Here is a 57,071-nt window from a genome sequence, read left to right as displayed (position 1 = left end):
CCGCCGCCCCGCTGGTGCGCGGGGTCGAGGCGCTGTCGGCGGTGATGCTCAGGATCACCGATTACGTCATGCGCTTCGCACCCGTCGCGGTGTTCGCCGCGGTCGCGTCGACGCTGGCCGAGCGGGGCCCCGGCGTGCTGCGCGACCTCGGTTATTTCATGGCGAGCTTCTATCTTGGTCTCTTTTTGCTGTGGGCGCTGCTGATCGGGATCGGGTTCGTGCTGATCGGCGGGCGGATGCGGCTGCTGGTGCGCTATATCCGCGATCCGCTGCTCCTCGCCTTCACGACCGCGTCGTCGGAAGCGGCGTATCCGCGCACGCTGGAAGCGCTCGACCGGTTCGGGGTACCCGCGCGGATAGCGAGCTTCGTCCTGCCGCTCGGCTATTCGTTCAATCTCGACGGATCGATGATGTACATGACCTTCGCGTCGCTGTTCATTGCGCAGGCCTATGGCATCCACCTTCCGCTCGGCGAGCAGGTGACGATGCTGCTCGTCCTGATGGTGACGTCCAAGGGGATAGCCGGCGTGCCGCGCGCGTCGCTGGTCGTGATCGCGGCGACGCTTTCGATGTTCCACATCCCCGAGGCGGGGTTGCTGCTGATCCTGGCGGTCGACCATTTCCTCGACATGGGCCGGTCCGCCACCAACGTCATCGGCAACGCGGTCGCGGCCAGCGTCGTCGCGATCTGGGAGGGCGGTCTGGAACCGCGCCAGCCCGCGGAGATCGATCCGCCGCCCGCGCCGAGTTCAGGACTGCTCCATTGACCGATCAAGCATAGGCATAGGGCCCGCCCGCGGCGAGCGCGGCCCGATAGGCCGGGCGGGCATGGACCTTCGCCAGCCATGCGATCGTCGCCGGTCGCGATTCGTCCAGACCGCCGCGGCTGCGCGCCGCCTCCAGCGGGAAGCTCATCATCACGTCCGCCGCCGTCATGGCGTCGCCCGCGAACCATGATCGTTTCGCCAGTTCGGCCTCGACGAAATCCAGATGGACGTCGATCATCGGCTGGATACGCTTGATGGCGGATTTGCCGAGGATCGGAATACGCGCGAGCACCAGCTTCAATAGCAATGGCGGCATCATCGATCCTTCGGCATAATGTAGCCAGAAACGGTAGGCGAGCGCACCGTCGCGGCTGGCCGGCGCGCCGAGCCGACCGTCCGCCTTGTCGACCAGATATTCGACGATCGCGCCCGTCTCCGCCACGACGCGGCCGCCGTCGGCGCTGTCCGCGATCACCGGCGATTTGCCGAGCGGGTGGATATGTTTCAGTTCGGATGGCGCGAGCATCGTCGCCTTGTCGCGTTCGTATCGCTTGACCTCATAGGGCAGCGACAATTCTTCCAGCATCCACAGAATGCGCTGCGAACGCGAATTTTCGAGATGGTGGACGATGATCGTCATTCGGCATTCTCCTGGGCGGTAGCGCGCTATATCCAGGCGGCGGCCGGGAATGCCACGACATCCCTCCCGCGCCGCGCCTGGAGCAGCATCGCCAATCTGTCGAGCAACGCGCCACTCCCGCCTTCGGGTGCGGCCTTCAGCGCGGCGGCGACCGGGCCGATCCGGCAGAAGAAATCGACCGCTGCGGCGACGGGATCGGCACCTTCGCCGGCGACATAAGGGTAATCGACGGGTTCCGGGTCGTCCGTTCGCCACCCGGCCGCTGCCAGCATCGGTGCGACGAAACCCGGATCGGCAAAGGCGAACGGGCCGGGGGCATAGCCTTGCGGTCGTGGCGGCGTGACCCCCGTCAATTCGGCCGCAAGCGCGCCCGCCCAAGGGTTGAGCGACGGCGACCGGAAGCAGGAAAAGACCAGCGGCGTACCCGGTCGAACGCCGGCGCGAAGCTCCGCGAAGACGGCGGCCGGGTCGGCGAAGAACATGACCCCGTGCCGCGAGCATAACAGGTCCGCATTGCGCGCGACCGTCGCGGCGTCGACGTCGAGATCGGCAACCGCGAAATCGAGATTGTCGATCCCGGCACCGCGCGTGTCGGCGATCGCGACGAGTTCGGGCGAGACATCGACACCAACGACCCCGAGATCGGGCCGCGCCTTCGCAAGCGCGATGCTGGTCACACCGGCACCGCACCCAAGGTCGATCGCGCGGCCTTCACCGGTCCGCGCGGCTGCGACGATCGCGGCATCGAGACGGATCGACAGGCCGGCGAAGCTACGGTCGGTGTCGATCCACGACTCCGCCCAGGCATCGCCAACCGGTCCCGACCATTCGGCGGCAGTCGTCATGATCGGTTTCTCCTCGGCGGTGGAGGGCGCAAAAGGTCACGAAGAGTCCTCTCGTGACGCGTTCTGCACGGAGTTTGCCGAATGCGAAAGGCCCGGATCGGGACGAGCATTCGGCCGCGACGACGATGAGCCGATCGACAGATCGGACGCCTTCCCCGCCCCAAGCTCCTCCTCGAAGCCCGAAGTCCAAGCGCGCCGCCGCCGGTGCGGTGTCGCGCTCGGTAATGTGGACCGCCACATTTGGGCCCCGGCCTTCGCCGGGGGGGGGTATATGGGTGCGGGCCGTGGTTTCCAGGACATCTCCCGTCTCTTCCTTGCGGAGGTGCAAGGAACAATGGCCGATGCCCTGCGTCACCGGGCTCGCGCTTTCGCGCGGGAAACCCGTCATACGCTATGCTGGCAACCCCGGCATCACCCCGCCCTACCGATCAGATATCGTCGTCCTCTTCCGGCCCCGCCATCATTTCCTCGGCGACCTTGTCGGTACGCGTACGGATCGCCTTTTCCAGGCGATCGGCGGTTTCGGGGTTGTCCTTCAGATACGCCTTCGAATTCTCGCGGCCCTGGCCGAGACGGACGCTGTCGTAACTGAACCACGCACCCGACTTTTCGACGATCCCGGCCTTCACGCCCAGATCGAGGATCTCGCCGATCTTGGAGACGCCTTGCCCGTACATGATGTCGAATTCGACCTGCTTGAACGGCGGTGCGACCTTGTTCTTCACGACCTTCACGCGAGTCGTGTTGCCAATGATCTCTTCGCGGTCCTTGATCTGGCCGGTGCGGCGAATGTCGAGGCGTACCGATGCGTAGAACTTCAGCGCGTTGCCCCCCGTCGTCGTCTCCGGGTTGCCGTACATCACGCCGATCTTCATGCGCAGCTGGTTGATGAAGATGACCATGCAGCGCGAACGGCTGATAGAGCCGGTCAGCTTGCGCAGCGATTGCGACATCAGCCGCGCCTGCAGACCGACATGGCTGTCGCCCATCTCGCCCTCGATCTCCGCACGCGGGACGAGCGCCGCGACCGAGTCGATCACCAGCACGTCGATCGCGTTCGAACGGACCAGCGTGTCGACGATCTCGAGCGCCTGTTCGCCGGTATCGGGCTGCGACACGATCAGTTCGTCGATATCGACCCCCAGTTTCTTGGCATAGACCGGGTCGAGCGCGTGTTCGGCGTCGACGAACGCCGCGGTGCCGCCACCCTTCTGCGCTTCGGCGATCACGTGGAGCGCGAGCGTGGTCTTGCCCGAGCTTTCCGGCCCGTAGATCTCGATCACGCGCCCGCGCGGCAGGCCGCCGACGCCGAGCGCGATGTCGAGGCCGAGCGAGCCGGTCGAGATCGTCTCGACCTGCATCGTCTGCTTGGACCCCAGCTTCATCGCCGAGCCCTTGCCGAACGCGCGATCGATCTGTGCAAGCGCGGCGTCGAGCGCCTTTTGCCGATCCCCGCTCGCCTTTTCGTTTGCCGTCGCCATACCGCTATCGATTACCTTGAGACTGGCCGCCATTGGAGCATCCTCGCTAGAGCAACTGCGTCGAGCCTTCAACGCCTAGACATGCTGTACCGCATTCGTTCCATCGGAACAAGAGCAGAACATCATGACTATCGCATCGGATTTGACAGCGATCAGACGAGCGAGGATGCGAGGTACCACCAGTCCCGTGCCGCGGCGCGTGCCGCTGCCGCGTCGCGCGCTGCGACGTCGTCGAACAACGCGAAACAGGTCGCGCCAGATCCGGACATGCGCGCGATCGACACGCCCGGTGCCGCCTCCAGCATCGCCAGTACGGCGTCGATCGCGGGTGCCAAAGCGCGGGCGGGGCCGGCAAGATCGTTGCGGCCGGCACGCGCACGGTAGAGCAGCGCACCGCCCGAGATCGCACCGCGATCGATCCCGTCCCAGGCGCGGAACACCGCCGCGGTCGACACCGCGACGCCGGGATTGACGAGCAGCACCGGCATTCCCGGCAGCCCGTCGATCGCAACAAGCACGTCGCCGCGGCCAGTACCCGATACGGTCTCGCTACGCAGGCAGGCGGGGATGTCCGCACCCAGCTTTATCGCGATCGCGATCAATCGGTCGTCGTCCGACGCCACGCCATGAAGCCTTGCCAGCGCGCGGAGCGTCGCGGCAGCGTCCGCCGATCCGCCGCCGATACCGGAAGCGATCGGCAGGCGTTTGTCGAGAGTGATGGCGTGGGGTTGGTCGATGGCGAAGCACGCAGCGAAGGCGTCGGCGGCGTCCGTCACCAGATTACCGCTCCACGCCCCCCCCCCGGCGGAGGGTGGCGACAATAGATCGGCGAACGGTCCGGTGATCGTAAACCGGTTCCGCTCCGCCGCCTCCACCGTCACCACATCGCCGTCACGGCAGAAGGCGAACAGCGTTTCGATGTCGTGATAGCCGTCGGGCCGACGACGGCGGACATGAAGCGCGAGGTTGATCTTGGCCGGGGCCGGTTCGACGATCATGGTCGGGTTAGTGCCGCGCGCGAGGCGGCGTGCCGTCGGCGATCTTGCCCGTCAACCGCGTCTCGTCGGTGGCGGGGGCGGTGACGGTCGCGGCGCGCCACGCGTAGCGCGCCTCGTAGTGGCGGCCGAGCGACCAATAGATGTCGCCCAGATGCTCGTCGATCTCCGCATTGGTCGGCTCCCCGATCGCGGCCCGTTCGACCAGGGGGAGCGCGCGCGCGGTATCGCCGCTGCGGAAATACGCCCAGCCGAGCGAGTCCGCGATCGAATCGTCGTCGGGTTTGAGCGCCCATGCGCGGGCCAGCAAACGCGTAGCCGCCGTGGCGTTTTCGTTATGCTCGATCCGCGCATAGCCCAGATAGTTGAGCGCGAGCGACTGGTCGGGTCCGAGCGCGACCGCTCGCTCCAGCGCCGGTTCGGCGTCCGTCCAGCGACCCGCCCGGTCGAGTGCACCACCATATTGCAGCCAGTCGCTCCAGGTCGCCCCCGGGCGTTCGGCCAGGCGACGGAACCAGGGGGCAGCCTCCGCCTCGCGCCCGGCTTGCGCGAGCAGGTCGCCGTAACGCTGCCAATCGTTCGCCGTCGAGTCCGCACGCACCGCCGCTGTCCGAGCGATAGTCAGCGCCTCCGCACCGCGCCCGGCGGCGCCCAGAATCACGATCCGCGCAGTCGCCGCGCTCTCGCCGAAGGGGCCGGTCGGCGCGATGCCGTCCAGAACGATGAGCGCGGCGCGCTGTGCGGCTTGCGACGACAGCGATAGCGCGAGCAGCAGGCGCGCGCGGTCGTTCGTCGGATCCGCGCGCAATGCGGCACGAGTCAGCGCGATCGACAGCGGCGACGGCTCGGCGGAGGCCAGCTCTCCGGCGACGCGGGTCAGCAGCCACGACACGCCGAAGCCGAGCGTCGGGTTGGCCGGCGTGGCGAGTGCAAGCTCCTCGGGCGTGAGCAAAGTGCGGGCGCGGGCCCCCTGCCCCGCCCCGACGAGCAGCCGCGCCGCCGCCGCGCGCAAGTCGAGCGCGGCCCCTGCCCCACCAAGCGCGGTCAGCGCCGTCATGCCCTCATCGACATGCCCGCCAGCGATCGACAGCAGCGCGCGCGTCTCCACCGCGAAGCGCCGGGCGGCGGGATCGGTGGCCGTCGAGGCGGAGGATGCCGGCGCGCGCTTCGCGAACGCGGTCCATTGGGTCAGCGCGGGGACAAGCAGGCCGAGCGGCGTGCCCTTCATCCGCGCGATCGCCGCATCCGCCGTTGCGGGGTCGTTCGCGCTCGCCGCGAGCGCCAGCGGGATCAGCGCGGTATCGGCGGGCGCGACGCCCGCCTGGTCCAGGACGATCGCCGCCCGCAACGCCAGCGCATCGTCGCCGGCGGCCAACGCCGATCGATAGGCGCGGATCGCCACTACCGGATTGTGAGGGGCCGCTGTCAACGCCCGCGCATAGTCCGCCGTCGCGATATCGATATGCCCCGATGCCGACGCCGAACGCCCGCGAAGATAAGCGGCGACGTCGTTACCGTCCGCCAGGGCCGGAGTCGACGCGAGCATCATACTGGCTCCCAACAACAGGCGCTTACATATTGGGATAATTGGGCCCCCCGCCGCCCTCTGGCACGACCCAGTTGATATTCTGCGTCGGGTCCTTGATGTCGCATGTCTTGCAATGGACGCAGTTCTGCGCGTTGATGACGAACTTCGGATCGCCGGCCTCCTCACCGACGATCTCGTACACGCCCGCGGGGCAATAACGCTGTGCGGGCTCGTCGTACATCGGCAGGTCGTAATCGACGGGGATGTTCGGATCGCGAAGCGTCAGGTGGACGGGCTGGTCCTCCTCATGATTGGTGTTCGAGATGAAGACCGAGGAAAGTCGGTCGAACGTGAGCACTCCGTCGGCCTTCGGATAGACGATCGGCTTGACCAGATCCTTGCGCCACAGGCTTTCGTGATCAGGGTGGTGGTGCAGCGTGAACGGCATGCGGATGCCGAGATGTTCCGCCCACATCGTGATTCCCGACAGCGCCGAACCCAGAAAGTCGCCGAACCGCTTCATCAGCGGCACGACGTTGCGGACGACCGATAGCTCTTTCTTCACCCATGACGCTTCGAACGCCGCCGGATAGGCTGCAAGCTCATCATGGCTCCGCTGCGACAGGATCGCTTCGACGGCGGCGTCGGCGGCCATCATGCCCGACTTCATCGCGGTGTGCGTACCCTTGATCCGCGGGACGTTGAGGAACCCGGCGCTATCGCCGATCAGCGCCCCGCCCGGGAAGACGAGCTTCGGGATCGACTGCAACCCGCCATCGCTGATCGCGCGCGCGCCGTACGACACACGCTTGCCGCCCTTCAGCATCGCCGCGACGTCGGGATGCGTCTTCCAGCGCTGCATCTCCTGGAACGGCGATAGATACGGGTTGGTGTAGCTCAGCCACGTCACGAAGCCGATCGAGACCTGGCCGTTCGCCTGGTGATAGATCCAGCCGCCGCCATTCGACCCCTCGGTCTCGGTCAGCGGCCAGCCCTGGGTGTGGATCACCCGGCCGGGGGAGTGCAGCGCGGGGTCAATGTCCCACAATTCCTTGACGCCCAGCCCGTACACCTGCGGGTCGCTGTCCTTTGCCAGATCGAAGGTACGGATGATCTCTTTCGACAGATGTCCCCGGCATCCTTCGGAAAAGAAAGTGTATTTGGCGTGGAGTTCGAGGCCCGGCGTATAATCGCCCTTGTGTATGCCGTCGCGCGCGACGCCCATGTCGCCCGTTGCGACGCCCATCACCCGGCCATCGTCATCGAACAGGATCTCAGCAGCCGCAAAGCCGGGAAATATCTCGACGCCCAGTTCCTCCGCTTTCCCGGCCAGCCAGCGGCACAGATTGCCGAGGCTGCCGGTGTACGTTCCCTTGTTGTGGAGGAAGGACGGAGTCAGCAGGTGCGGCAGGTTCACCTTGCCCTTGCGGTTGAGCACCCAGTGGTGGTTTTCGGTCACCGGTACCTCGGCGAGCGGGCAGCCTTCGGTCCGCCAATCGGGCAGCAGCTCGTCGAGCGACTTCGGATCGATCACCGCCCCGGACAGGATGTGCGCGCCGACCTCGGAGCCTTTTTCCAAGATGCAGACGGAAATATCCGCGCCCTTATCTGCCGCTTGCTGCTTCAGGCGGATCGCAGCGCTGAGGCCGGCCGGCCCTGCGCCTACGATCACCACCTCGTAGGGCATCGACTCACGTGTCGTCATCATTCTCTCCGAGAGGCCGGCTCCCGTCGGTCGGGCGCACGCCGGCAACGTCCTGTCCAATAAGCCGATCACGCGAATTGACCGCCGCGTCAACCGTTTGCCTTATACGAGGTGATGGGGGTTTATCCGCAACATGACTGGCAGTCGTTCGCCGCGAGCGCGCTGGGCTGGTGGCGCGACGCCGGGGTCGACATGCTCGTAGACGACCTGCCGCGCGACTGGTTCGCCGTGCCGGCGGTCGCAGTTGCACCGCCCATCGCGGTCACGGCCGAGCCCGTTTCCGCCCAGCGGCCGGCGAACACCGCCCTGCCGGCCACGCTCGCCGCGTTGCTCGAATGGCGGATGGGGACGGACGCGCCGGAGGCGCGCTGGTCCGGCATCTCGATCGCGGCGAGCGGCCCCCTGGATGCGGCGGTGATGGTCCTTGTCGATTGCCCCGACCGGGAAGACGGCCCCGCCGCGACCATGCTGAGCGGCGCGCCCGGGCGGTTGTTCGACCGAATGCTCGCCGCGATCGGTTTGTCGCGCGAGACCGTCCACTTGACCGCCGTCTGCGCGCGCCGACCCGCGGCGGGTCGTGTCGATCCGGCGATCGAGGCCCGGCTGGCGGAGATCGCGCTCCACCATGTCCGGCTCGTCGCGCCCAAACGGCTGTTGCTGCTCGGCAATGCGGCGAGCCGCGCGATCCTGGGGACGGACGCCGCCAGTGCGCGTGGTGGTTTACGCGGTCTTAACCATGAGCGTCCGAACAAGAACCACGACATCGGGATCGTCGCGAGTTTCCACCCGCGGTTCCTGATCGAGAAGCCCGCGCTGAAGGCGGAAGCCTGGAAGGATTTGCAGATGCTGACACGGGGCCTCGCATGAAGCACGCCGCAATCGCAGCGATCTTCGCTTTGGCACCCCTTCCAGCCCTTGCGGTCGAGCCTGCGCCGACACCGGTGGACATCCGCCTGACCGAGGCAACCAAGGCCGAACCCATTCCCGCATTGCTCGATCCCGGCCAGCGTGCCGGCTACCGCGCGGTGTTCGCGGCGATCAGGGCGCAGCACTGGACCGATGCGCAGATCGGGCTCGATTCGATGAAGCCAGGGCCGCTGCACGCGATCGCGCGCGCCGAACTCTACATTGCCAAGGGATCGCCCAAGGCAACCGCCGAGCAACTGACTGCGCTGGTCAACGAAGCCCCCGAGCTGCCCGAAGCGGAAGCGCTGGAGCGGATCGCTCGCACGCGCGGCGCGACCGAACTGCCGCCCTTGCCGACCGCGCAGGCGCTGATCTGGCAGGACGGTGCCCCGCGTCGCGTCCGCGCCAAGGCGATCAAGAGCGACCAGATCGCCGCCGATCTCGCGGTCAAGATGCAACCCTTGGTCAAGACCGATCAGGGCCAGGCGGCGCAGGCGTTGCTCGAATCGACGAGCGGCCTCAGCCCGGAGGCGGCGACCGAATGGCAGCAGCGCGTGGCCTGGATGTACTATCTCCAGGGCGACGACACCAACGCGAGGGCCGAGGCGCTGAAGGCCGCGGACGGTGCCGGCGATTGGGCCATCCAGGGACGCTGGGTCGCGGCGCTTGCGACATGGCGGCAGCATGACTGCGCCGCGTCGGCGAGCGCGTTCGAAGGCGTTGCGGCGCGCGCGACGGATATCGATCTGCGCGCGGCGGGGCTCTATTGGGCGGCGCGTGCGGACATGGTCTGCGGCCGGCCCGACCGGATCGAGGCGCGGCTGAAATCCGCGGCGCAGTTCGGCGAGAGCTTCTACGGACAGCTCGCGCGCCAGGCGCTCGGCATGCATGACCGCGACAAGCTGACCGGGCTGGTCGCGACCGACTGGATGGCGCTCGACCAGCGACCGAATTTGCGAGTCGCGGCGGCGCTCGTGGAAGTCGGGGAGAGCGAACTGGCGGACGACGTCATCCGCCAGCAGGCGCGTATCGGTGCCGCTCGCGAATTCGGCGCGCTGGTCCGCGTCGCCGAATCGCTCGACCTGCCGGCGACGACGATCTGGCTGGCGCATAATTGTCCCGCAGGCGTCGTCGCGACGGCGGAGGCGCGTTATCCGACGCCGAACTGGACCCCGGACGGCGGATGGCGCGTCGAGAAGTCCCTGGTCTATGCGCACGCGCTGGAAGAATCGCGCTTTCGGACGAAGGCGCTCAGTCAGGCCGGCGCTTATGGGCTCATGCAGATCATGCCCGCCGCCGCGGTCGATTATGGCCGCGAACGCGGGATCGCGGTCGACCGCGGTGCGCTGACCAAGCCGTCGACCAACATGGATATCGGGCAGCGTCACCTGGAGCGGTTGCGGGATATGGCCATTACCGGCGGTCTGCTGCCGAAGGTCATCGCGGCCTACAACGCCGGGCCGAAACCGGTCGGCGAGTGGAACGCGGCGATCCGCGATGGCGGCGATCCGCTGCTGTATATCGAGAGCATCCCCTATTGGGAGACGCGTGGCTACGTCACCACGGTGCTTCGCAATTACTGGATGTACGAGGGCCAGGCGGGGAAGAAGGCCTTCGCCAGCCGCGCCGCGCTGGCACAGGGGATGTGGCCGCGCTTCCCGGGGCTGCCCGGCGCATCCGCGGTCCGATTGAACGCGGCACCCGATGCCCGGGCCAGCGCGAGCGCAGCGGTGGCGATCGCGCCGGTGTCGCCGCAGGGGGCTGTGCAGCGTGCCGATTGACGAGACGCGGACCTTCGTCCCCGTCCGGATCGCCGTCCTGACCGTCTCCGACACGCGTGGCCTGGCCGAGGATCGGTCGGGGGACACGCTGGTCGAGCGGTTGCAGGCGGCGGGGCATGTGCTGGCCGAGCGGGCGATCGAGCGCGACGATGTGGCGACGATCGTCGAGCGCCTGCGCGGCTGGATCGCCGATCCGTCGGTGGATTGCGTGGTGACCACCGGCGGCACCGGCGTCACCGGCCGCGACGTGACCCCCGAGGCGGTCGAGCAGGTCGCGACCAAGATGATCCCCGGTTTCGGCGAACTGTTCCGCTGGCTGAGCTTCGCCAAGATCGGCACCTCCACCGTCCAGTCGCGGGCCTGTGCCTGTGTCGCGGACGGCACGTACATATTCGCGCTGCCGGGATCGACGGGGGCGGTGAAGGACGGCTGGGACGGTATCCTCGACAGTCAACTCGACAGCCGGCACACGCCCTGCAACTTCGTCGAACTGATGCCGCGGTTGCGCGAGCGCTAGGACGGTCGCGCTTTCCGCGTGGGTATCACATCCATCGCCACGTTCACCAGCAAAACGATCGCACTGCCTACCAGCGTCGCGATGAACCGGTCGAGCAGCAGAGCGTCGTTTCGCGGCTGGCCGAAGTCGATCACCAGCAGGATCAGAGGCGTCATCGCGGCGGAATAGAGCAGATAGCTTTTGGCTCGCAGCACCGGCATCGCCGCGGCGAGCGCTGCGATCACGATGACCGTGGCCGTGACACTCCGCGTAAGCGACAGGATCGCCCAGGTCAGCACCACGCCGAGCGTGACGCCAAGCGCGCGCTGCGAGACCTTGACGGGGAAGCGTTCGAAGACACGTTCGGTGAGCAGCACGACGGTGATCAGCAGCCATGCGCCGTGATGCCCACTCCATACCTGCCGCACGATGCTCGCCGCGGCGAGGCCGGCGGTCAGTCGGAGGCAATAGTGCCACGCCGCCAACCCGCGCAGCCGCCGCCGGAACGCGGCGATACGCTGGGCGTGGGTATAGGGTGATGGCGGCTCGGTCGCGGTAACCTCGCCGATCGCGCGGCGCAGCACGATGTTCCATACCGCGCCGATCGCGAAAGCCGCGCCGGCGATCACCTTGTCGGGCGCGGATTCGAGCACGCCGACGCACAAGACGAGATAGACGCAGAAGCGCACGCTCGCGATCGCCAGCGGCCGGCTGTAGCCACCGAGCAAAGCCGCCACTGCCGTCAGCGCGATCAGCCCTCCGTCGCCCCACCGCGTGCCCGCCAGCACCAGCCCCGCACCGACCGCAGCAAAAGCCGGCATGACCGATTCGAACAGGTCACCGCGCGCGCGCGACCCACCGCCGAGCAGCATCGCACCGAGCCCGATACCGAGCCCCAGCCGCGTCTGCCCGGCGAGATAGCCGAGCAATACCGGCGTCCCGACACCGATCATCCCGACCACCAGTTCGCGCAGCCGCGCCGGGTCGGGCGCGGGCTCGAACACGGCGCGCAGGTGCGGATGGTCGAGCAGGCGCACCGGTACGATCCTAACCGTCGTAGCGCGCCGCCGCCAGTTCGTGGCCACTGCCATCGCGAAAATGAAAACGCCGCCCGCCGGGAAAGTCGAAGGCGGCGCGCGTGATCTCGCCGCCGGCGGTGCGCACCGCCGCTTCGGTCGCGGCGAGATCGTCGACCTGGATCACCGGCAGTGCAACGGCGGTCGCCTCGCCCGCGTCGCCCTGCAGGCCGATATCGGTGTCACCCGACAGGGTCGAAGCATAGCTCGGACCGAAATCGGTGAAGTCCCAGCCGAACGCCGCGCCGTAAAAGGCCTTCGCCGCCGCCACATCGGTCACCGGCAGTTCGAGGTAATTGAAGCGCGCCATAAATGCTCCCCACGCAAATGTTCTTGTTGTGTTCTGGCACGACTGCTATCGCCGGTCAATGCCCGGCAAACGCCCCCATCGCGGCGCGACGCTAAACCACGAGAGTGGGCGCTTCAATCTGCCCACGACCGTAGAAGATGGCGACTGGCTGGATGCGCAGGACGCGATCGACGGCGCGCCGCCGGCGCGCCGCACCACGGTGACGGTAGAACATCCGCGCACCATCATCAGCCGCAACATCTCGCCCGACATCGGGTTCGATCGTTCGATCAACCCGTATCGAGGATGCGAGCATGGCTGCATCTATTGCTTCGCCCGGCCGACACACGCCTTCCACGACCTGTCGCCGGGGCTGGATTTCGAGAGCCGGCTGTTCGCCAAGCCCGACGCCGCCGCGCTGCTGCGCGCCGAACTCGCCAAGTCCGGCTACGAGGCGAAGCCGATCGCGCTCGGAACGAACACCGATCCCTATCAGCCGATCGAGGCCGACTGGCGGATCACCCGCGGCATCGTCGAGGTGCTCGGCGAAACGAGCCACCCGCTGACGATCACGACCAAGTCCGACCGCGTGCTGCGCGATCTCGACTTGCTCGCACCCATGGCGGCGAAGGGCGTCGCCGCGGTGACGGTGTCGGTGACGTCGCTCGACCCGAAGATCGCGATGACGCTGGAACCGCGGGCGCCGCATCCCGAACGCCGGCTGACCGCGGTGCGGCGGCTGGCGGATGCGGGCGTCCCCGTCCATGTCTCGATCGCCCCCGTCATTCCCGCGATCACCGATCACGAGATGGAGCATATCGTCGAACGCGCCGCGGAGGCCGGGGCGCGCGGCGTGTTCTTCCTGCCGGTCCGCTTGCCGTACGAGGTCGCGCCGTTGTTCCGCGCCTGGCTCGACACGCATTTTCCCGATCGTGCGGGGAAGGTGATGGCGACGATCCGGTCGCTGCGGGGCGGCCGGGACAACGACCCGGATTTCTTTACCCGGATGCGGGGGGAAGGGCCGTGGGCGGACCTGATGCAGACGCGGTTCCGGCTGGCGTGTCGCAAGCACGGACTTGGGCGGGAACGAATCGTGTTGCGGACGGACCTGTTCGGGGCACCCAGGGGGCCGCAGGGGGAGTTGTTCTGAACCGACGACCCGCCCCCTCACCGTCATCCCCGCTTTCGCGGGGATGACGGTGAGGGGGGTAATCGACGCAAAGGTCACACCACCCCCGCCCGGCACGCCATCAGCGGCTGGATCCGCGTTCCGAACGCCTCTACCCCCGCCTCGAAATCGTCGAACGTCAGCAGCACCCCGCCGGTATTCGGCACCTCCGCCATCTCGTCGAGCATCCGCGCGACGCTTTCGTACGATCCGACCAGGGTCCCCATGTTGATATTCACCGCGCCCTCCGGTGCGGCGAGTTGGCGGACATTGGTGTCGGTGTTGACCGTGTCCTTCGCGCCCTGATCGGCGAGCCATGCGATCGCCTCGACATCGACGCCGGCGTTGTACGCACGCCATCTCGCCATCGCTTCGTCGTCGGTCTCGGCGGCGATCACCATGACGAGGACGAAGACCGATACCGCCCGCCCGGTCTTCGCTGTGGCCTTTACCAGCCGCGCGTTGTTCGATGCGAAGGCGGTCGGCGTATTGACCCCCTTGCCGAGGCAGAAGGCATAATCCGCCCATTTCGCCGAGAACGCGAGGCCGTCGTCGGACGATCCCGCGCAGATGATCTTCATGTCGCCGTCGGGTTTCGGCCGGACGCGACAGTCCTCCATCGTGTAGTATTCGCCTTTGAAGTCGCTGACCCCGGTCGCCCAAAGTTCGCGCAGGATGTGCGCATATTCGCCCAGCATCTTGTAGCGATTGCGGAAATGTTCGTCGCCCGGCCACAGACCCATCTGGGTATATTCCGGTGGTTGCCAGCCGGTGATGAGGTTCAGCCCGAACCGGCCATGGCTGATCGAATCGATCGTATTGCACATCCGCGCGGCGAAGGCGGGCGGGATGACCAGTGTCGGGCAGGTCGCGAAGATCTTGATCTTCTCGGTCACCGCGGCCAGCCCGGCCATCAGCGTGAAGCTTTCCAGCCCGTACTCCCAGAATTCGGTCTTCCCGCCGAACCCGCGCAGCTTGATCATCGATAGCAGGAAGTCGAATCCATATTTCTCCGCCGCCACCGCGATGCGTTTGTTCAGGGCGAACGACGGCATGTACTGCGGGGCCGCCTCGCTGATCAGCCACCCATTGTTGTTGATTGGCACGAAGACGCCGACCTGCATTCGCTCACTCCGCTTCGCTGTCGAGCCAGTCGAGCAGCCACATGTTGAAATGGTCCGCGCGCGTGATGTTGCAGGCATGCCCCCCGCTCGCCATCCGCGCGAGCTGCGCATCGGGCAGGCCCTTCGCCAGCACGTCCGAACAGCCATGCGGGACGAGCATGTCGTCGTCGCTGGCCACCAGCAGCGTCGGCACCGCGATGTCCGGCAGGCGATGGAGAAGGTCGAAGCGGCGGGCGGCGGCGATACGGCGCTGGACCATCTCGGCACCGGGAAAATGCGCGATGCCCGCCTCCTCCTCGTCCGCAAGACGAGCGTGATGATCGGATATCCAGGGTGCGGGATAGAGGAACAGCGGCTGCGCATGCAGATACGCCCGCGCCCCGCTGTCGCGGAGCAGCGACAGCCGGGTGTCGAAGCACCGCGCGGTATGCGGATCGAGCCGCGCCCAGCCGTTGATGACCACCAGTCGCGCCAGCAACGCCGGCTCGGCCAGCGCCGCGGCCAGCCCGATCAATCCGCCGATCGCATGGCCGATCAGCGTCGGCTTCACGACGCCGGTCTCACGGATGAGCAGCGCCAAGTCCGCCGCCATCGCTTGGATGGTCAGGTCGCCGGGCACCTCGCGCGACGACCGGCCGGTGCCGCGGTGGTCGTAGGCGATCACACGGTGACGCTGGGCGAGCGCGGCCAGATTGGATTGCCAATAGCCCGCCGATCCGCCCAGTCCGGACGACAGGATGAGAACGGGCGCGTCGGCGGGGCCGTGCTCGTCCCAGAAAAGTCCCGACGCCTCGGGCATCAGCCGATATGCGCCACGGAGGCGATCTCGACCAGGCATTCCGGCTTGACCATTTCGACGATCAGGCAATAGCGCGCCGGCTTCGCATCCGGAAAATATTCGGCATAGACCTCGTTGAACGCGGCATAATCGCCGAGATATTTCAGGAAGATATGGTTCATCGCGACATCGGCCATCGTTGCGCCGGCGGCTTCCAGCGTGGTCTTGATCGTGTCGAGCACATGCTTGGTCTGCAACCGGACATTGCCCGGGTTCAGCACCGCCCCGCCTTCGCCCAATGCCAGCACGCCGGAGACATAGACGGTATTCCCCGCCTTCGCCGCGGCGGAATACGGCGCGATCGGGGTCGGGAATTGCGGCGGGTTGATGGCTTCGAAGGGCATGTCTTAATCCTTGGATATCTGGCCGAAGCTGCCGCAGAAATCGGCGACGGTAGAGACCCAGCCGAAGAATGTCTCGACATTGTAGACCGTCGCCTCCTGCATCATCGGCGGACCCAGGTGATGCGTCGCATCCTCCAGCATCACGCCGAAATATTCGAGGTGGAAGCCGTCGCGTAGCGTGGATTCGACGCAGACGTTGCTGGCGATCCCCACGAAGACGATGTTGCGGATGCCGCGCGACCTGAGGACGCTGTCGAGCTGCGAGTTGAAGAACGCGCTGTAGCGGGTCTTGTGGACGCGGATGTCGCCGGGCTTTGGTTTCAGCGCGTCGACCAGCTCGTAATCCCAGCCGCCGCGCGCGAGCAGCTGGCCGTGGAGTTCGGGCCGCGTGCGCATCGTCTTCAGCGCGTTCGACTTGTGCCAGTTGGGCGATCCCTGGCCACCCGCCTCGACATAATCGGGGTCCCAGCCGTTCTGCAGGAATATCACCGGCAGGCCCGCGCCACGCGCGGTGTCGAGGACCTGCGCGATCTTGCCGATGACGCTCGCGGACCCCGCGATGTCGAAGCCCGCGAGATCGACGTAACCACCTTCGGTCGCATAGGCGTTCTGCATGTCGATGACGACGACCGCGGTTTCCGCCGGGTCGAGCCGCAAGGCTTCCGGCCGCGCTGGCAATGTGACCGCGGCGGCCGCGTTCGCGCCGGTGCGGAGGATGGGGGCAAGGTCGGTCATGGCGCGCCTGTTCGTTGTGCGACCGCGAAGCTGCGGGGAAGCGGGCGGCGATGCAAGCGTCTTCGCGTCCCGCGGATAGGGCCGATCCGGACTTCCGATAAAGCGGAAGTGGACGAACCACAGGCTACGCTCGGCGCGAAATGTTCTTGTGCGGAGCGTCGTGTAGGTGGTGCGGAACGGAAGCGGGCGCGATCGGGGGCCATGTGGTTAGGTAGAGCGCAAATCGGCGATGTAGGACAGGGTGTTTCCCGGAAACTACCCCCCATCCGTCACCCCCGCTTTCGCGGGGGTGACGGATGGGGAAGCGCGTCAGGGCGGTATGCCGCTACGCCGCGTCGAGCCGGTAATCCCGGTACCGCTCGCGCAGCGCGGTCTTCAGCAGTTTGCCGGTCGCGGTGTGAGGAAGCGCGTCGACGAACAGCACCGCATCTGGCAGCCACCATTTCGCGACATGATCGCCCAGATGCCGCAGGACGTCCGCCGCGGACACGTCGCTGTCCGGCTTTCGCATCACCAGCAGCAGCGGCCGTTCGCCCCACCGCGGATGCGGCACGCCGATCGCCGCGGCTTCGGCGACGCCCACGCAGCCGACCGCGGCGTTTTCGAGATCGACCGAACTGATCCACTCGCCACCCGATTTGATGACGTCCTTCGACCGATCGGTGATCTGCATCGTCCCGTCCGGATGCAGCACCGCGACGTCGCCGGTGTCGAACCAGCCGCCCGCATCGATCGCGTCTTCGTCCGCGCCGAAATAGCGCTTCACGACCCAGGGTCCGCGCACCAGCAGCCGTCCTGCCGATACGCCGTCGCGCGGCAGTACGCCGCCATCGTCGTCGACCACCTGCAATTCGATGCCGAACGGAATCTGCCCCTGCTTCGAGGCCAGGTCGAGCTGCGCTTCCAGCCCCATCTCGTCCCAGTCCGCGGGCAGCGAGCCGGCGGTGCCGACGGGCGAGGTCTCGGTCATCCCCCAGAGATGCGCGACGTGGACGCCCATTCCCATCAGCCGGGCGATCATCGCGCGCGGCGCAGCCGAGCCGCCGATGCTGACGAGCTTCAGGTGACGCGGCACCTCGCCGCTCGCGTCGATATGCTGGAACATGCCGAGCCATACCGTCGGCACCCCGGCGGAATGCGTCACGCGTTCGCGGTTCATCAAGTCGCACAGGACCGCGGGTTCGTTGACGCAGGAGAATACGAACGTGGCCCCCGCCAGCGCGCCCGCGAAGGGCAGGCCCCACGCGGCGGCATGGAACATCGGCACGATCGGCAGCGCGACCGCGCGCGACGACAGATCGAACACCGCGGGTGCCACCTCCGCCATAGCGTGGAGCATCGTCGAGCGATGTTCGTACAGCACGCCCTTGGGATTGCCCGTCGTGCCGCTGGTGTAGCAGAGCATGCACGGATCGCGCTCGGGGCCCTCGACCCAGGCATAGCCACCGTCCTCCGCATCGACGAAGGCGCGGAAGCCGTCCCGGCCGTCGTCATCCATGACGACATAGCGTTCGATCGTCGGCCACCGGTCGCGCAACCGCTCGACGATCGGCTCGAATGCACGGTCGTAGAACAGCACGCGGTCGGCGGCATGGCCGACGATATAGACCAGCTGCTCGTCGAACAGCCGCGGGTTGACCGTGTGGATCACCCCACCCATACCGATCGCGCCGTACCAGGTGGCGAGATGGTGGCCGTGGTTCATCGCGAGCGTTCCGATCCGGTCGCCCGGCCTGCACCCGATCCGTTCCAGTCCCTGCGCACAGCGGCGCGCATCGGCGGCGATCCCGGCCCAGTTCGACCGCGTCTCGCGCCCGTCCGCCCAGCGGGTGACGACCGCGCGGCGTCCGTGTTCGCGCGCGGCGTGATCGATCAGCCGGGGAACGCGAAGCGCGAAATCCTGCATTCCACCCAGCATCGGGGGTCCTCTCGTTCTTATCGGCGGGAGCATAAGCGAGATGGGGGGGAGGACAATCCCTTCCCGCGGTACGACGAAACTGCCCTCACTCTTCCGGCGCTTCACGCCTCCCTTCCCTCTCCCGGCGGGAGAGGGAAGGGGCTCGCGGCCGCAGGCCGTGGGAAGGGTGAGGGCAGGGGCGTTTCTTGCTCCCCCTACCCCACCAGCGCCAGATGCCGCTCGGAACTGACCAACCGCACGTCGGTCACCCCCGCAATCCCCTCGATCCGCGCGACCAGTTCGCCGTCGAGCAGGAAGTCGCGGCCAAGCAGGATCGTCGCATCCCCGTCCGGCAACCGGACGCAAGCCCGGATCTCGCCACGGGCACCACGGTGATCCGCCAGCATCGCCGCCAAGTCCGCGAAGGCACGCGGCTCCGCGACCGTGACGTGAACGACGAACCGCGCGGCGGAGGCCAGAGTCTCGAATGGCTGCAACCGCTTGACCGTCACTCGCGGCGTATCCTCGCCGGGGCGACGATCAAGTTCGACCGTTGCGAGCCCGCAGCCGCCCACCTTCGCCGCTTCCACAAGGTCCGCCGCCACGGCGTCATCGAAACAGGTCGCGACGAACTGCCCGGACGGATCCGACAGCTGCGCCATCATGTACCGCTTGCCGCGCGCCGAGGTGCGCCAGCGTGCCTCCTCGACCAGCACCGCCATCGTCGCACCCGATCGCGTTCCGTCGTCGGGGATCGACAGATCGCCGAGCGCCGCGAAGACGCGTGCGCCGTGCATCTTCGCCAGATGCGAATGCCGGTCGACAGGATGCGCGGAGAAGTAGAAACCGAACGCCTCCTTTTCCTGCTCCATCCGCTGGCTGAGCGTCCAGCGCGCGGTATTGGGCAGGCGGATCGAATCGCCGGCGACGTCGCCCTCGCCGAAAAGGCCGCCCTGCCCGCTCGTCTTCTGGTCGTGGACTCGCGCCGCGACGGCGAGGATTGTCTCCGCAGCACCGTGGATGCCGGCGCGGTTCGCATCGATGCCATCGAACGCGCCCGCCGCGGCGAGCGTTTCGAGCTGGCGTTTGTTGAGGAGCCGGGGGTCGACGCGCCGGGCGAGGTCGTCGAGCGAAGCGAAGCGGCCGTTCGCGGCGCGTTCGGCGACCAGCCGCTCCATCGCACCTTCGCCGACCGATTTCAGCGCGCCCAGGGCGAAGCGAACGGCCAATTTCCCCTCGTCCGCTTCGACCGAGAAATCCGCCGCACTCGCATTCACGCACGGCGGCAATATCGCGACACCCAGCCGCCGCGCATCGTCGACGAAGATCGCCAGCTTGTCCGTCGTCGCCATGTCGTAGCACATCGACGCCGCGTAGAATTCCTGCGGATGATGCGCCTTCAACCACGCGGTCTGATACGCCAGCAGCGCATATGCTGCGGCATGGCTCTTGTTGAAGCCATAGCCGGCGAATTTGTCGATCAGGTCGAACAGCGCGTTCGCCTCGGCCCTGGGGATGCCGTTCACCGTCCGGCAACCCTCGACGAAGCCGGCGCGCTGCGCGTCCATTTCCGCCTTCACCTTCTTGCCCATCGCGCGGCGCAGCAGGTCCGCGCCGCCCAGCGAGAAACCCGCCAACACCTGCGCCGCCTGCATCACCTGTTCCTGATAGACGAAGATGCCGTACGTCTCGGACAGGATCGGCTCCAGCAGGCGGTGCGGATAGACGATCGGCTCGGTGCCCTGTTTGCGACGGCCGAAGCTCGGGATATTGTCCATCGGCCCCGGCCGGTAGAGCGAGACGAGCGCGATGATGTCGCCGAAATTGCTCGGGCGGACCGCGGACAGCGTACGCCGCATCCCTTCCGACTCGAGTTGGAACACGCCGACGGTGTCACTCCTTTGCAGCAGCGCATAGACTGCGGGGTCGTCCCATTCGAGCGTATCGAGATCGACCACGACCCCGCGTTTCGCCAGCAATTGCGCGGCCTTCTGCAACACCGACAGCGTCTTCAGCCCAAGAAAGTCGAACTTCACCAGCCCCGCGCCCTCGACATATTTCATGTCGAACTGCGTGACGGGCATGTCGGAGCGCGGGTCGCGGTACAGCGGGACCAGCTCGGCGAGCGGCCGGTCGCCGATCACCACGCCCGCCGCGTGAGTGGAGGCATGCCGCGGCAGTCCCTCCAGCTTCATCGCGAGATCGAGCAGCCGGCGGACCTGATTGTCGTTGGCATATTCCTTCGCCAGTTCGGACACGCCGTTCAGCGCGCGCTCCAGCGTCCAGGGATCGGTCGGATGATTGGGGATCAGCTTGGCGAGCCGATCGACCTGGCCGTAGCTCATCTGGAGCACGCGGCCGGTATCCTTCAGCACCGCGCGCGCCTTCAGTTTCCCGAAGGTGATGATCTGCGCGACCTGGTCGCGGCCATATTTCTCCTGGACGTAGCGGATGACCTCGCCGCGGCGGGTTTCGCAGAAATCGATGTCGAAATCGGGCATCGACACGCGTTCCGGATTGAGGAAGCGTTCGAACAGCAGGCCGAGCTTCAGCGGATCCAGATCGGTGATCGTCAGCGACCATGCGACCACCGACCCCGCGCCCGAACCGCGGCCGGGGCCGACGGGAATGTCGTGATCCTTCGCCCATTTGATGAAGTCCGCGACGATCAGGAAATAGCCGGGGAACCCCATCTGGATGATGACGTCGAGTTCGAATTCCAGACGGGCGCGATAGGGGGTGGTCCAGTCGCCCGCGCCGTTCGCAGCGAACGATTTCGGCCGGGAAGCCACATCCTCTACCGTTCGTCCTGAGCTTGTCGAAGGACGTGTGGCAACCGGCGCGTCAGGTGCTTCGACAGGCTCAGCACGAACGGTAGAGGGAAGCGCCGCCCGCGCCAATTCCGCGATCTTCGCCAGTCGCGCCTCCAACCCCGCCCGCGCGTCGGCACGCAGCAGCTCCGCCTCCCCCGCCACGTCGCCCGCGAGGCTGGGCAGGATCGGCTTGCGGCTGGGTGCCATCACCGCGCAGCGCTGCGCGACCACCAGCGTGTTCTCCACCGCCTCGGGCAGATCGGCGAACAGGATGCGCATCAACTCCGCGTCCTTCAGCCACGCCTCGGGACAACTGCGCGGGCGGTCTTCGCTTTCGACATAGCTCGAACTCGCGATGCACAGCATCACGTCATGCGCATCGCCGAACGCACTTTCCGCGAAGCAGCAGGGGTTGGTCGCGACCAGCGGCAGGTCGCGCGCATAGGCGAGGTCGATCAGCGCAGCCTCCGCCGCCGTCTCGGTCGCGTCGCCGCGCCGCGCGATCTCGACATAGAGCCGGTCGCCGAACAGCGTCTGCAGCCGGTCGGCATAATCCGCCGCTTGACGCGGTTGTCCCTCCGCCAGCAACCGCGCGAGCCCGCCCTCGCCGCCAGCGGTCAGCGCGATCAGGCCATTCGCACGCGCCGCCAGCACGTCGAACGCGACATGCGCGGGTTGCTCGATCGGCCGGTCGAGATGCGCCATCGACACCAGCGCGCACAGATTGTCGTAACCCGCCTTGTCCTGCGCATAGAGCGCGATCCAGTCGAGCGGCGGCTCCACCCCCTCGGGCATTCCCGGCCGCGCGACGCCGAGCATGGTGCCGATGATCGGCTGCACCCCGTCCTTCTTCGCGGCATCCGAAAACGCCATCGCGGCGTAGAGCCCGTTGCGATCGGTCAGAGCGGCGGCGGGGAAGCCAAGCGCCTTTGCCTGTTTCGCGATCGCCTTCGGCTCGATCGCGCCGTCGAGCATGGTGTAGGACGAGAAGATACGGAGCGGCACGAACCCTGAATGCATTGGGGAACGGTAGGCCCCCGGGCGCGATTCGACCAGCGATTGAAACCCCGCGCCGCCGCAATCTCCACCCCGGCGAAAGGGCGGGGCCCGGTTGCGAGACGCGTGTTGCAGCGCGACGCCCTTCCTTACCTCGACCGTCGCAGCCGGGCCCCGGCCTTCGCCGGGGTGGGAACGCCAGGGGAACTGCCCCCCGCCATCATCCGTTGCGCCCCCGAGACGATTTGGAAGGCCCGCCTGTGATTGACACGATCCGCGACCCGCTCGGCGTCGATAGCGGCAGGACGATTGGGGCCGGCTGGGGCTGGATCATGGCGTACGGCATCCTGTCCGTCCTGATCGGGATCGCCGCCTTCGCCTGGCCGTTCGCCGCGACCTATGCCGCGACGCTGATCGTCGGGCTGTTTCTGATCGCCGCTGGCGCGGTGTCGATCGCGGCGGGTGTCGCGGCGCACGATCATCACGGCCGCGGCTATGCGATCGGCTTCGGTGTCGTATCGCTCGTCATCGGGCTGGTGATGGCGTTCGATCCGCTGAGCGGTGCGATATCGCTGACCGTCCTGGTCGCGGTCTGGCTCGGCCTGCGCGGGGCGATGGAGCTCGTCGTCGGGTCGCGCATCCGCCGCGGACACGGATTGATGATCGGGCTCGGCATCGTCAACATCCTGCTCGCCATCTACATCTTCGCCACCCTGCCCTGGTCGGCGCTCACTCTGCTCGGGTTCATCCTCGGAGTCAGCTTCCTGTTCGGCGGTGTCACGGCGATCGTCGCAGCGACGCGCCACCGGGACGGTGCGGAGCCGTTCGCCATCCCCAACTGAACGCCAATCATCGAATTTCACCGGAGGACGAAATGACCCGAACGACCCTATCGATCGCGGTGATCGGTTCGATGATCGCGCTTGCCGGTTGCAGCCATTCGGCACGGCCACAGCCCGAAATCGCCAAGGTACCGGACGTTTCGGAAGTTTTGCCCGTAAGTCCGGCCGTCCCGTCGGCAGGCGCAAACCCGACCGTCGGCGGTGCGCAGATGCTGCCGTCCCTGACGATCGTCCAGAACGCCGCGAACGCGCCCAACCTCTCCACGCTGGTCGCGGCGGTAAAGGCGGCGGATCTCGCCACGACATTGTCCGGCCCCGGCCCCTTCACCGTCTTCGCACCGACCAATGAGGCGTTCGGCCGGCTGGCACCCGGCACCGTGGACACGCTGCTGAAACCGGAAAACAAGCCGTCGCTGGTGAAGGTCCTGACCTATCATGTCGTTGCGGGGAATATTTCGGGTGCGCAGCTGATGCAGCGGATCGCGGCCGGCGGCGGCAGTGCCACGCTGACGACGGTAGACGGCGAACCGCTGACCGCGACGATGGCGAACGGCGTGATCGCGCTGACCGATGTCAACGGCAACAAGAGCTATGTAGAGACCGCAGATGTCCGGCAATCGAACGGCGTCGTCCATGTCGTCAACGGTGTGCTGATTCCGAAATTGGGATGAGTCCCGTTCCCGCGAACGCGGGGGTCCAGGGGCCAGGAGCGATGACCTTCGCAACCCTGGGCTCCCGCTTTCACGGGAGAACGGTTCCTATAAACCACAAGCGTTCGCAAATTTGCCCGCTAAACAGGCAGTATGCACCTTCCTGCCCAATTTGACGGCACGGATTTCCGCGGATTCTCGGTTGCCCGCAAGCACGCCCGGTGGCACGATCGGTGCACGGTGCCATCGAGGCGGCATGCGCATAGCCGGGGACGAAAAACGACGTGAAGAAGGTCGAGGCGATCATCAAGCCGTTCAAGCTCGACGAGGTGAAGGAGGCGCTGCACGAGATCGGCGTGTCGGGCATTACCGTCACCGAGGCGAAAGGCTTCGGCCGGCAGAAGGGGCATACCGAACTGTATCGCGGGGCCGAATATGTCGTCGATTTCCTGCCCAAGGTGAAGCTGGAGGTCGTCGTCGAGGATGGTCTGGCGGCGCGCGTGGTCGAGGCGATCGCCGCCGCCGCGCAGACCGGGCGCATCGGCGACGGCAAGATCTTCGTCATTCCCGTCGAAAGCGCGCTTCGTATCCGCACCGGCGAGCGCGACGACGCCGCGATCTGACACATATTCCGTTTAGACATAGGGACACAAACACATGGCGAATTCGCCCCACGACATCCTGAAGAAGATCAAGGAAGAGGAGATCGAATGGGTCGACCTCCGCTTCACCGACCCCAAGGGCAAATGGCAGCATCTGACCATGGTCGCGGGCGTGATGGGCGAAGACGAGTGGACCGACGGCCTGATGTTCGACGGATCGTCGATCGAAGGCTGGAAGGCGATCAACGAGAGCGACATGACGCTAAAGCCCGATCTGGACGCGGTCTATACCGATCCGTTCTCGGCGACGCCGATGCTGATCGTATTCTGCGACATCGTCGAACCGTCGACCGGCGAACTCTATTCGCGCGATCCGCGCTCGACCGCCAAGCGGGCCGAGGCGTATCTGAAGACGACGGGCGTCGGCGACACCGTGTACGTCGGCCCCGAGGCCGAATTCTTCATGTTCGACAATGTGCAGTTCGACACGAGCTACGCGCAATCCTATTTCAAGATCGACGACATCGAACTGCCGACCAATACCGGCCGCGAATATGAGGGCGGCAACCTGGCGCACCGGCCGCGCGTCAAGGGCGGCTATTTCCCGGTCGCGCCGGTCGACTCGGCGGTCGACATCCGCGGCGAGATGGTCTCGACGATGCTCGAAATGGGCCTGCCCTGCGACAAGCATCACCACGAGGTCGCCCCCGCACAGCACGAACTCGGCCTGACGTTCGGCACGCTGACCACCACCGCGGACCGGATGCAGATCTACAAATACGTCGTCCACCAGGTCGCCGCCGCTTACGGCAAGACCGCGACGTTCATGCCGAAGCCCGTCAAGGAGGACAACGGTTCGGGAATGCATACGCATTTCTCGATCTGGGACGGCGGCAAGCCGCTGTTCGCCGGCAACGGCTATGCCGGGCTGAGCGACATGTGCCTGTTCTTCATCGGCGGCATCATCAAGCATGCCAAGTCGCTGAATGCGTTCACCAACCCCTCGACCAACAGCTACAAGCGGCTGGTCCCGGGATACGAAGCGCCGGTGCTGCTCGCCTATTCGGCGCGCAACCGTTCGGCCTCGTGCCGCATCCCTTACGGCACCGGCCCCAAGTCGAAGCGGGTCGAGGTGCGCTTCCCCGATGCGCTCGCCAACCCGTATCTGGCGTATGCGGCGCTGATGATGGCGGGCATGGACGGCATCGCGAACAAGATCCACCCCGGCGAGGCGATGGACAAGAATCTGTACGACCTGCCGCCCGCCGAACTCGCGCAGGTGCCGACGGTCTGCGCGTCGCTGCGGGAGGCGCTCGACAGCCTGGCGGCGGATCACGATTATCTGCTGAAGGGCGACGTGTTCGGCAAGGACCAGATCGAATCCTACATCGAACTGAAGTTCGCCGACGTGGCCCTGTGGGAAATGACGCCGAGCCCGGTAGAATATGACATGTATTACAGCGGCTAAGCCGTGCCGGCCGGTGCGGCGGTGCGCGAAGGCGCACAGCCGCCGTCGGCCGGCGCAGGGACGCTGCGGCCGACGACGTGGCTTCGCCACGGCGCTACGAGCGAGGGAAGGCGTCCGGAGCGATCCGGGCACCTTTTTGCTTGGGAGGTTTGGACCGCTCACCGTGCGTGACGGACGACACCCGCTTTTGACCCTTCAGCATATGCCTCCACTGCCGTCCGCGCTTGTTTCGGACACAGTTCCGGGCGGTATATCGACACGCTTATTCTTCGGTCATCGCCTGGATCATGCCGTACGGATCGTCGATAAACTCGCGCATGATCCTGAAATGCTCGGTGTCCTGCAATGCAACGGGGTCCAGCCCGTATTTGCTCATCCGCAACAGGCGCGCCCCAGGATGCCCCATGATGATCGGCGAATGCGTGACGATCAAGACTTGGCTTTGATTGCCCAATTCCATTCGGTGCAGCAGTTTGAGGAAGTCGAATTGCCGGTTCGGCGACAGGGCGGACTCGGGCTCGTCGAAGATGAAGATGCCCGGCTGCGTGCAGCGTTCCTCGAAGAACCGGATGAAGCCTTCGCCATGCGAGTGAGATAGAAAATCGGCCGTGTCGCTGCCCGCTTCGTCCAAATACCGGGCGACGGCAAAAAAACTTTCCGCCCGGAGGAACCAGCCTCGACCGACTTTGGGCAGCCAACTGGCCTTGAGCGATTGCGCCAGTTCCCCGCCGCCGGTTTCGGTCGCGCGAGAATTGTCCACCGCACGGTATCCCGGACCGCCGCCGCTTTCGTCGAAGCCCGCCAGTACCGCGATGCCCTCCAGAAGCGTCGATTTGCCGACGCCATTTTCGCCGGCAATAATCGTGACGGGCCGGTCGAACACTAGTTCAAACGACCCACGCTTGAACAGCGGAAGGCAATAGGGATATGCAGCGAGATTGAGGACGGCGTTCTCGTCGAGCCAAACCCGTTTCAGATAAGGCGGTGGCAACGTCGTATGCCGATATCTCGCCAAAGCTTTGGTCCCCGGCCTACTGCTGATAGGACGCCTATCGCCCTCTCGCCGGAACGTACAAGCCCTTCATTCCACAGGCTCGACACATCCTAAACCACCAGCACGCTGCGTCCCGGCGTCTCCCCCGCCTCCAGTGCGCGGTGCGCATTCGCCGCGTCCTCCAGAGCGAACCGCTGCCGATCTTCGGCACGATCGCGCCGCCGCGGAGCATCGTGAACACCCGGTCCATCCGCGCCGCGCGGGTCAGGACGTCATGTCCGGCTGTCCGTTCGATGCCGACAACCCGCCGTCGACGGGCAGGTTCACGCCGGTGACGAAACCCGCATCGTCGCTCGCCAGGAACAGGATGACCTTCGCCACGTCCCCCGGCTCGGCGACCCGTTTCATCGGAATGCGGTCCATGAACTTCGCGATCGTGGCGTCCGCCATGTCCTTCGTCATACCCGTCCATGTCAGGCTGGGAGCGACGGCGTTGACCCGCACGCCGTCCTTGCCGAGATCGAGCGCCATCGCGCGGGTGAGGTTCGTCACCGCGCCCTTGGACGCGTTGTACGCCGCCATGCCCCAATCGCCCCCGAGCCCGGACACGGACGAGGTCTGCACGATCGATCCCTTCGTCTTCTTCAGTTCGGGGATCGCGGCCTTCGCCATCAGGAAATAGCCGGTGGCGTTGATGGTCAGGACGCGCGCCCAGTCCTCCTCGCTCGTCGCGGCGACGTCGCCCTGCACCACGACGCCCGCATTGTTGACCAGTATGTCGAGTCCGCCGAACCGCTCGACCGCCATCGCTACGGCGGCGTCGGCATCCGACGCTTTCGACGTATCGCCGACGACGACGATCGTGCGATCCTCCGGCAGGCCGTCGATGCTCGCGCTCATCTTCTCCCGATCTCGCCCGAACGCGATGACGTTCGCGCCCCCGGCGGAGAACAGCCGTGCAGCGGCCGCGCCGATACCCGATCCTGCACCCGTCACGATGACGGTCTTGTCCGTGAAACGCGCCACCAGCATTCTCCCGATCGGTTTCGATCCGAACGCGGGGCTTGCGTTTCGGGTTGCAACGGTTTCGCCCGCGCTCCATGTCGGCGGCGACGATACCCGAATTTCAAAAACGAACGACGGAGCGGATCATGCAGCGTTATCTCCAGCATTATATCGATGGTGCATGGGTCGACAGCGAAGGCGGTACGACCTGGCAGGTCGTCGACCCCGCCAACGAGCAGCCCTGCACCGAGATCACGCTCGGCACCGCCGCGGATGTCGACAAGGCGGTCGCCGCCGCCCGGCGTGCGTTCGAGACGTGGAGCCAGACCGGCGTCGGGGAACGCCAGGCGCTTCTCGGCCGCATCATGACCGAATACAAGGCACGTATCCCCGATCTCGCCAAGGCGATCTCGACCGAGATGGGTGCGCCGATCGGTCTGGCGACGATGGCCCAGGCACCCACTGGCCTCGCGCATTTCGCCGCGACCGCGAAGGCGCTGGCGGGTTTCACGTTCGAGGAGACGATCGGCAAGGCCAAGGTGGTGCACGAGCCGCTCGGCGTCGTCGCGATGATCACGCCGTGGAACTGGCCGCTGAACCAGATCTGCGCGAAGGTCGCGCCCGCCTTGGCGGCGGGCGATACCATGATCCTGAAACCGTCCGAGGAAGCGCCGGGTTGTGCGGCGATCCTAGCCGAGATCATGCACGCCGCGGGCGTGCCGGCGGGCGTGTTCAACCTCGTCAACGGCGACGGCCCCGGGGTCGGTGCGGCACTGTCGGCGCACAAGGATGTCGACATGGTGAGCTTCACCGGATCGACCCGCGCCGGCATCCAGATCGCGCAGGCCGCGGCGGCGACGGTCAAGCGCGTGCACCAGGAACTGGGCGGCAAGGCGGCGAACCTGGTGCTGGAGGGCGCGGACCTGGCGGCCGTCCTGCCGCCGACCGTCGCGGGGGTACTCGCCAATTCGGGGCAGAGCTGCATCGCGCCGACGCGTCTGCTGGTGCACCAAAGCCAGGTCGCGGACGCCACCGCTTTCGTGAAGGCGATGATGGAGCAGACGGTCGTCGGCGACCCTGCGGAGATGGGGCAGCAGATCGGCCCCGTCGTGAACAAGGCGCAGTTCGACAAGATTCAGGACCTGATCCAGTCCGCGATCGACGAGGGTGCGACCTTGGTCACCGGCGGTGTCGGCCGGCCGGACGGGCGCAACGCCGGTTTCTATATCCAGCCGACATTGTTCGCCGACGTCACGCCCGAGATGCGGATCGCGCAGGAGGAGACGTTCGGCCCCGTCGCGACGATCACGTCCTATGGCGACGAAGCGGAGGCGATCCGGATCGCCAACGATACGCCCTACGGGCTTTCCGCGACGATCTCCGGCGATCCGGCCGCGGCGGCGAAGGTCGCGCAGAAGCTGCGGGCGGGTCTGGTCACCATCAACGCGTGGAGCCCCGACATCGGCGCGCCGTTCGGCGGGTACAAGCAATCCGGCAATGGCCGCGAGAACGGACGCTATGGCCTGACCGATTTCATGGAGGTGAAGACCGTCGTCGGCGCGCCGGCCTGAACGCGTGACGCCGGGGGGCGACGACGCCCCGCCGCCGCCGTCCGGTGTTACAGCAACGCCTCGATATCCGCCGCGACATCCTCCGGCTTGGTCGTCGGGCCGTATCGGCGCACGACCTTTCCGGCGCAGTCGATCAGGAACTTGGTAAAGTTCCACTTGATCGCCTTCGTCCCCAACAACCCCGGCGCGTCCTGCTTCAACCGGGCGAACAGCGGATCGGCATGCGTGCCGTTGACGTCGATCTTGGCGAACACCGGGAACGTCACGTCGTAGGTGAGCGAACAGAAATTGGCGATCGCCGCGGCGTCGCCCGGTTCCTGACCGCCGAACTGGTTGCACGGAAACGCCAGCACCGCGAGACCACGATCGCCATAGCGCCGGTGGAGCGCCTCCAGTCCCTGGTATTGCGGCGTGAAGCCGCATTTCGACGCGGTGTTGACGATCAGCAATACGTGCCCCGCATAGGTCGACAGATCGACGTCGCCGCCGTCCGCGGCCTTCACGTGGAGATCGGTGATTGCGGTCATGCGGGGTCTCCATGGCGCGCCAACAGGGATTGCAGGTTCTGCCGTACCGCCGGCCATTCGCGGTCGAGGATGCTGTAGACCACGCTATCACGAACGCGGCCGTCGGGCATCACCTGGTGGCCGCGCAACACGCCGTCGCGCTTCGCGCCCAGCCGCTCGATCGCGGCCTGGCTCCGCAGGTTCAGCGCATCGGTGCGAATCTGGACGCATTGGCAGCGAAGCGCTCCGAACGCATGCGTCAGCAGCAGCAGCTTCGCCTCGGTATTGACCCCCGTCCGCTGAACGCGCGTGGCGTAGAACGTACCGCCGATCTCGACGCGGCGATGCTGCGCGTTCATCCGAAGGAAGCGGGTGGTGCCGCACACGCTATCGGCGCGGTCCAGCACCGCGAACGGCATCGTTCTGCCCGCATCGCGCTCGCGAAACGCGCGCACGAAAAAGGCGTCCGGGTCCTTCATCTGCGACACGCTGGCGTAGGACAGGTCCCACAACCCGCCCGTCGATGCGACGTCGACCAACGCGTCGCGGTCGGCCGGCGACAGCGGCCGCAGCGTCATGTGCCGGCCCGAAAGCGTCGGTGCCGCAGTCCGGTCGGTCACCGCAACTGGCCGTCGTGGAGGCGCACCACCCGGTCCATCTGCGCCGCCAGCCGCTCATTATGCGTGGCGACCAGCGCGGACGATCCTTCCTCGCGCACCAGCCGCAGGAATTCGGCGAGGACGAGGCCGGCGGTATGCTCGTCGAGGTTACCGGTGGGTTCGTCGGCGAGCACCAGCGCCGGCCGGTTGGCGAGCGCACGGGCGACCGCGACCCGCTGCTGCTCCCCGCCCGACAGCTGGCTCGGCCGGTGGGTCAGCCGGTGGCCCAGACCGAGCTGTGTCAGCAGGTCGACCGCGCGCGCATCGGCTGCGGAACGGGTCGCGCCTTGGACGAGCTGCGGCAGGACGACATTCTCGGTCGCATCGAAATCGGGCAGCAGATGGTGGAACTGATAGACGAAGCCCAGGCGGTCGCGGCGCACGACGGTGCGGCCATGCGCGCCGAGCCTGGCCGCCTCCTCGCCGGCGATCCGGATCGATCCCTCGAACCCGCCCTCCAGCAGGCCGACCGCCTGGAGAAGCGTCGACTTGCCGGATCCCGATGGCCCAAGCAGCGCGACGATCTCGCCCGGCGCGATCGACAGATCGACCCCGCGCAGGACGTTTATCCTGACGTCCCCCTGCACGAAGCTGCGGGTGAGACCCGTGGTCTGGAGGACGGGAGTCATCAAATCCTCCCCGCTCGCGGGGAGGGGTACCGCCGCGCAGCGGTGGTGGAGGGGGTTCGCCGCATGACGCATCGCTTGCGGCCTGCCCCCTCCACCGGCTTCGCCGGTCCCCCTCCCCGTCCCGGGGAGGATTTGATTGCATCACTCATACCGCAGCACCTGGACCGGATCGGTGCTCGCCGCCTTCCACGCGGGGTACAGGGTCGCCAGGAAGCTGAACACCAGCGCCATCGCGGCGATCGCGATCACTTCGACCGGATCGGTCTTCGACGGTAGCTCGGTCAGGTAGCGGATCGACGGGTCCCACAGATTCTGCCCCGTCACATATTGCACGACGTTCACCACCCCCTGCCGGTAGAACAGGAACACCGCGCCGAGCAGCAACCCGGCGAGCGTCCCGAGCGCGCCGATCGTCGTGCCGACGACCATGAAGATCCGCATCAGCCCGCCGCGCGTCGCACCCATCGTGCGAAGGATCGCGATATCGCGCGTCTTCGCGCGGACGAGCATGATGAGCGACGACAATATATTGAACACCGCGACCAGGATGATGATCGACAGTACGGTGAACATCGCCACCCGCTCCACCGCCAGCGCCTCGAACAATTGCGCGTTCATGCTTCGCCAGTCGGAGATCACCGCCTCCCCCGCGACGGTTTTGGCAAGCGGGGCGAGGATCGGGCCGACCCGGTCGGCGTCGACCGTCTTCACCTCGACCATGCCGACATCGTCGCCCATCAGCAGCAGTGTCTGCGCATCCTCGATCGGCATGACGACATACGCCTTGTCGTAATCATACACGCCGATTTCGAAGATCGCGCCGACGGTGTAGCTGACGATCCGCGGCACCGTGCCGAACGGCGTCGTCTGCCCCTGCGGGCTGAACAGCGAGATCTGGCTGCCGACCTGCGCGCCAAGCGCCTCCGCGAGCCGGCTGCCGATCGCGACCTCGCCGCTGCCCCTGGTGATCGCCGCCATCGATCCCATCAGGATCTTCGCATGGAGCGTCGTGTTCGAAGTGATGTCGGCAGCGCGCATGCCGTGAAGCAGGACCGCCTCCGCGCGCCCGTTATAGGTCGCGGCGAGCGGCTGTTCGATCAGCGGGATGGCCGAAGTGACGCCCGGCGTCGCCTTCGCCTGCGACACGATCGTACGCCAGTCGGGCAGACGGCCGTTATATCCCTGCACCACCGCGTGGCCGTTGAGCCCGACGATCTTATCGAACAGTTCCGCGCGGAACCCGTTCATGACGCTCATGACGATCACCAGCGCCGCCACCCCGAGCATGACCGCGACGAGGCTGATCGAGGCGACGAGGAAGATGAACGCCTCGCCCTTTCCGGGTAATAGATATCGCCGCGCGATCATCCGTTCATAGCGTGACAGGATCATCGGTGGGGGATGGCTTTCGCGGGGGGCAGATGGACGCGGCTTCGCCCTAGGATGGGGCGGCAGGGCTGGCAAGCCGGCGGATCGGCACGCTATTGTTGCGCAACCGCCACAGGCGTTGCCCAATCGTCGCCGCCGCCGGTTTTGGCCAATGACAAGCCGGTCATGACCGCATAGCAGGATGGCACTGACACACAGGCAATGGCCGTGGTTCGGGGATTGCTTCAAGCGCCGCCTACAGGCTGGTCGCGGGAGCGGGACAAGGGGGCTGACGAGCGATCGTCACGCAGGCGCCCGGATCGGAAACGGTCCGGGCGTTTGCCGTTTCCGGCGCGTCGACGCTGCCTTTGCGACCCCGAATTCGGTGTCGTCCCAGCGGGAGCTTCCGACTGACGCGGAGCCGACACCGACCTTGAAAGCTGTTATCCTAGGTTGGCTGAATGCAGGCTGCACGGCCTCCGAAAATTTTTGAAGATTCCGTCCGATCCGGCCTTGAATCGTCTTTTCATGCTTCCGAAATTCGCCGCGCGCGGTGCCGCAAGGGCCGCGCAAGAACCGGACACCGCGCATGAGCGGGTGTCCTATCGTCAACTCGCTCTGTGTGAGGATTTGATATGCGACTCGATCTGACCCCCTATCGCCGTTCCACCATCGGCTTCGACCGTCTGTTCGACATGCTGGAAACGAACGGCCGCACCGCACCGGCGGAAAACTATCCCCCCTTCAATCTCGAGCGGATCGCCGACGATCGGTACCGCATCACGCTGGCCATCGCGGGCTTCACGCGCGACGAGATCGAAATCACCGCGCAGCAGAACCTGCTCCTGGTCGCCGGACACAAGGACGACAAGACGGCGGGTGCCAATTTCCTGCACGTCGGTATCGCCAACCGCAGCTTCGAACGTCGTTTCGAACTGGCCGATTTCGTGCTGGTCGAGGATGCGCGGTTGAACGACGGGCTGCTGGTGATCGATCTCGTCCGCGAAGTGCCCGAGGCGATGAAGCCGAAGTCGATCGCGATCAAGACGGGCGCGCCGCTGGCCGCGGTCGAGAGCAACCCGGCGGACGAGGCGAAGGCGGCGTAACTTCTGTTTCCCTCTCCCCTTGTGGGAGAGGGAGGGAGCCGCGACGCGGCGGAAGGGTGAGGGGATCGACGTAAGAGCACTCGGTCCCCCTCGCCCTTCCAACGCCTTCGGCGCTTGCCCCTTTCCTCTCCCACAGGGGGAGAGGGAATTTGTTAGAACAACCGGCTCTGCTTCACCGCAGCTTCGATGAAGCTTGCGAACAAAGGATGCGGATCGAAGGGTTTGCTCTTCAATTCCGGATGGAATTGCACGCCGACGAACCAGGGATGATCCGGCCGCTCGACGATCTCCGGCAGGGTTCCGTCGGGTGACATGCCACTAAATACCAGCCCGCCCTTCTCCAGCGCCTGGCGGTAGTTCGTGTTGACTTCGTACCGGTGGCGATGGCGCTCGCTGATCGCGGTGTCGCCGTAGATCGATGCGACGACGCTGTTCCCGTCCAGCGCCGCGTCATACGCGCCAAGCCGCATCGTACCGCCCAGATCGCCTTGCGCCTCGCGCTTCTCCAGTCCGTCCTTGCCCATCCATTCGGTGATGAGACCGACCACGGGTTCGGGCGTCGGGCCGAATTCGGTCGACGACGCCGCCGCGATACCGGCCGTGTCGCGGACGCCCTCGACACAAGCCATCTGCATCCCGAAACAGATGCCGAAATAGGGCACGCGTCGTTCGCGGGCGAATTTGACTGACTTGATCTTGCCCTCCGCACCGCGCTCGCCGAACGCGCCCGGGACGAGGATCGCATGGCAGGGTTCCAGATGCGCGGCGATGTCGCCGTCCTCGCGTTCGAACAGCTCGGCGTCGATCCAGCGGATGTTGACCTTCACCCGGTTGGCGATCCCGCCATGGACCAGCGCTTCGTTCAACGACTTGTACGCATCCTGCAGGCCGACATATTTGCCGACGACGCCGATCGTCACCTCGCCTTCGGGATTGGTCAGCCGGTCGACGATCTCGTTCCAGCGGCTGAGGTCGGGGGCGGACGACGGGACGATCCCGAACGCGCGCAACACCTCCGCATCCAAGCCTTCGCCATGATATTGCAGCGGGACGGCGTAGATGCTCTTCGCATCCAGCGCGGGGATGACCGCGGCCTCCGCCACGTTGCAGAACAGCGCGATCTTCGCGCGTTCCGAGGGTGGGAGCGGATGTTCGCAGCGGCAGACCAGCACGTCGGGCTGCACCCCCAGTGCCGCCAGTTCGCGCACCGAATGCTGCGTCGGTTTCGTCTTCAGCTCGCCCGCCGCTGCGATATAGGGAACCAGCGTGACGTGGATCGAGACGGCGTTGCCGCGGCCGACCTCGTTCTTCAGCTGGCGGATCGCCTCGATGAAGGGTAGTGACTCGATGTCGCCGACCGTCCCGCCGATTTCGCATAGTACGAAGTCGAGATCGTCGGTCTCGGCGCGTGCGAACGCCTTGATCGCATCGGTGACGTGCGGGATGACCTGCACCGTCGCGCCCAGATAATCGCCGCGGCGTTCGCGCTGGATGATCTGCTGATAGATGCGGCCCGATGTGACGTTGTCGCTCTGGCGCGACGGCACGCCGGTGAACCGCTCATAATGGCCGAGATCGAGGTCGGTCTCCGCGCCGTCGTCGGTCACATAGACCTCGCCATGCTGATACGGCGACATCGTGCCCGGATCGACGTTCAGATACGGATCGAATTTGCGGATGCGGACCCGGTAGCCGCGTGCCTGCAGCAACGCTGCAAGCGAGGCCGCCATCAGACCCTTGCCGAGCGACGAGACCACGCCGCCGGTGATGAATATATACCGCGCCATGGGACCAACCGCCTAGCGCTTGTTGGGGGCGAGCGACAAGCGCCCGCGGACGCATGCCGGTCGATTTACATCGGCGGTCCGGCTCAGTGCGCGAGCGGAACCGCCGAATTGTCGGCGGGCGCGGCGCTGTTGCCGGCGACCGTCGCTGCGCCGGCGAAGGGCGCGCCGGTGGGCGCTGCCGCCGGGGCGGCGACGGGCGGTGCCTTGCGGGCGAGCGAAGTGTCCAGCGTTGCCGCACCGCGGTGCGTCGCCGCCAGCATCGCCAGCGCGATCGACATGAGCACGAAGGCCCCGGCAAGGATGCCGGTGGCCCGCGTCAGGAAATCCGCCGCGCCGCGCGCCGACATCAGCCCCGACGGGCTGCCCCCCATCCCCAGACCGCCGCCTTCGGATTTCTGCATGAGGATCACCGCCACCAGCGCGGCCGCTATGATGGCATGGACGACGAGAAGGAAGACGAACATGGCTATGTGATTTTTCCGAAACGGTGGCTGCGTGGCAGCGGTCGCCGCGCACATAGGTCAACGCGGGCACGCGATCAACTGGACGACCCCTCGTCCATTCCCGCAACAATCGGCGTCGCTGCGGAAACCTGCGCCGCGGGGGGCGTTATGACGACACGATGATCCAGACCTGCCCCTATCGATGTGTCGGAACAGCTTGATGGCTTCGAACGCGGTTTATCAATTGTCGACGTGGATGACCGCGTTGGTCGATTATGTCCGGTCGGGGGAACCCGATCTCACCAACCGGCAAATGGCGTTGCTGATGCTCGTCTATCTTCGCCCGGGGCCGCACACCGTCAGGGGATTGGCACGGTCGCTCAACGTGTCGAAACCCGTCGTCACGCGCGCCTTGAACAGATTGGGCGCACTCGGCTATCTGCGCCGCCAGCGCGACGACAGCGACAAACGCAATATCTTCGTCGCCCGCACCGAAGAAGGGGCAGGTTTTCTTGAAGAGTTCGGCCAACTCATCGGCGAAGGCGACGATGCCGTCGCCAAACGGGTCAGCGCGTAGAAGCTTCGCGCTGACTGGCCGATCGGTCGTGCTCGATCCCCTGACCCACGCGGTCCGTCGGGACATCGCCGACATCCGCCTCGCCGAACATGTCTTCGCGCCGCATTATGTCGCGCCGATGGAACGGCGGATCGCGGTCGCGACCGTGTTGTGCGGCGACCGAGACGACGGCGCGGTGCCGATCGCGACGCTGTCGAAGGGCGACCGGTTCGATGTCCTGGACATATCGGGGGCCACCGCCTGGGGGATCGCGGTCAAGGCGGGACTGGTCGGCTATGTCGCGATCGCCGCGATCGAGGGGTTGAGCGTTTGAGCGTCCGGGTGTTCATCGACGGCGCGGTCGGCACCACCGGGATCGACATTCAGGACCGGCTGGCCCCGCGCGGCGACATCACGCTGGTGACGCTGGCCGAGGATCGGCGCAAGGACGCCGAGGCGCGGCGCGGCGCGCTCACCGATGCGGATATCGCGATCCTCTGCCTGCCCGACGATGCGGCGCGCGAAGCGGTGGCATTGATCGGTGACGGCGCGACGCGGGTCATCGACGCCTCGACCGCGCACCGTGTCGCTACGGGCTGGGTATATGGGTTCCCCGAACTGGAGGCCGATCAGGCCGCGAAGATCGCCGATGCGCGGTTCGTGGCGAACCCCGGCTGCTACCCGACGGCGTTTCTCGCGCTCGTTCGGCCGCTCGTGCGCGCCGGGCTCGTCCCAGCGGACTGGCCGCTGAGCTTCGCCGCGACGTCGGGCTATTCGGGGGGCGGCAAGACGATGATCGCGGAATTCGAGCAAGGCCGGACCGATACCGCGTTCCGCGCCTATGCGCTCGGCCTCGCGCACAAGCACGCGCCGGAGATGCGCGGGCATGCCGGGCTGACACACCCGCCGATCTTCGCACCGTCGGTGGCGCGGGTCTATAGCGGCATGCTCGGCGAGGTGCCGCTGCCGCTCTATGCGCTCCCCGGACGACCGACGATCGCCGCGATCGAGGACTGCCTGCGCGGTGCCTATGCGGACAGCGCGCTCATCGGTGTCGCACCTTGCGACGGCGGCGCGATCCGGATCGAGGAAAATGCCGGGACCGATCGCATGACCTTGCGCGTTTGCGGCAACGATGCGGCGGGCCAGGCACGGCTCGTCGCGACGCTCGACAATCTGGGCAAGGGTGCCGGTGGTGCCGCGGTCCAGAATCTGAATCTCATGGCCGGGCTCGATCCGCTTGCCGGTCTCAACCTCTAGGATGATGCGATGACCCGCAATCCCGTGGCCAAACTGCTGCTGTTCGGCGCGACCGGCGATCTGGCGCAGCGCATGCTGCTGCCGTCGCTCTACAATCTGCACGCCGACGGGTTGCTGCCCGAAGACCTCGTCATCATCGGTGCGGCGCGATCCGATTATACCGACGAGAGCTACCGCGCCTTCGCCAAAAAGGCGCTCGACCAGTTCCTCCCGAAAGATCGTGACGAGGATGCGGTCGGCACTTTCCTGCCGCGGCTCCAGTTCCAGGCGACCGATCTGTCCGACCCGGCAAGCTACCAGCCGCTGGCGGAAAAGGTCGGCGACGTATCGGGCGGGGTCGCGATCTACCTGTCGACCGCACCATCGCTGTTCGAACCGGCGGTGAAGGGCTTGGAAGCGGTCGGGCTGGCCGGCGAGACGATCCGGATCGGTCTCGAAAAGCCGCTCGGCTACGACCTCGCCTCGTCGAAGGAAATCAACGACACGGTCGCGCTCGGGTTCAGCGAGGACCGGACGTTCCGCATCGACCATTATCTCGGCAAGGAAACCGTCCAGAACATCATGGCGTTGCGGTTCGGCAATTCCTTCTTCGAGCCTGTGTGGAACGCGCAGGGCATCGACAACATCCAGATTACGATATCGGAGACGGTAGGGCTCGAAGATCGCGCCGGCTATTATGACGGCGCGGGCGCGCTTCGCGACATGGTCGCCAATCACATGCTCCAGTTGCTCGCGCTGATCGCGATGGAACCACCCGCGCGCTACGACGTGACCGAGATCCGCGACGAAAAGGCGAAGGTCTTTCGCTCGATGCGCCTCATCAAGCCCGAGGACGCCCCCCGATGCACCGTCACGGGGCAGTACGCCGGCGGAGCGAGCGCCGGGAAGATCGTCAAGGGCTATGACGAGGAACTGGGCAAGCCATCGACCACCGAGACCTTCGTCGCGATCAAGGCGCATATCGACAATTGGCGCTGGCAGGGTGTCCCCTTCTACATCCGCACGGGCAAGCGGATGCCGGTGCGCCGGTCGGAAATCGCGATCCAGTTCAAGAACGTGCCGCATTCGATGTTCGCGGGGCGCGGCGGGCTGCTTCAGCCCAACATGCTCGTCATCCGCTTGCAACCCGAAGAATATATCCAGCTGCTGGTGATGGCGAAGGAACCGGGGCTGGACCGCGACGGCGTGCGTCTGCGCGAGGTACCGCTGAAGTTGAGCCTCGACGCCGAATTCCAGGGCACGCGCAGGCGAATTGCGTATGAACGGTTGCTGCTGGATCTTATCGAGGGCGATCAGACACTGTTCGTGCGCCGCGACGAGGTCGAGGCGCAGTGGACGTGGATCGACGCGATCCGCGAAGGCTGGACCGCGAACGGCATGAAGCCCAAATCCTATCCCGCCGGCTCTTGGGGCCCCTCGGCGGCGATCGCGCTGACCGAGCGTGACGGCGTGACGTGGATGGATGACTAGCCGCCCCGTCCCGGGCTTGTCCCGGGATCCAGGGTGATGAAATACAACGACCGGATTGCCTCGCGCCCTGGATGCCGGGACGAGCCCGGCATGACGAAAGCATGGACATGAACGAAGAAATCGAATGGTGGGACTATGACGACGCGGGCGAATTCGCCGATGCGGTCGCGGGCGATATCCAGTTCGTCATTGAAAGCGCGATCGACGCACGTGGGTCGGCGGTCATCGCACTCGCGGGCGGCAAGACGCCCTTCCCGGCGTATCGGAAACTGAGCGCGGCCAAGATCGACTGGAAGAAGGTCACGATCGTCCCCGGCGACGAGCGGATCGTCCCGCTCGGCGATCCGCTGTCCAACGTCACCCAGCTCGCGAAGATCTTCCTGCCCAAGGGCGCGCGGGTGATGCCGATCGTCCCGGAGGCGACACCGGACTACAAGGCCGCGGGCCGGTCGGCGGATGCGCTGATGCAGGATCTGCACTGGCCGCTCGACCTCTGCGTGCTCGGCATGGGTGGCGACGGGCATACCGCGTCGATCTTCCCCGGCCCCGATTACGACGAGGCGCTGAACGGCCCGAAGGAACGCCGCGCGCTCGGCGTCATGCCCGAGCCGCTGCCCGCCGACGCCCCCTTCCCCCGCGTCACGCTCAGCCGTCAGGGCATCGTGACCGCGCGTGCGCTGCTGATCGCGGTGACCGGCGACGACAAGCGCAAGCTGCTGGAACGCGCGATCGCCCAGGGGCCCTCGTCCCCCTACCCGATCGGGCGCGTGCTGGCGGATGTCGAACTGCCGGTGGATATCCACTGGGCACCGTGATGGCCTGATCCGGGGCTACCGGGAGGCGATGCTCGTGGTACCGCAGCGACGATCTCGCGTCCCGCGAGCGCACGTGTAAAGGAACCGCCCATGCAAATCGTCGCTGCGGATATCGGCGGCACGCATGCCCGCTTCGCGATCGCCGAGGTCGAGGCCGGCCGCGTCGTATCGCTCGGCGAGCCCGTAACGCTGAAGACTGCGGATCACGCCAGTCTCCAGACCGCATGGCAGGCGTTCGGCGCGCGGATCGGCCGGCCGCTGCCGACCGCCGCGGCCATCGCGGTCGCGTCGCCGATCACCGGCGACGTCATCCGCCTGACCAACAATCCCTGGACGATCCGCCAGTCGCTGATCGGGGAGCGGCTTGGCGCGGATATCCATATCGTCATCAACGATTTCGGCGCGGTCGGCCATGCGGTCGCGCAGCTACCAGCGAGCGACTTCGTCCATCTCGCCGGCCCCGACGTTCCGTTCCCCGACGATGGCGTGACGACGGTCTGCGGCCCCGGCACCGGGCTTGGCGTCGCGCAGGTCGTCCGGCGCAAGGGTGGCTATCACGTCATCGAGACCGAGGGCGGCCATATGGACTTCGCCGCGCTCGACGGGATCGAGGATGCGCTGCTCCTGCGCTTGCGCGAGCAGTTCACGCGCGTTTCGTGCGAGCGGGTGGTCGCGGGTCCGGGAATCGTCGCGATCTACGAAACGCTGGCGGCGATCGAAGGCCGCGCCGTACCCAGCCACGACGACACGACGATCTGGACCGCGGCGATCGAGGGCGGCGACCCGATCGCCCTCGCCGCGCTGGACCGGTTTTGCCTCTCGCTCGGTGCGGTCGCAGGCGATTATGCGCTGGCGCACGGCGCGCGCGGAGTCGTGATCGCCGGCGGCCTGGGTTACCGGATCCGCGACCGGCTGATCCGATCGGGCTTCGGCGAACGCTTCGCGGCCAAGGGGCGGTTCCGGCAAATGATGGCGGCGATGCCGGTGAAGCTCGTCACCTATCCCCAACCCGGCCTGTTCGGTGCGGCGGCCGCCTTCGCACAGGAACACACGCTGTAACGACATCGCGGACATCGGGCGGTCGCCGGCGGGAACGCGGACGTGACGCGATCCCCCTAAAAGGACGGTGAATTACATCTCACCCCGGGCATGCCGGATCGCGTACCATTTCTTCACGTTCGCATTATGCTCGGCGAGCGTATCCGCGAAGACGTGGCCCCCCGTCCCGTCCGCCACGAAATATAGCGCCTTCGACGTCCCCGGATCGAGCACCGCATCGATCGACGCCCGGCCGGGATTGGCGATCGGCCCCCTCGGTAGGCCGATCTCGGCATAGGTATTGTATCCGTTCTTCGCCTGCAGTTCGGACCGCAGGATGCGCCGCCCGAGCGGGCGACCCCGGGTGATCGGGTAGATCGTCGTCGGGTCCGCCTGGAGCGGCATGCCGAGCCGCAGGCGGTTGCCATAGACCGCGGCGACCTGCCGGCGTTCGGACGGTTTGCCCGTCTCCTTCTCGACGATCGACGCCAGGACGATCGCCTGTTCGGGTGTCGAGACTGCGATACCGGGTTTGCGCTTCGCCCAGGCGACGGCGAGATATGCATCCATCGCCTGCTGCATCCGCTTCACGACCGATACGCGGGTATCGCCGCGCTCGAACGCATAGCTGTCGGGCAGGATCGACCCCTCCGCCGGCACCGCGACCGGACCGACGAGACCGTCGGCCTTTATCAGCGCGTCGCGAACCATGACGGAGGGGTAGCCCTCCGGCACCACCACCAGCCGCTGGATCGTCTTGCCGCCCTGAAGCAGTTTCAGCGTGTCGGCGGCGCTAAGCCGCGGCGGGATCCGGTATTCGCCCGCGCGGATCGTATCATGCGATCCGAAGAAGCGCGCCAGCAGGCGGAAGCGGAAAGCGGACCGGACCGCGCCGGCCCGTTCCAGATCGCGCGCGGCGGAGGCGAGCGTTGCGCCCTGCGGAATATCGACGGTGACGGTGTGCTTCGCTGGGCCGGCACCTCCCCAGCCGTGGACCGCGAGGAATGCGGCCACGATCAGCGCCAGCCCGGCGATGAGGCCGAAACACCCGAATTTCCTCGCACCGCTATTCGCCATGACCGGTCAGATCGCTCGCATCACCAATGACGCGTTCGTGCCACCGAACCCGAACGAGTTGTTCAGCACCGCCTTGACCGACCGCTTCCTGGCGACGTGCGGCACCAGATCGACGCCCTCGGCACCTTCCGACGGATTGTCCAGGTTGAGCGTCGGGGGCACGATCCCGTCGCGCATCGCGAGGATGCAGAAGATGCTCTCCACCGCGCCCGCGCCGCCGAGCAGATGCCCGGTCGCCGACTTGGTCGAACTCATCGACAACCGGCCGATATCGGCACCGAACAGCCGCTTTGCCGCACCCAGCTCGATCATGTCGGCCATGGTCGAGGTACCGTGCGCGTTGATATAATCGATGTCGGACAGCGCGAGCCCCGATTTCTTCAGCGCCATCTCCATCGACCGGTACGCGCCCGATCCCGTGGGCTCCGGTGCCGTGACGTGATAGGCATCGCCGGACAGCCCGTAGCCGACGACTTCGCAATAGATCTTCGCGCCGCGCGCCCTGGCCCGTTCATATTCCTCAAGGACCAGGACACCCGCACCCTCGCCCATGACGAATCCGTCGCGGTCGCGGTCGTAGGGGCGGCTGGCCTGTTCGGGGCGGTCGTTGAAGCTGGTGTTGAGCGCGCGCGCCGCGGCGAAGCCGGCGATGCCGATCGGGCAGATCGTGCTTTCCGAACCGCCGGCCAGCATCACGTCGGCGTCGTCCATCGCGATCATCCGCGCCGCGTCACCGATCGAATGCGCGCCGGTGGAGCAGGCGGTGACGACCGCGTGGTTCGGCCCCATCAGCCCGTATCTGATCGAGACCTGTCCGGAAATCAGGTTGATGAGCCGCCCGTGCACGAAATGCGGCGAGACGCGGCGCGGACCTTTTTCGGCGAGGACCAGCGATTCGCTTTCGATCCCCGGCAGCCCGCCGATACCCGAACCGATCGAACAGCCCGCGCGGAATCGCTCCGCCTCGGTCATACCTGTCAGGCCCGCGTCCTCCAGCGCCTGACCGGCGGCGTCGATGCCGAAGATGATGAAGGGATCGACCTGGCGCTGCACCTTGTGATCGACGCGCCGGTCGGGATCGAAGCCATAGGCATGGCCCACAGGCTTCACCTCGCAGGCGATCTGGCATTTCTGATCCGACGCATCGAAACGCGTGATCGGGCCCGCGCCCGATTTCGAGGCGATGATGTTCGACCAGACGGTCTCGACATCCGCGCCGAGCGGCGTGACCATGCCCATTCCGGTTACGACGACGCGCCGCATACCATTCTCCAACTGCTTCCCGATACCGAAACGGCTCCCCGCCCTCTTAGCCCAAGGACGGGGAGCCGTTCAAATCCGGCCCTAAGGCGCGGGCAGAGGCTTACGCCCAGATCGTCAAGCCTTGTGCTCGTCGATATAGGTGATCGCATCCTTGACCGTCGCGATCTTCTCCGCGGCGTCGTCGGGGATTTCGACGCCGAATTCTTCTTCGAACGCCATCACCAGCTCGACGATGTCGAGGCTGTCGGCACCGAGATCATCGATGAAGCTCGCATCCTCTGTCACCTTGTCGGCTTCGACGCCGAGGTGCTCGACGACGATCTTCTTCACGCGGTCGGCGGTCTCGCTCATGGCATTCCCTCTTCGCTTGACGGGTTTTCTGATTCCTGAACGCACCTAGAACGCAGCCCGTTGCGTGGCAAGCGCGCGATGCCGCGGACGATCCCGCTAGACCATCGCCATTCCGCCATTGACGTGCAGCGTCTGACCGGTGACATACCCCGCCTCCCGGCTGACGAGATAGACGACCGCGGCACCGACGTCCGCGCCCTCGCCCAAATCGCCCGCCGGGATACGGCCGAGCAACGTGGTCTTCTGCGCGTCGGGCAGCGCCTCGGTCATTGCCGAGCGGATGAACCCGGGTGCCACGCAATTGACGGTGATGCCGCGGCTGGCAAGTTCCTGCGCCAGCGCCTTCGACATCCCGACCAGGCCGGCCTTGGACGCGGCGTAATTGACCTGTCCGGGATTGCCGGTCTGGCCGACGACCGACGTGATCGATACGATCCGCCCGAATCGCGCCTTCATCATCGGCCGCGCGGCGGCTCGGCACAGCCGGAACGCAGCCTCCAGATTGACGCGGATGACGTCGCTCCATTCGTCGTCCTTCATCCGCATCGCGAGATTGTCGCGCGTGACGCCGGCATTGTTGACCAGGATGTCCAGCCGGCCGCCCAACGCCGCAACCGCAGCGGGAACGAGGCGATCCACCGCGGCCGCGTCCGACAGATCGCACGGCACCGCGACATGATCGCCGCCGAGGTCACCGCGAAACCGGGTGAGCTTGTCCGCATTCGAGCCCGATACCGCAAGGCGCGCGCCCTGTCCGGCAAGCGCCTGCGCGATCGCCGAACCGATGCCCCCGGACGCGCCGGTGACGAGCGCGGTCATGCCTGTGAGGTCGAACATTCGTCATTCTCCGTCAACGCGGCCTCAGGCCGATCATGTGCGCATCGGCGTCGTAGAACACCGACCAGTGGAAATAGGGCGCGATGCCGAAGAACAGCCGTGTCGCCTGGATATCGGGTCGCTGTTCGAAGGTCAGATGGCTGGCCTGTTCGCGGCGATCGGTCTTGATATCCATGCTGGCCTGATCGTGACCGTCACCCAATGTCAGCGTGGCCGGCATACCCGGCGGGACGGGGCGATGCGGGCTCGCCGCGACCACGCGCACGCCCGGCGCACCGCTGTCGATCGTCGCCGGCCCGCAGATACGCCCGAGCGGAGCCGCGCCGGACAAGCAGCCGGCCACGCTGTTGTCGTCGTCGAGCAGGCGGTAGCGTCGATAGCCTTCGAGATCGACGGGTGTGGGGTTGAGGATGACCCGCCCCGGTGCCGAGTCGCCGGGCCGCGGAAGCTCGACGATCCATTGCCGTACCCCGAGCGCCTCGAACGGATTGGGTACGACATCGCGGCGGAAATTGACGCCCAGTATCGCGACGAAACCCTCGTTGGGCAGTCCATTGCCCTGGATGCCGAAAGTCGCGGGGTCGTCGTTGCGGCGAACGGGGCAATCGGGCTTGGCAGCGGTGCACGACAGCCGGTCGATCCGCTGGAGCTTGACCGACCCCGAGACGGACCCGAATGCGACCGGCAGCGCGATCGCCTCGCCCTCGAACTGCGTGCCCACCGCATAGAAATAGCGCGTCGGCGATCCCTTCGCCGCTGAGCCGGGCAAGCCGCGCGCCATGACGCGCAGTCCGGTCGATCCGGTGTCGAGCCCCGCCTCGATCGGCCGACCGTCGATCGTCAGCGTGACGCCGAAGCGATGCGTGCCGTCGGACAGCGTCACCGCGCGGACCGGCAGCTCGACCCGGTCCGCGGCGACCGCGGTTGCCGGCAGCAGGGCCAGTGCCAGGGCGGACAGGATCGTTTTCCGCATCGTCGCATATCCTTCAGCTGGAGATCACAACGTCTTCAGCATTTCCCCGATGTCGTCCATCGTAACCACGCTCGTCGCGGCGACGTCGGGCGAAATGCGTTTCACCATCGGCGCCAGCACCTTGCCGCCAAACTCGACGAACCGGTCGGTCCCCGCCCCCGCCATCGCGAGCACCGATTCGCGCCAGCGGACCATGCCGGTCACCTGCCGCACCAGCGCGGCACGCACTTGGTCGGGATCGGCGATCGCCACCGCGTCCACGTTGCAATACACCGGGATCAATGGCGCGCGCAGGTCCGCCTCCGCAAGGGCTGCCTCCATCGCGTCGGCGGCGGGTTGCATCAGCGGGCAGTGGAACGGCGCGGATACCGGCAGCAGGACCGCCCGCTTCGCGTCCATGTCCTTCGCCAGCGCGATCGCGCGTTCGATCGCGGGGCGATGGCCGGAAAGGACAACCTGGCTCGGATCATTGTCGTTCGCGACGGTGCAGACCAGCGTCTCGCCGGTGTCCTCCAGAACCGCCGCCACCGCCGCCGCTGCGATCGCCTGCGCTTTCGCCAGATCGGCTCCCAGCAGCGCCGCCATCGCGCCTTTCCCTACCGGCACTGCCGCCTGCATCGCGCGACCACGCAACCGCAGCAGTCGCGCGGTCGTCGCGAGACCCAGCGCACCAGCGGCGCACAAGGCGGTATATTCGCCGAGACTATGTCCCGCGACGAAGTCCGCCTTGTCCGCAAGCCGGATCCCGCCCTCCTGCTCCATCACGCGCAGGGTCGCGATGGCGTTGGTCATGATGGCAGGCTGCGCGTTCTCGGTCAGCAGCAGATCGTCCGCCGGCCCTTCGCTCATCAGCGCAAACAGCTTCCGGCCGAGCGAATCGTCGACCTCCTCGAACACCGCCCGGGCGACCGGGCTCGCATCGGCCAGTGCCTTGCCCATGCCGACCGCCTGGCTGCCCTGACCCGGAAAGATGAACGCGCGCATTTGCCTCTCCATCGCTTTGGCCCGTGGGACTAGGTGTCCGGTCCGCGAATGGCAATATGAGCGGACCCATCAACCACCTTGCCTTTGTGCAGGGATAGCGTAGAGGAACGTCACAGCCGGGACGGGAGGGTTAGCCTTTTCCGTCCCGTTGTCGTTGAAGAAAGCCGGAGGGGCGGTGCGCAGGGTGCGTCCGTCAGCGATCGGCAGGAAGAAGGACAAGGCATGGCTCTTTACGAGCATATCTTCCTTGCGCGCCAGGATCTGGCACAAGCGCAAGTGGACGCGCTGGCGGAAGCCGCGACGAAGATCATCACCGACAATCGCGGCAAGGTCGTCAAGAGCGAGAGCTGGGGCCTGCGCAGCCTGGCGTACAAGATCGCCAAGAACCGCAAGGCGCATTACGTCATGCTGGAAATCGACGCTCCCGGCGACGTCGTGGCCGAACTGGAGCGCCAGACGCAGATCAACGAGGACGTGATCCGCTACATGACCGTCAAGGTCGACGCGCTGGAAGCCGGCCCGACTGTCATGATGCGCAAGCAGGAACGCGACCGCGAGCGTCGCGGCGACCGTGAAGGTGGACGCGAAGGCGGCGACCGCGGCCCGCGCGGCGACCGGGACGGCCGCTCGGATCGCGGCGATCGTCCGCGTCGTGACCGCGAAGAGGAGATGGCATAATGGGACGTCCGTTTTTCCGCCGCCGCAAGAGCTGCCCCTTCTCCGCCAAGGATGCGCCCCGGATCGATTACAAGGACGTCCGGTTGCTTCAGGGGTTCGTGTCCGAACGTGGCAAGATCGTGCCGTCGCGGATCACGTCGGTGAGCGCGAAGAAACAGCGCGAGCTGGGTCAGGCGATCAAGCGCGCGCGTCATCTGGGCCTGCTGCCCTACGTCGTTAAGTAAGGAGTCCGAGACATGGACGTCATTTTGCTCGAGCGCGTCGAGAAGCTCGGTGCCATCGGCGACGTGGTGAAGGTGAAGGACGGGTTCGCCCGCAACTTCCTGCTGCCCAACAAGAAGGCGATGCGCGCCAACGAGGCCAACCGCAAGGTGTTCGAGAACAACCGCGCCCGCATCGAGAGCGACAACGCCAACCGTCGCGGCGAGGCCGAGAAGGACGCGGCGTCGTTCAAGGACGCGACCGTCACGCTGATCCGTCAGGCATCGAACACCGGCCAGCTGTACGGCTCGGTCGCGGTGCGCGATCTCATCGAGGCGCTGGTCGCCGACGGCCACAAGGTCGGCAAGAGCCAGGTCGTGCTGGACAAGCCGATCAAGGCGATCGGCCTGTACGAGGTGAAGGTGGCGTTGCACCCCGAAGTGTCGGTGACGGTCAAGGTCAACGTCGCACGCTCGCCCGAAGAGGCCGAGATGCAGGCGTCGGGTGTCGATGTCATGGAAGCGATGTTCGAGAAGGACGAAGCCGGCTTCGTCGAGAGTTACGATCCGAACGCCGAACCTGGTGCCACGGCCGAAACGTCCGGGAATACGGCGGAAGACTAAGCTCCGCGCACCATCGGTAACGAGGGGCCGTCCGAGATATCCGGGCGGCCCTTTTGATTCCGGGCGCGGTCGCGAACGAATTGCCCTGGATCAAGTTCACCGTAATTCTGATCCTCATGTGGAACCAGTCGGCCCGGGAAAGCGATCAGTCGTTACGCCGACCGTCCAATATGGCGCGTCGGTCAAAAGGAGACGATGATGAGTAAAATCCTAGGTGCAATGGTTCTGGCGGCGCTGCCCGTGGTGGCGAGCGCGCAGATGGCGGCCCCGATGCCCGCCTCGACCTATGTCATGAAGGCTGGCGCGGGCGATCTCTACGAGCGCAAGTCGAGCGAAGTCGTACTTGGTTCGACGAAAAATCCGAAGCTGAAGTCGTTCGCGCAGATCATGATCAGCGATCACACGACCAGCACCGCCGAGGTGAAGGCTGCAGCGATGCAGGCGGGCATGACCCCCAAGCCGCCGATGCTCGACGCCAAGCAGTCGCACAATATCGCCGCGCTGAAGGCGGCGGGACCGATGAAACGCGACGCACTGTACATCACGCAGCAGAAGGCCGCGCATCAGCAGGCGCTGATGGTGCAGCAGGGCTATGCGATGAACGGAACGGTCGCGCCGCTCAAGACCGCCGCGGCGAAGATCGTCCCGGTCGTGCAGCAGCACATTCAGGAACTCGATTCGATGTGACGAAACGGGCGGCGGAGGCGGTTCGCGTCTTCGCCGTTCGGTTATCGATCGATCATGAGAAAGGGCCGGGCAGCTAAAACTGCCCGGCCTTTTTTTATTGGGGCCTCGGGTTGCCCCATATACGCCCGCTTTGTCCGCCGATCAGTTGCTACTGACACACGCACCGATCATGGCGGCGAGCGGAATGACGGCGAAAACGATCGGCAGGACGTGCTTCATCGGGAACTCGCTGCTGGTTGCAGCAGGTACATCGCACGGCGCGACCAAAGGTTGCGCGAAGATGAACGCCGGCCTCGCTCGTTCGGCGGCGCGCCGTCCCGTTACGGTACAGTGAGCCGACCTGCTACCGCCGCCCGAACAGCCGCTCGATATCGCCATGCGCCAGCTTCACCCAGGTCGGGCGACCGTGATTGCATTGACCCGAATGCGGCGTGACCTCCATTTCGCGGAGCAAGGCGTTCATTTCCGCGACCGACAGGATGCGGCCAGCGCGGACGGAGCCGTGGCATGCCATCGTACCAGCCACCGAATCCAGGCGTTCGCGAAGCGACAATGCTTCGTCGAAGACGGCGATCTCGTCCGCCAGATCGGTGACCAGGCCCGTCGGGTCCGCCTGCCCGAGCAACGCCGGCGTCGCACGCACCAGCATCGCGCGGGGACCGAAGCGTTCGAGATCGAGCCCGAAATCGGCCAATTCGCCGGCCCGCGCCTCCAGCCGATCGCAGGCGGGCTCGTCCAGTTCGACGACCTCGGGCAACAGCAACGCCTGCGCGGCGATCCGCCCGCCGACCAGCGCGGCGCGCATGCGTTCCAGCACCAGGCGCTCGTGCGCTGCGTGCTGATCGACAAGTACGAGGCCGTCGGCAGCTTCGGCGACGATATAGGTCTTGGCCACCTGCCCGCGCGCGACGCCGAGCGGATGGTCGACCGCTTCCGGCGGCGGGGACCAGGCGGGTTCGGCGCGGGCGGCGGGGGGCGCGGCAAAGAAGGTCGGGCGACGGTCCCGGATGTATCGTAGCCCCTCCCCGCCCCTTTCCACGACCTCTGCGAAGGCTCGGGTGTCGTGCAGCGGCATTCCCCCCTGCGGCGTCGGAACCCCGCTTTCGGCGGGATGGCGCATCTCGCTTGAAGGTTCCTGCCGCCACATCCCCAGCGCCGCCTCGGTCGGCTGCTGCGAGCGGTGCCCGGCCCCATCCAGCGAACGACGCAGGCCCGACACGATCAGCCCGCGGACCATCTGCGGGTCGCGGAAGCGGACTTCGGTCTTGGCGGGGTGGACGTTCACGTCGACCTCGCCCGGCGGCACGTCCAGGAACAGCGCGACGACGGCATGACGGTCGCGCGGCAGCATTTCGGCATAGGCACCACGGATCGCGCCGATCAGCAGGCGGTCCTTCACGGGGCGACCGTTGACGAACAGATATTGGTGATCCGCGACCCCGCGGTTGAACGTCGGCAATCCCGCTACGCCGCCCAGCACCAGGCCTTCGCGTTCGAGATCGACCGCGACCGAATTGGCGGCCAGCGCGCGATCGGTCAGCGCGGCGACACGGGCCGGGCGGTCATCGCCGGCGACGGTCGACAGAACGCGGCGTCCGTCATGTTCGAGCGTGAACGCGATGTCCGGCCGCGCCATCGCCAGCCGCTTGACGACGTCCAGCGACGCCGCGAACTCCGCGCGCGCCGAGCGAAGGAACTTGCGGCGCGCGGGCACCCGCGCGAACAGGTCCTCGACGACGACGCGCGTGCCGGGCGGCACGGCGGCTGGCGCGTCGCGGACTACCGCGCCATTGTCGACGATCCGGCCCCAGCCTTCGCCGCCCGCCGGTCGGCTTTCGATCGTCAGCCGCGCGACGCTAGCGATCGAGGGAAGCGCCTCGCCGCGAAAACCGAGCGTCGCGACGGCCTGGATATCCTCGCCGGGCAGCTTCGACGTGGCATGGCGTTCGAGCGCCAGCGCGATCTCGGCGGCGGTCATGCCGCAACCGTCGTCCGATACCTCGATCCGGTCCAGCCCCCCGGCGGCCAACAAAACCGCGATCCGCGACGCACCGGAATCGACCGCGTTCTCGATCAGTTCCTTCAACGCGCTGGCGGGTCTTTCGATCACTTCACCGGCGGCGATGCGATTGACCAGATGCTCGGGCAGGCGCCGTATTGACATGGGCCAATCCCTAGACCAAGCGACGGCATCCCGCGACCCGCAAACGCGAACCGATCGGTGGCGTCATTGCTATCGTCCGGTGCCGCCAGACCTTATAGTCGCGGGATGACGTGCGATGCGGCCACGCCGGCTTCGTTCGCGCGTCCGGCAGCACAGGTGACGGAACCCAGCTCTGATGTCCTTCTTCTCCCGCTTCTTCAAGTTCATGTCGCACGATATGGCGATCGATCTCGGCACCGCGAACACCGTCGTCTATGTCCGCGGTCGCGGCATCGTGCTGAACGAGCCATCGGTGGTCGCGGTCGAGACGATCAACGGCGTGAAGCGGGTGAAGGCGGTCGGTGACGACGCCAAGCTGATGATGGGCAAGACGCCCGGCAATATCGAGGCGATCCGCCCGTTACGCGACGGCGTCATCGCGGATATCGACGTCGCCGAGCAGATGATTAAATATTTCATCCAGAAGGTGCACGGCCCGCGCCGCTTCGCACGCTGGCCGGAGATCGTGATCTGCGTGCCGTCGGGCTCCACCAAGGTCGAACGCCGTGCGATCCGCGATGCCGCGTCGAACGCGGGTGCGTCGACGGTCTGGCTGATCGAGGAGCCGATGGCGGCGGCGATCGGTGCGGACATGCCGGTGACCGAACCGATCGGCAGCATGGTCGTCGATATCGGCGGCGGCACGACCGAAGTCGCGGTGCTGAGCCTGCGCGGCCTGGCCTACACGACGTCGGTCCGCGTCGGCGGCGACAAGATGGACGAGGCGATCGTCAGCTACGTTCGCCGCAACCACAATCTGCTGATCGGCGAGGCGACGGCGGAGCGGATCAAGCAGGAGGTCGGCATCGCCCGTCCGCCCGCCGACGGCATCGGCGTGACCATCCACATCAAGGGCCGCGACCTCGTGAACGGCGTGCCCAAGGAAATCCAGATCAACCAGGGCCAGATCGCCGAGGCATTGTCCGAACCGGTCGCGACCATCGTCGAGGGCGTCCGCGTCGCGCTGGAGAACACGGCACCCGAACTCGCCGCCGACATCGTCGATCAGGGCATCGTCCTGACCGGCGGCGGCGCGCTGCTGGAGGCGCTGGACGAGGTGTTGCGCGACGAGACCGGGTTGCCGGTGACGGTCGCGGAGGATCCGCTGACCTGCGTCGCGCTCGGCACCGGGCGGGCGCTCGAGGACCCGATGTTCCGCGGCGTGCTGATGAGCGGCTGACAGTCAATAACGGGGGGACCGGCGCATGGCGTCAGCCCGCGACCGCCGCACGGGATTTTCGCGGCGACGACAATATGGGGTCTTCTTCGGCTATGTGCTGCTCGTGGCGGGCGCGGCCATCGGTGGCGTGCTGCTCGCGGTATCCACCTTCGATCCACCCGCCTTCGCCGCACTTCGCATGACGGTGGCGAGCGTCACCGTACCGGTGTCGGCCGCCGGCTCCGTGGTGGTCGATGCGGTCCTATCCGTGCCCGACATGATCGGCGACCATTTCCGGGTGAAGACGGAGAACGGCATATTGCGCGGGCGGCTGGCCAACGAACGCGCGGTCGTGCTTCGCGCGCGCGCGATATTGCACGACAACGCACGGCTGCGGCGTCTGCTCGCGATACGCGACGCGACCAGCGATACGGTCGTCACCGCGCGCCTCGTCGCCTCGACCCCGTCCAGCACGCGCCGCTTCGCGATGCTGGACGCCGGGCGCTGGCAGGGCGTGCAGCCGGGCATGCCGGTGCGCGGCCCCGATGGGCTGATCGGGCGCGTGCTCGAGACCGGGCCCGCGGTCGCGCGCATCCTGTTGCTGACCGATCCCGATAGCGTCGTGCCGGTTCGCCGGTTGCGCGACGGCCTGCCGGCGATCGCGCAGGGGCGCGGCGACGGGCTGGTCGACATCCGATCGGTCGAGACCGCGGACGTGCGCTTCCAGGCGGGTGACATCTTCGTCTCGTCGGGGATCGGCGGCATCTATGCGCCCGGCATTCCCGTCGCGCGGATCCCGAAGCTCGGTCGCGACACGGTGGCGGCGCAGACCTTCGCACGCCCCGACACGATCGATTTCGCGATCGTCGAGCGCCCGTTCCTGCCGATCCCTGCCGCGGTAGCCGCGCTTCCCGGCCCGGTCCCGACGCCGGCACCCAAATCCAGGGCGAAGGCGAAGTGAGTGGCATCGACTATACGCCGTTCGCGCCCACGCTGCCGCCCGCCCGCGCCCGCGCGCTGCCCTGGGCCACCGTGATGGCGGGGTCGCTCGTCACGATCGTACCCGTGGTCGCCGGCATCCCGTTGCTGCCCCCCTTCGGTCTGCTGATGCTGATCGCATGGCGGTTGCTCGCGCGCTTCGCGCTGCGCCCATGGGCGGCGGCACCATTGGGGCTGTTCGACGACCTCGTCAGCGGCCAGCCGCTGGGATCGTCGGTGCTGCTATGGTCGCTGTGCTTCGTCGTCATCGAACTGATCGAGGTGCGGCTGGTATTCCGCGATTTCTGGCAGGACTGGATGATCGCCGCCGGTGCGATCGCGTTCGGCCTGTGCGCGGGCCGGCTGATCGCGGTGCCGGTCGCGGCGCGGGTCGACCAGGCGGTGATCGGCCAGATCGCGATCTCGATCCTTCTCTTCCCGCTCGCCACGCGTATCGTCGCCGCGATCGAGGCGAAACGGGTACAGGCATGAAGCAACCCCCGCGCGTGGTGACCGAGGCGTCGCAGGCATACAGCTTTTCGCGTCGTGCCTGGCTGCTCGGCACCGCGCAGGGTACGGTCGGCCTGTTGCTCGCCGGGCGAATGGCCTGGCTGGCGATCGCGCAGAACGCCAAATACAATCTGATGGCGGAGAGCAACCGCGTCAGCACGACGCTGATGCCGCCGCGCCGCGGCTGGATCGTCGACCGCCATGGCCAGCCGATCGCGAACAACCGCACCGACCTGCGCATCGACATCATCCCCGACCGGCTGACGGAACGCGAGCGCGTTCTCCCGCTGCTCGGACGATTGCTGGCGCTCACGCCGGAGGATCTGGTCAGGATCGGGATCGACCTCGACAACGCCGCCGGGTTCCAGCCGGTGAAGGTGGCGGAGAATATCGACTGGGAACGCTTCGCGGCGGTCAGCCTGCGCCAGCCGGAACTGCCCGGCGTCGCCCCGACCCGTGGCTTCGCGCGGCATTATCCCTCCGGTGCCGCGGTCGCACATCTGACCGGCTATGTCGGCGTGCCCAATGCCGAGCAATATAAGGCGACACACGACCCGCTGATGGTCGTGCCCGGCTTCAAGATCGGCAAGGACGGGCTGGAAAAGACGCTCGAAGGTCCTCTGCGCGGCCGGCCCGGTGCCAAGCGCATGGAAGTGACCGCGCGCGGCCGCCCCGTCGCCGAGCTGCCGACCCGCGTCGACGTGCCCGGCGCGACCCAGCGGCTGACGATCGATGCGGGGTTGCAGGATTATGCCGCGCGTCGGCTCGGCACCAATTCGGGATCGGCGGTCGTGCTCGACTGCCGCACCGGCGAGATGCTGGCGATGGTGTCGGTCCCCGCCTATGATCCGAACAGTTTCTCGCGTGGGATCAGCCATCTCGAATGGCAGATGCTGGCGGACGACGATCACGTGCCCTTGATGAACAAGGTCACGCAGGGTCTGTATCCGCCGGGCTCCACCGTGAAGCCGATGAACGGGATCGCGCTGCTGCACAACGGCATCGATCAGCATACGCGGATCAGCTGTTCGGGCGCGCTTCGCGTCGGCACGGGGATCTTCCACTGTCACAAGAAAAGCGGCCACGGCGCGCTCGACCTCAAAAACGCGATCATGCAGAGCTGCGACATCTATTTCTACGAAATGGTGCGGCGGCTTGGCTACGACCGCGTCGCCCCGGTCGCGAAGTCGCTGGGGCTCGGCCAGAAATTCGACCTGCCGCTCTCGGGTCAGCGCTTCGGTACCGTGCCCGACAACGCGTGGAAACAGCGTCGGTACAAGGCCGACTGGACGGTCGCGGACTCGCTCAACGCGTCGATCGGCCAGGGCTATGTCCTGACCAATCCGCTGCAACTGGCCGTCATGGCGGCCAGGATCGCCAGCGGTCGCGCCCTGCAGCCCAGTCTCCTCACCGCCGATGTCAATTTCGACGCGCCTGCCCTGCCCTATCAGTCCGAGCATCTCGCGATGATCCGCGATGCGATGTTCGGCGTGGTGAACCAGGGCGGCACCGGCAACGCGGCACGGCTGCAGATTCCCGGCGTCGCGATCGCGGCGAAGACGGGCACCGCGCAGGTTCGCCGGATCACGATGGCGGAACGCGGCCACGGCGTGCTAAAGAACGCCGCCCTCCCCTTCAAGCTGCGCGACCATGCGCTGATCGTCTGCTTCGCGCCCGCGGACAATCCGCGCTATGCCGCGGCGGTGGTGCTCGAACATAACGGCCATACCGTCCGCACGCTGGATACGCCGGGGATCGGCCGTGACATCATGACGTACCTGCTCGACCGCGACCGCGCGATCGCGACGCTTGCGGAGATCGAACCGACCTGGGGCGGCGATATCGAGACGCGCATGGCAGCGAGCGCGGCGCAATACCGCACGCTTCACACCCCCTCCGCGGCGGCGATCGCGACCCGGACCGATGCGGTCGTCCCCACCGACTCCGCCCCCGTCCAGGCCGAGAGCGCCGCGGTCAGCGCCGAGCAGCAGGCGCTCGCGACGGGCGGCGCGAACATCACGACCCCGGCCGAGGATCCCAATCCCGAGGCACCGCAATGAGCCGCAGCCGGATCGTTCCGGAACCGCTCGCGCAATTGCCCTGGCGCATGATCCTGCTGATCGTCGCGATCGGCGGGTTCGGGCTCGTCGTGCTCTATTCCGCCGCGGGGGGCAGCCTGCATCCCTGGGCGCTATCGCAGGGCATCCGCTTCTTCGTCTTCCTCGCCGCCGCCGTCGCCCTGTCGCGGGTGTCCGAAAGCGTGTGGAAGACCGGCGCGCTGCCCGCTTATGCATTGCTCGTGCTCTCGCTGGTCGCGGTCGAGCTGCTCGGCAAGATCAGCGGCGGGTCGCAGCGCTGGATCAATATCGGCTTCGTCAATCTGCAACCCTCCGAACTGATGAAGCCGGCGATCGTACTGGCCTGCGCGCGTTTCTACGACATCCTGCCGGTCGGGGAGACGCGGCGGGTCGCGGGCGTGTGGCCCGCCGCCGCATTGATCGGCGTGCCCGCGGCGCTGGTCATGCTGCAACCCGATCTCGGCACCGCGCTCATGATCTGCGCGGGCGGCGCGACGGTGATGTTCCTGGCGGGCGTGCCCTTGCGGCTGTTCGTCGGCGGCGTGACCGCGGTGGCGATCGCCGCGCCGCTGGCGATCAAGTTCGTGCTGCACGAGTATCAGCGCAACCGTATCCTGATCTTCCTCGATCCCGAAAGCGACCCGCTGAAGACCGGTTACCACATCACTCAGTCGAAGATCGCGATCGGATCGGGCGGCATCCTCGGCAAGGGATTTCTGAAGGGCACGCAGAGCCACCTGCAATATCTGCCCGAAGGCCATACCGACTTCGTGTTCGCGACGATGGCGGAGGAATGGGGGCTGGTCGGCGGCGTGCTGCTGATCGGCGCGTTCTTCCTCGTCATCCGCTGGGGGACCAACGTCGGCATGCGCGCGCAGACGCGCTTTGCCAGACTGACCGCGGCGGGGCTGGCGACGACGATCTTCTTCTACGTGGCGATAAACCTGGCGATGGTGATGGGCTTGGCACCGGTGGTCGGCATCCCCCTGCCGCTCGTCAGTAACGGGGGGTCCGCGCAGATGACCGTCCTGTTGTGTATCGCCATCCTGATGTCGATCGACCGCCAGAACCGCGAGCAGGTCCGCTGGTAGAGGGCCCCGCGCGCCTTTTCGGCAAAAAAGGGTTTGCATCCCATCCGCGCGATGCTACCCGCGCGCTTCCCGAAACGACGAGCGCCGCAGCGCCGTTGCCCTTCCGGTATGGACGCATAGCTCAGTTGGTAGAGCAGCTGACTCTTAATCAGCGGGTCCTTGGTTCGAGCCCAAGTGCGTCCACC

55 protein-coding genes and 1 tRNA gene (1 of these 56 running past the window's edge) are annotated in these 57,071 nt (G+C 66.6%); 27 read left to right on the top strand and 29 right to left on the bottom strand.

Annotated elements, in window-relative coordinates:
• On the top strand, positions 1-767 hold the 3' portion of the coding sequence (locus tag HUU99_RS07065; protein WP_174285871.1) for a dicarboxylate/amino acid:cation symporter. Its footprint begins 529 nt before the window's first position; the window shows 767 of its 1,296 coding nt (coding positions 530-1,296); its start codon lies off the left edge, out of view; its stop codon occupies positions 765-767.
• A 4-nt stretch (positions 768-771) separates the two neighbouring features.
• Here the strand turns inward: HUU99_RS07065 and HUU99_RS07060 are convergent, their stop codons facing one another.
• The 6 genes from HUU99_RS07060 to HUU99_RS07035 all read right to left on the bottom strand — a co-directional run bounded on the left by HUU99_RS07060 (position 772) and on the right by HUU99_RS07035 (position 7,961).
• Entirely contained in the window at positions 772-1,407 is a 636-nt protein-coding gene (locus tag HUU99_RS07060; RefSeq protein ID WP_174285870.1) for a glutathione S-transferase family protein, read from the bottom strand.
• A 26-nt stretch (positions 1,408-1,433) separates the two neighbouring features.
• Positions 1,434-2,252: a class I SAM-dependent methyltransferase gene (locus tag HUU99_RS07055; RefSeq protein ID WP_174285869.1), complete on the bottom strand. Its 819-nt coding sequence runs from the start codon at positions 2,250-2,252 to the stop codon at positions 1,434-1,436.
• Positions 2,253-2,680: 428 nt separating this feature from the next.
• Positions 2,681-3,766: a recombinase RecA gene (recA, locus tag HUU99_RS07050; protein WP_174285868.1), complete on the bottom strand. Its 1,086-nt coding sequence runs from the start codon at positions 3,764-3,766 to the stop codon at positions 2,681-2,683.
• A gap of 119 nt (positions 3,767-3,885) precedes the next feature.
• The gene (locus HUU99_RS07045) at positions 3,886-4,731 is read right to left on the bottom strand and encodes a 4-(cytidine 5'-diphospho)-2-C-methyl-D-erythritol kinase (RefSeq protein ID WP_174285867.1); all 846 of its coding nucleotides are present in this window, start codon (positions 4,729-4,731) and stop codon (positions 3,886-3,888) included.
• A gap of 7 nt (positions 4,732-4,738) precedes the next feature.
• Positions 4,739-6,274 (bottom strand): tetratricopeptide repeat protein, encoded by a 1,536-nt coding sequence (locus HUU99_RS07040; protein ID WP_174285866.1) that lies wholly within the window; start codon positions 6,272-6,274, stop codon positions 4,739-4,741.
• 25 nt (positions 6,275-6,299) lie between these two features.
• Positions 6,300-7,961 (bottom strand): electron transfer flavoprotein-ubiquinone oxidoreductase, encoded by a 1,662-nt coding sequence (locus tag HUU99_RS07035; protein ID WP_174285865.1) that lies wholly within the window; start codon positions 7,959-7,961, stop codon positions 6,300-6,302.
• Between the two features lie 114 nt (positions 7,962-8,075).
• Here HUU99_RS07035 and HUU99_RS07030 point away from each other — a divergent pair, with 114 nt between their 5' ends.
• From HUU99_RS07030 to moaB, 3 genes are read left to right on the top strand one after another with little or no spacing between them, the layout of a single operon-like run.
• Positions 8,076-8,828 carry a uracil-DNA glycosylase gene (locus HUU99_RS07030; protein ID WP_174285864.1) on the top strand — a complete coding sequence of 251 codons (753 nt, stop codon included), beginning with the start codon at positions 8,076-8,078 and terminating at the stop codon, positions 8,826-8,828.
• Positions 8,825-10,648: a lytic transglycosylase domain-containing protein gene (locus HUU99_RS07025; protein ID WP_174285863.1), complete on the top strand. Its 1,824-nt coding sequence runs from the start codon at positions 8,825-8,827 to the stop codon at positions 10,646-10,648. The genes HUU99_RS07030 and HUU99_RS07025 overlap by 4 nt, the downstream gene beginning before the upstream one ends.
• Complete coding sequence (moaB, locus tag HUU99_RS07020) at positions 10,638-11,165, top strand: molybdenum cofactor biosynthesis protein B (protein ID WP_174285862.1); 528 nt, start codon at positions 10,638-10,640, stop codon at positions 11,163-11,165. The genes HUU99_RS07025 and moaB overlap by 11 nt, the downstream gene beginning before the upstream one ends.
• On the opposite strand, the gene HUU99_RS07015 is transcribed toward moaB, so the two are convergent.
• Both HUU99_RS07015 and HUU99_RS07010 read right to left on the bottom strand, forming a co-directional pair.
• Positions 11,162-12,235 (bottom strand): FUSC family protein, encoded by a 1,074-nt coding sequence (locus HUU99_RS07015; RefSeq protein ID WP_174285861.1) that lies wholly within the window; start codon positions 12,233-12,235, stop codon positions 11,162-11,164. The genes moaB and HUU99_RS07015 overlap by 4 nt on opposite strands.
• On the bottom strand, positions 12,192-12,530 hold the full coding sequence (locus HUU99_RS07010) for a VOC family protein (protein ID WP_174285860.1): 339 nt from the start codon (positions 12,528-12,530) through the stop codon (positions 12,192-12,194). Before HUU99_RS07010 ends, HUU99_RS07015 begins: the two co-directional genes overlap by 44 nt.
• Positions 12,531-12,588: 58 nt before the next feature.
• Between HUU99_RS07010 and HUU99_RS07005 the strand changes: the two genes are divergently transcribed.
• Positions 12,589-13,659 (top strand): PA0069 family radical SAM protein, encoded by a 1,071-nt coding sequence (locus HUU99_RS07005; RefSeq protein WP_174285859.1) that lies wholly within the window; start codon positions 12,589-12,591, stop codon positions 13,657-13,659.
• A gap of 74 nt (positions 13,660-13,733) precedes the next feature.
• On the opposite strand, the gene rutA is transcribed toward HUU99_RS07005, so the two are convergent.
• The 6 genes from rutA to dnaE form a co-directional block, all read right to left on the bottom strand.
• A complete protein-coding gene (gene rutA, locus HUU99_RS07000; RefSeq protein ID WP_174285858.1) occupies positions 13,734-14,801 on the bottom strand; it encodes a pyrimidine utilization protein A in 1,068 nt (355 codons plus the stop codon).
• 4 nt (positions 14,802-14,805) lie between these two features.
• Positions 14,806-15,600 (bottom strand): pyrimidine utilization protein D, encoded by a 795-nt coding sequence (rutD, locus tag HUU99_RS06995; protein ID WP_174285857.1) that lies wholly within the window; start codon positions 15,598-15,600, stop codon positions 14,806-14,808.
• A complete protein-coding gene (locus HUU99_RS06990) occupies positions 15,600-15,983 on the bottom strand; it encodes a Rid family hydrolase (protein WP_174285856.1) in 384 nt (127 codons plus the stop codon). Before HUU99_RS06990 ends, rutD begins: the two co-directional genes overlap by 1 nt.
• 3 nt (positions 15,984-15,986) lie before the next feature.
• The gene (rutB, locus tag HUU99_RS06985; RefSeq protein ID WP_174285855.1) at positions 15,987-16,718 is read right to left on the bottom strand and encodes a pyrimidine utilization protein B; all 732 of its coding nucleotides are present in this window, start codon (positions 16,716-16,718) and stop codon (positions 15,987-15,989) included.
• A 325-nt stretch (positions 16,719-17,043) separates the two neighbouring features.
• Positions 17,044-18,636 carry a long-chain fatty acid--CoA ligase gene (locus HUU99_RS06980; protein WP_174285854.1) on the bottom strand — a complete coding sequence of 531 codons (1,593 nt, stop codon included), beginning with the start codon at positions 18,634-18,636 and terminating at the stop codon, positions 17,044-17,046.
• A 194-nt stretch (positions 18,637-18,830) separates the two neighbouring features.
• Entirely contained in the window at positions 18,831-22,448 is a 3,618-nt protein-coding gene (dnaE, locus tag HUU99_RS06975; protein WP_174285853.1) for a DNA polymerase III subunit alpha, read from the bottom strand.
• A 236-nt stretch (positions 22,449-22,684) separates the two neighbouring features.
• On the opposite strand from dnaE, the gene HUU99_RS06970 reads away from it, so the two are divergent.
• From HUU99_RS06970 to glnA, 4 genes are all read left to right on the top strand, one after another.
• Entirely contained in the window at positions 22,685-23,266 is a 582-nt protein-coding gene (locus tag HUU99_RS06970) for an HdeD family acid-resistance protein (RefSeq protein WP_254602999.1), read from the top strand.
• Between the two features lie 32 nt (positions 23,267-23,298).
• On the top strand, positions 23,299-23,937 hold the full coding sequence (locus tag HUU99_RS06965) for a fasciclin domain-containing protein (protein ID WP_174285852.1): 639 nt from the start codon (positions 23,299-23,301) through the stop codon (positions 23,935-23,937).
• 263 nt (positions 23,938-24,200) lie between these two features.
• Complete coding sequence (locus HUU99_RS06960) at positions 24,201-24,539, top strand: P-II family nitrogen regulator (protein ID WP_174285851.1); 339 nt, start codon at positions 24,201-24,203, stop codon at positions 24,537-24,539.
• A 34-nt stretch (positions 24,540-24,573) separates the two neighbouring features.
• Positions 24,574-25,986, top strand: a complete 1,413-nt coding sequence (gene glnA, locus HUU99_RS06955) for a type I glutamate--ammonia ligase (RefSeq protein WP_174285850.1) — start codon at positions 24,574-24,576, stop codon at positions 25,984-25,986.
• Positions 25,987-26,248: 262 nt separating this feature from the next.
• On the opposite strand, the gene HUU99_RS06950 is transcribed toward glnA, so the two are convergent.
• On the bottom strand, positions 26,249-26,977 hold the full coding sequence (locus tag HUU99_RS06950) for an AAA family ATPase (RefSeq protein ID WP_254602997.1): 729 nt from the start codon (positions 26,975-26,977) through the stop codon (positions 26,249-26,251).
• 267 nt (positions 26,978-27,244) lie between these two features.
• Positions 27,245-28,006, bottom strand: a complete 762-nt coding sequence (locus HUU99_RS06945) for an SDR family NAD(P)-dependent oxidoreductase (RefSeq protein WP_174285848.1) — start codon at positions 28,004-28,006, stop codon at positions 27,245-27,247.
• A gap of 125 nt (positions 28,007-28,131) precedes the next feature.
• Between HUU99_RS06945 and HUU99_RS06940 the strand changes: the two genes are divergently transcribed.
• On the top strand, positions 28,132-29,556 hold the full coding sequence (locus tag HUU99_RS06940; RefSeq protein WP_174285847.1) for an aldehyde dehydrogenase family protein: 1,425 nt from the start codon (positions 28,132-28,134) through the stop codon (positions 29,554-29,556).
• Positions 29,557-29,603: 47 nt separating this feature from the next.
• Here the strand turns inward: HUU99_RS06940 and HUU99_RS06935 are convergent, their stop codons facing one another.
• The 4 genes from HUU99_RS06935 to HUU99_RS06920 form a co-directional block, all read right to left on the bottom strand.
• Positions 29,604-30,083, bottom strand: a complete 480-nt coding sequence (locus HUU99_RS06935) for a glutathione peroxidase (RefSeq protein ID WP_174285846.1) — start codon at positions 30,081-30,083, stop codon at positions 29,604-29,606.
• Positions 30,080-30,682, bottom strand: a complete 603-nt coding sequence (locus tag HUU99_RS06930; protein WP_368039935.1) for a GNAT family N-acetyltransferase — start codon at positions 30,680-30,682, stop codon at positions 30,080-30,082. Before HUU99_RS06930 ends, HUU99_RS06935 begins: the two co-directional genes overlap by 4 nt.
• Positions 30,679-31,350 (bottom strand): ABC transporter ATP-binding protein, encoded by a 672-nt coding sequence (locus tag HUU99_RS06925; RefSeq protein WP_174285845.1) that lies wholly within the window; start codon positions 31,348-31,350, stop codon positions 30,679-30,681. The genes HUU99_RS06930 and HUU99_RS06925 overlap by 4 nt, the downstream gene beginning before the upstream one ends.
• A 141-nt stretch (positions 31,351-31,491) precedes the next feature.
• Positions 31,492-32,742, bottom strand: coding sequence for a lipoprotein-releasing ABC transporter permease subunit (locus HUU99_RS06920; RefSeq protein ID WP_174285844.1), 1,251 nt, complete (start codon positions 32,740-32,742; stop codon positions 31,492-31,494).
• 611 nt (positions 32,743-33,353) lie between these two features.
• Between HUU99_RS06920 and HUU99_RS06915 the strand changes: the two genes are divergently transcribed.
• Positions 33,354-33,824, top strand: a complete 471-nt coding sequence (locus HUU99_RS06915) for an Hsp20 family protein (RefSeq protein WP_174285843.1) — start codon at positions 33,354-33,356, stop codon at positions 33,822-33,824.
• Positions 33,825-33,976: 152 nt separating this feature from the next.
• On the opposite strand, the gene HUU99_RS06910 is transcribed toward HUU99_RS06915, so the two are convergent.
• Both HUU99_RS06910 and secG read right to left on the bottom strand, forming a co-directional pair.
• Positions 33,977-35,611 (bottom strand): CTP synthase, encoded by a 1,635-nt coding sequence (locus HUU99_RS06910; protein WP_174285842.1) that lies wholly within the window; start codon positions 35,609-35,611, stop codon positions 33,977-33,979.
• 83 nt (positions 35,612-35,694) lie between these two features.
• Positions 35,695-36,075, bottom strand: a complete 381-nt coding sequence (secG, locus tag HUU99_RS06905; RefSeq protein ID WP_174285841.1) for a preprotein translocase subunit SecG — start codon at positions 36,073-36,075, stop codon at positions 35,695-35,697.
• Positions 36,076-36,310: 235 nt separating this feature from the next.
• On the opposite strand from secG, the gene HUU99_RS06900 reads away from it, so the two are divergent.
• The 6 genes from HUU99_RS06900 to HUU99_RS06875 all read left to right on the top strand — a co-directional run bounded on the left by HUU99_RS06900 (position 36,311) and on the right by HUU99_RS06875 (position 41,214).
• Positions 36,311-36,631 carry a MarR family transcriptional regulator gene (locus HUU99_RS06900; protein WP_174285905.1) on the top strand — a complete coding sequence of 107 codons (321 nt, stop codon included), beginning with the start codon at positions 36,311-36,313 and terminating at the stop codon, positions 36,629-36,631.
• Positions 36,632-36,659: 28 nt separating this feature from the next.
• On the top strand, positions 36,660-36,944 hold the full coding sequence (locus HUU99_RS06895) for an SH3 domain-containing protein (RefSeq protein ID WP_174285840.1): 285 nt from the start codon (positions 36,660-36,662) through the stop codon (positions 36,942-36,944).
• Entirely contained in the window at positions 36,941-37,870 is a 930-nt protein-coding gene (argC, locus tag HUU99_RS06890; RefSeq protein WP_174285839.1) for an N-acetyl-gamma-glutamyl-phosphate reductase, read from the top strand. Before HUU99_RS06895 ends, argC begins: the two co-directional genes overlap by 4 nt.
• Positions 37,871-37,879: 9 nt before the next feature.
• Positions 37,880-39,340: a glucose-6-phosphate dehydrogenase gene (gene zwf, locus HUU99_RS06885; protein ID WP_174285838.1), complete on the top strand. Its 1,461-nt coding sequence runs from the start codon at positions 37,880-37,882 to the stop codon at positions 39,338-39,340.
• A 107-nt stretch (positions 39,341-39,447) separates the two neighbouring features.
• Positions 39,448-40,155, top strand: coding sequence for a 6-phosphogluconolactonase (gene pgl / locus HUU99_RS06880; RefSeq protein WP_174285837.1), 708 nt, complete (start codon positions 39,448-39,450; stop codon positions 40,153-40,155).
• Positions 40,156-40,245: 90 nt separating this feature from the next.
• Positions 40,246-41,214, top strand: a complete 969-nt coding sequence (locus HUU99_RS06875) for a glucokinase (protein ID WP_174285836.1) — start codon at positions 40,246-40,248, stop codon at positions 41,212-41,214.
• A gap of 72 nt (positions 41,215-41,286) precedes the next feature.
• Here the strand turns inward: HUU99_RS06875 and mltG are convergent, their stop codons facing one another.
• The 6 genes from mltG to fabD form a co-directional block, all read right to left on the bottom strand.
• Entirely contained in the window at positions 41,287-42,270 is a 984-nt protein-coding gene (gene mltG, locus HUU99_RS06870) for an endolytic transglycosylase MltG (RefSeq protein ID WP_174285835.1), read from the bottom strand.
• A gap of 6 nt (positions 42,271-42,276) precedes the next feature.
• On the bottom strand, positions 42,277-43,533 hold the full coding sequence (fabF, locus tag HUU99_RS06865; RefSeq protein WP_174285834.1) for a beta-ketoacyl-ACP synthase II: 1,257 nt from the start codon (positions 43,531-43,533) through the stop codon (positions 42,277-42,279).
• 114 nt (positions 43,534-43,647) lie between these two features.
• A complete protein-coding gene (locus tag HUU99_RS06860) occupies positions 43,648-43,884 on the bottom strand; it encodes an acyl carrier protein (protein ID WP_031393971.1) in 237 nt (78 codons plus the stop codon).
• A 96-nt stretch (positions 43,885-43,980) separates the two neighbouring features.
• Positions 43,981-44,721 (bottom strand): 3-oxoacyl-[acyl-carrier-protein] reductase, encoded by a 741-nt coding sequence (fabG, locus tag HUU99_RS06855; RefSeq protein ID WP_174285833.1) that lies wholly within the window; start codon positions 44,719-44,721, stop codon positions 43,981-43,983.
• 13 nt (positions 44,722-44,734) lie between these two features.
• Entirely contained in the window at positions 44,735-45,694 is a 960-nt protein-coding gene (locus HUU99_RS06850; RefSeq protein ID WP_174285832.1) for a hypothetical protein, read from the bottom strand.
• Positions 45,695-45,718: 24 nt separating this feature from the next.
• A complete protein-coding gene (gene fabD / locus HUU99_RS06845; RefSeq protein ID WP_174285831.1) occupies positions 45,719-46,678 on the bottom strand; it encodes an ACP S-malonyltransferase in 960 nt (319 codons plus the stop codon).
• A 222-nt stretch (positions 46,679-46,900) separates the two neighbouring features.
• On the opposite strand from fabD, the gene rpsF reads away from it, so the two are divergent.
• The 4 genes from rpsF to HUU99_RS06825 all read left to right on the top strand — a co-directional run bounded on the left by rpsF (position 46,901) and on the right by HUU99_RS06825 (position 48,867).
• Positions 46,901-47,356, top strand: a complete 456-nt coding sequence (gene rpsF, locus HUU99_RS06840; protein ID WP_174285830.1) for a 30S ribosomal protein S6 — start codon at positions 46,901-46,903, stop codon at positions 47,354-47,356.
• Positions 47,356-47,580, top strand: a complete 225-nt coding sequence (gene rpsR / locus HUU99_RS06835; RefSeq protein ID WP_174285829.1) for a 30S ribosomal protein S18 — start codon at positions 47,356-47,358, stop codon at positions 47,578-47,580. The genes rpsF and rpsR overlap by 1 nt, the downstream gene beginning before the upstream one ends.
• Before the next feature lie 12 nt (positions 47,581-47,592).
• Positions 47,593-48,180 (top strand): 50S ribosomal protein L9, encoded by a 588-nt coding sequence (rplI, locus tag HUU99_RS06830; RefSeq protein ID WP_174285828.1) that lies wholly within the window; start codon positions 47,593-47,595, stop codon positions 48,178-48,180.
• 198 nt (positions 48,181-48,378) lie between these two features.
• The gene (locus tag HUU99_RS06825; protein ID WP_254602995.1) at positions 48,379-48,867 is read left to right on the top strand and encodes a DUF4142 domain-containing protein; all 489 of its coding nucleotides are present in this window, start codon (positions 48,379-48,381) and stop codon (positions 48,865-48,867) included.
• A 343-nt stretch (positions 48,868-49,210) separates the two neighbouring features.
• On the opposite strand, the gene mutL is transcribed toward HUU99_RS06825, so the two are convergent.
• Positions 49,211-51,031: a DNA mismatch repair endonuclease MutL gene (gene mutL / locus HUU99_RS06820; RefSeq protein ID WP_174285827.1), complete on the bottom strand. Its 1,821-nt coding sequence runs from the start codon at positions 51,029-51,031 to the stop codon at positions 49,211-49,213.
• Between the two features lie 175 nt (positions 51,032-51,206).
• Here mutL and HUU99_RS06815 point away from each other — a divergent pair, with 175 nt between their 5' ends.
• The 6 genes from HUU99_RS06815 to HUU99_RS06790 all read left to right on the top strand — a co-directional run bounded on the left by HUU99_RS06815 (position 51,207) and on the right by HUU99_RS06790 (position 57,069).
• Positions 51,207-52,250: a rod shape-determining protein gene (locus tag HUU99_RS06815; RefSeq protein ID WP_174285826.1), complete on the top strand. Its 1,044-nt coding sequence runs from the start codon at positions 51,207-51,209 to the stop codon at positions 52,248-52,250.
• Positions 52,251-52,275: 25 nt separating this feature from the next.
• A complete protein-coding gene (mreC, locus tag HUU99_RS06810) occupies positions 52,276-53,190 on the top strand; it encodes a rod shape-determining protein MreC (RefSeq protein ID WP_174285825.1) in 915 nt (304 codons plus the stop codon).
• On the top strand, positions 53,187-53,699 hold the full coding sequence (locus tag HUU99_RS06805; protein WP_174285824.1) for a rod shape-determining protein MreD: 513 nt from the start codon (positions 53,187-53,189) through the stop codon (positions 53,697-53,699). Before mreC ends, HUU99_RS06805 begins: the two co-directional genes overlap by 4 nt.
• Positions 53,696-55,777: a penicillin-binding protein 2 gene (mrdA, locus tag HUU99_RS06800; RefSeq protein ID WP_174285823.1), complete on the top strand. Its 2,082-nt coding sequence runs from the start codon at positions 53,696-53,698 to the stop codon at positions 55,775-55,777. Before HUU99_RS06805 ends, mrdA begins: the two co-directional genes overlap by 4 nt.
• Positions 55,774-56,886, top strand: a complete 1,113-nt coding sequence (rodA, locus tag HUU99_RS06795) for a rod shape-determining protein RodA (RefSeq protein ID WP_174285822.1) — start codon at positions 55,774-55,776, stop codon at positions 56,884-56,886. Before mrdA ends, rodA begins: the two co-directional genes overlap by 4 nt.
• Before the next feature lie 110 nt (positions 56,887-56,996).
• A tRNA-Lys gene (locus HUU99_RS06790) sits at positions 56,997-57,069 on the top strand.
• The last annotated feature ends 2 nt before the right edge of the window (positions 57,070-57,071 follow it).

This window comes from Sphingomonas bacterium, assembly GCF_903642285.1.
GTDB lineage: Bacteria > Pseudomonadota > Alphaproteobacteria > Sphingomonadales > Sphingomonadaceae > Sphingomonas.
This window is presented reverse-complemented; position numbering and strand designations above follow the sequence as displayed.

Coding starts and splice junctions, on each gene's coding strand:
- HUU99_RS07015 (WP_174285861.1), bottom strand. CDS start 12,235: ATGGCAGTGGCCACGAACTGGCGGCGGCGCGCTACGACGGTTAGGATC.
- fabG (WP_174285833.1), bottom strand. CDS start 44,721: ATGTTCGACCTCACAGGCATGACCGCGCTCGTCACCGGCGCGTCCGGG.
- HUU99_RS06965 (WP_174285852.1), top strand. CDS start 23,299: ATGACCCGAACGACCCTATCGATCGCGGTGATCGGTTCGATGATCGCG.
- HUU99_RS06915 (WP_174285843.1), top strand. CDS start 33,354: ATGCGACTCGATCTGACCCCCTATCGCCGTTCCACCATCGGCTTCGAC.
- mutL (WP_174285827.1), bottom strand. CDS start 51,031: ATGTCAATACGGCGCCTGCCCGAGCATCTGGTCAATCGCATCGCCGCC.
- rpsR (WP_174285829.1), top strand. CDS start 47,356: ATGGGACGTCCGTTTTTCCGCCGCCGCAAGAGCTGCCCCTTCTCCGCC.
- HUU99_RS06860 (WP_031393971.1), bottom strand. CDS start 43,884: ATGAGCGAGACCGCCGACCGCGTGAAGAAGATCGTCGTCGAGCACCTC.
- rutA (WP_174285858.1), bottom strand. CDS start 14,801: ATGCAGGTCGGCGTCTTCGTGCCAATCAACAACAATGGGTGGCTGATC.
- HUU99_RS07030 (WP_174285864.1), top strand. CDS start 8,076: ATGGGGGTTTATCCGCAACATGACTGGCAGTCGTTCGCCGCGAGCGCG.
- HUU99_RS06980 (WP_174285854.1), bottom strand. CDS start 18,636: ATGCTGGGTGGAATGCAGGATTTCGCGCTTCGCGTTCCCCGGCTGATC.
- secG (WP_174285841.1), bottom strand. CDS start 36,075: ATGTTCGTCTTCCTTCTCGTCGTCCATGCCATCATAGCGGCCGCGCTG.
- HUU99_RS07040 (WP_174285866.1), bottom strand. CDS start 6,274: ATGCTCGCGTCGACTCCGGCCCTGGCGGACGGTAACGACGTCGCCGCT.
- HUU99_RS06815 (WP_174285826.1), top strand. CDS start 51,207: ATGTCCTTCTTCTCCCGCTTCTTCAAGTTCATGTCGCACGATATGGCG.
- mreC (WP_174285825.1), top strand. CDS start 52,276: ATGGCGTCAGCCCGCGACCGCCGCACGGGATTTTCGCGGCGACGACAA.
- pgl (WP_174285837.1), top strand. CDS start 39,448: ATGAACGAAGAAATCGAATGGTGGGACTATGACGACGCGGGCGAATTC.
- rutB (WP_174285855.1), bottom strand. CDS start 16,718: ATGACCGACCTTGCCCCCATCCTCCGCACCGGCGCGAACGCGGCCGCC.
- mrdA (WP_174285823.1), top strand. CDS start 53,696: ATGAAGCAACCCCCGCGCGTGGTGACCGAGGCGTCGCAGGCATACAGC.
- HUU99_RS06990 (WP_174285856.1), bottom strand. CDS start 15,983: ATGCCCTTCGAAGCCATCAACCCGCCGCAATTCCCGACCCCGATCGCG.
- HUU99_RS07035 (WP_174285865.1), bottom strand. CDS start 7,961: ATGACGACACGTGAGTCGATGCCCTACGAGGTGGTGATCGTAGGCGCA.
- HUU99_RS06935 (WP_174285846.1), bottom strand. CDS start 30,083: ATGACCGCAATCACCGATCTCCACGTGAAGGCCGCGGACGGCGGCGAC.
- HUU99_RS06850 (WP_174285832.1), bottom strand. CDS start 45,694: ATGCGGAAAACGATCCTGTCCGCCCTGGCACTGGCCCTGCTGCCGGCA.
- HUU99_RS06920 (WP_174285844.1), bottom strand. CDS start 32,742: ATGATCCTGTCACGCTATGAACGGATGATCGCGCGGCGATATCTATTA.
- HUU99_RS07025 (WP_174285863.1), top strand. CDS start 8,825: ATGAAGCACGCCGCAATCGCAGCGATCTTCGCTTTGGCACCCCTTCCA.
- HUU99_RS07060 (WP_174285870.1), bottom strand. CDS start 1,407: ATGACGATCATCGTCCACCATCTCGAAAATTCGCGTTCGCAGCGCATT.
- HUU99_RS06900 (WP_174285905.1), top strand. CDS start 36,311: ATGACCGCGTTGGTCGATTATGTCCGGTCGGGGGAACCCGATCTCACC.
- rutD (WP_174285857.1), bottom strand. CDS start 15,600: ATGCCCGAGGCGTCGGGACTTTTCTGGGACGAGCACGGCCCCGCCGAC.
- HUU99_RS06940 (WP_174285847.1), top strand. CDS start 28,132: ATGCAGCGTTATCTCCAGCATTATATCGATGGTGCATGGGTCGACAGC.
- rodA (WP_174285822.1), top strand. CDS start 55,774: ATGAGCCGCAGCCGGATCGTTCCGGAACCGCTCGCGCAATTGCCCTGG.
- fabF (WP_174285834.1), bottom strand. CDS start 43,533: ATGCGGCGCGTCGTCGTAACCGGAATGGGCATGGTCACGCCGCTCGGC.
- zwf (WP_174285838.1), top strand. CDS start 37,880: ATGACCCGCAATCCCGTGGCCAAACTGCTGCTGTTCGGCGCGACCGGC.
- rpsF (WP_174285830.1), top strand. CDS start 46,901: ATGGCTCTTTACGAGCATATCTTCCTTGCGCGCCAGGATCTGGCACAA.
- rplI (WP_174285828.1), top strand. CDS start 47,593: ATGGACGTCATTTTGCTCGAGCGCGTCGAGAAGCTCGGTGCCATCGGC.
- HUU99_RS07010 (WP_174285860.1), bottom strand. CDS start 12,530: ATGGCGCGCTTCAATTACCTCGAACTGCCGGTGACCGATGTGGCGGCG.
- HUU99_RS07055 (WP_174285869.1), bottom strand. CDS start 2,252: ATGACGACTGCCGCCGAATGGTCGGGACCGGTTGGCGATGCCTGGGCG.
- recA (WP_174285868.1), bottom strand. CDS start 3,766: ATGGCGGCCAGTCTCAAGGTAATCGATAGCGGTATGGCGACGGCAAAC.
- fabD (WP_174285831.1), bottom strand. CDS start 46,678: ATGCGCGCGTTCATCTTTCCGGGTCAGGGCAGCCAGGCGGTCGGCATG.
- mltG (WP_174285835.1), bottom strand. CDS start 42,270: ATGGCGAATAGCGGTGCGAGGAAATTCGGGTGTTTCGGCCTCATCGCC.
- HUU99_RS06925 (WP_174285845.1), bottom strand. CDS start 31,350: ATGACTCCCGTCCTCCAGACCACGGGTCTCACCCGCAGCTTCGTGCAG.
- glnA (WP_174285850.1), top strand. CDS start 24,574: ATGGCGAATTCGCCCCACGACATCCTGAAGAAGATCAAGGAAGAGGAG.
- dnaE (WP_174285853.1), bottom strand. CDS start 22,448: ATGCATTCAGGGTTCGTGCCGCTCCGTATCTTCTCGTCCTACACCATG.
- HUU99_RS07005 (WP_174285859.1), top strand. CDS start 12,589: ATGCCCGGCAAACGCCCCCATCGCGGCGCGACGCTAAACCACGAGAGT.
- HUU99_RS06875 (WP_174285836.1), top strand. CDS start 40,246: ATGCAAATCGTCGCTGCGGATATCGGCGGCACGCATGCCCGCTTCGCG.
- HUU99_RS06825 (WP_254602995.1), top strand. CDS start 48,379: ATGAGTAAAATCCTAGGTGCAATGGTTCTGGCGGCGCTGCCCGTGGTG.
- HUU99_RS06910 (WP_174285842.1), bottom strand. CDS start 35,611: ATGGCGCGGTATATATTCATCACCGGCGGCGTGGTCTCGTCGCTCGGC.
- HUU99_RS07045 (WP_174285867.1), bottom strand. CDS start 4,731: ATGATCGTCGAACCGGCCCCGGCCAAGATCAACCTCGCGCTTCATGTC.